This is a genomic window from Shewanella sp. YLB-07 (assembly GCF_009377275.1).
On sequence record NZ_VOQB01000005.1, the window covers coordinates 461,374 to 519,044 of the forward strand.

Here is a 57,671-nt window from a genome sequence, read left to right on the forward strand (position 1 = left end):
GCCACACTACTGACTCCGATAGCCATGCCCAAGTTCACCGTGGGCACATTCATCGACTTCTTGAAGCCTGTGAGCAGGGGCACCTTACCACTAAACTTCCTGGTCACATTCTGTGGAGACCAGGTCTTACCATGACCATTTTTCAAGGTGATGGGCTGGTCTTTCAGTGGCGTCGCTAAATTATACTTATCGGCTTGCTTGAGCGCAGTCGCATAGACAAAAGGTTTTATCAGGGAGCCTATGGGACGACGTATTTCAACGGCGCGGTTATAGCCCTTGTAGCCCGGAGATTTATCTCCCACCATGGCAGCAATACCTGCAGTGGCCTTATCTGTCAGCACCATGCCTACTTGGAGCTGCTTATCATTCTTACCCAGTCGAGCCATCACCTTCTTAACCGACTTTTCGGCCGCTTCCTGGGCCATAGGATCGAGTGTGGTGTAAACCTTAATCCCCGACTGCTTGAGTAAGGTATCTCCGAAGCGTCTCGCCAGTTCATGTTTCACCACGGCAAAGAAGGCGGGTAACTTTTGATGTACAGGTCTATCTGACTTTCTCAAGCCCAGAGGAGACTCGGCGGCGGCCTTGTATTGGGCTACTGAGATCTTTTCCCCTTCCATCAAGAGTCTAAGCACTAGATCACGTCGCTCCTGAGCACGCTCGGGATAACGCCAGGGATTGTAGTAAGAAGGCCCCTTAATCACGGCGACTAAAAAGGCTTGTTGAGACAGAGTCAATTCGGCGATAGGTCGACCAAAATAGAACTGCGACGCCAGCCCCATACCGTGTACGCCACGAGCCTTATCTTGACCCATATACACTTCATTGAGATACGCTTCTAGGATTTCATCTTTGCCGTAACGAAAATCTATGATCAAGGCCATCAAGGCTTCACGGGCCTTACGCACCAGTGAACGTTCGCTCGACAGGAAGAAGTTTTTGGCCAGCTGCTGAGTCAGTGTCGAGCCCCCCTGTACCGTTCTTCCCGCGCTGATGTTGACCATCAAGGCGCGAACGATAGCGAAAGGATTCACGCCATAGTGTTCATAGAAGCTTCTATCTTCGACCAGAATGAGGGCCTCTATAATCGATGACGGCATCTTATCGGCTTTCACAAACACCCTATCTTCGCCATCACCTGTGATGATTCGATCCAGTAATACCGGCTCGAGATGGAAAACAGCCAATTGACGATGATCTTGGGAGCGGGAAACAGCACTCACACCTTGAGAATCGAAGGTGATCATCACCCTCTGTTCCGCCTGATCCCCTTGAGGATGCAGAAAAGGCCTACGCCAAAGATCGACTCTGGTTCTGGATGCAGAAAACTCACCGACCTGTCTGGGGTTGGCGACCTTACGATAACCGAGTAACTTAAGCTCTGAAATTAATTGGCCATGACTGACTGCGGCGCCGGGATAAAGGGCCATGGAACGACTGAATACCTGAGCGGGAAGGTGCCATTTCTGCCCTTCAAATTTTCGCGCTATGATTTGATCCAGATAGATGCTGTAAATAGACACAGCTGCGATGACAATAACGCCAAGCTTCCAGCCAATAGACCAGACTTTGCGGCTCCAGCCAGAGGATACTTTTCTAGCCGAAGATTTTTTACGCGGCTTAGCTTTAGACGGTGCTTTCTTGGCACCTTGTTTAGATACAGCTTTCTTTGTCATCTTTATTCCGAAAAAAGGTTTCGGCTCCCGGGAACTAAGCCCTGGGAACTAGCTATCATTTCTACTTAATGTCTTTTTCTTGGTAAAACGGGTCGGTAAGGTATTGGCTGGATCATCTGGCCATAGATGCTTGGGATACCTGCCTTTCATCTCTTTCTTTACTTCAACATATGGACCCTGCCAGAAGCTGGCAAGATCGGCAGTTAAGGCTAAAGGTCTGCGCGCTGGAGAGAGTAGCTCCATGGTCACCGTTAGCTTGCCATTAGCTAAAATAGGACTCTGAGCCATGCCTAATGCTTCTTGCAATCTGACACTGAGCCTGGCCCTGCCCGCATCATCATAGGTGATGGCCGCTCGGGTCCCAGTTGCCATGGGCCAATGGCAGGGAAAAAGCTTGTCGAGGCGCTGCTGCTTGTCCCACTCAAACAGATTAAGCAGCTGAGTATAACAGCCAAGTGCCCGCAGTTGTGACAAGCTTCTTACATCATTAATGTAAGGCCCCAGCCAATCCTCCAAGGTATCTAAGAGATGTTGTTCACCGATATCCGGCCAGCCAGTATCCGTATCTAGCTCAGACGCTAGCTTAGCTCTACATTGAAGCTGTAATGCCTTTGGGTTAAAATCAAGTAATTCCAACCCCTTACTTCGTATCTGTTCAAATATGGCTGCTTTTATCTGCTCAGGTGCAGGCTTGTTCGATGCCGCCTTACTCAAGACGATTTGACCGATCCTCTGTCGACTCTCGGCAAAGAATCGTCCTTTCGCCTCATCCCAACCACAATAATCTTGGCTCTTGACCAGAAAAGATAATCGCTTCTTAAACAAATCTTCATCTATCTCGGCCGCCAAATAGACTCTGCCACTGGTGCGTCCCTCACTCTCCTGAAAATCTGCCACCACCAACCAATTGGCCCGGGCTAAAGGATCATGCTCCGGAAGAGTGACCCCGGTACCATTCGCCAACTGATAGCCAGACACACCTCGGCTCTTGGCTATACGATCCGGAAAAGCCAACGCTAATAACAGGGCGATATCACCAGAACCCACAGATGAGACGAGCCGAGACAGGTCGATATTAACCTTGAGTTTTTTCATCCAGGTACGTACCTGTTTACCGGCTTCCCCCTGGATTGCCTCTCTGAGGTAGTGACTGATATCGACGCCATGTCGACCCAGAGAGCGGGACTCTAAAATCCCGGCGAGTAAACAAGCCAAGCCCACCAGATGATCATCCCCTTGGCTCTGTGAGAGCGTCTTTGCCTTAAGTAACATATGCGCCAGCCTTGGATGACAGCCCAGCTGATAAGCTTGACTACCATGGCGAGTTAGCTTTCTCTGTGCATCGACCAGCTCTAATAAGGCCAGTAACTGCCAGGCCACTGTCTCATTGGCTTTCGAAGGCTGAGTCAGCAGAGGCAATTCATTAAGCGCCTTCACTCCCCAACAAGCGGCATCCAGTGACATGGGAATCAGATCGCTGTGTAAAATTTCCGGCTCATCCGCCTTAATCAGTCGCCCTTGCTCCTCTTGACTCCAGAGCCGCAGACAATAACCGGCAGAAAGACGCCCCGCGCGCCCAGCACGCTGGGCCGCAGATGCCTGACTGATGCGTTTGAGTGTCAGGCGCGTCACCCCGGTTTTAGGGTTAAAGCTGGCATGACGCTTATAACCGGAATCAACCACCATAGTGATGCCGTCAATGGTCAGACTCGACTCGGCGACATTGGTAGACAAGACGATTTTACGCTTACCATCTGTGGCTGGAGCGATTGCCCTGTCTTGGGCTTTAGCCGGCAGACTGCCATAGAGTGGGCAGAGAGAAAATAAATTAAGATCCAAACGCTGAGATAAATAATCATGTAAGCGCATGATCTCCCCCTGACCGGGAAGAAAGGCGAGCAGTGAACCAGAAGAATCGATATCTCTCGCTACACTGGCATCTAAGCTAGCAAGATGCTTATCATCGCCATTGAGCAAGTCGACGATGCATTTCCCCATGTGTTCTAACCAAATTTGGGTGCGATTTTGGTAAGGGTTGGCCCCTTGAGTCCGCCCCTTAGATTCTGCCAGGCTTCGATAACCTAGCTCGACGGGAAAACTGCGGCCCTCACTCTGTAACGAACAAGCATCTGGCATCAGAGTCGACAGTGGAAGGCCTGCAAGCGTAGCTGACATGGCCAAGATTTTAAGGTCTTCTCGAAATGATCCCTGGATCTCCAGCGCCAATGCCAAGCCAAGGTCGGTCGTGAGATGACGTTCATGAATTTCATCGAAGATAATGAGATCAATTCCAGTTAACTCGGGATCTTGCTGGATCATGCGAGTCAAAATACCTTCGGTGACGATCTCTAACCGGGTCGAATCACCGCAACGAGACTCGCCCCTCACTCTATAACCAACCTCCCCACCTATCTGAGTGCCTCGCTGACTGGCAATATAATGCGCCACACTCCTTGCCGCCACGCGCCTAGGTTCAAGCATCAATATTTTGCCTTTCAGCTCACTCCAATCTAGCATAGCTAGCGGTAATGCCGTCGATTTACCGGCACCGGTGGGCGCTTCCAGAATAACTTGATTTGTGGCACGAAAAGCCTCTCTTAAGGGCGAGAGCAGCTGGTGTATGGGTAACTGATTCAAGGGAAGTGAGGTCTCTATGGCTGATGGCGACCCAGTGTACATGATTGCTGGTGGGATGGCATATGCCCTAGCCTCTTTCAGGCTCTGAACTATGACTCGACCCATGATTAAATACTTTAAAAATACATGTATAAATAAAAACTTAGCCTGTACAGTTATTTCCACGCCATAATATAAAGAAGAGCTATTTCCCTTAGCCATAGTTAAAGGAAGTAATATGCAGCGACTATTTTTAGGCATCTCGCCAACAAAGCAGCAAGTTAATCAACTCAGCGATATTCAGTCTCAACTGAGTGCAGCAGGTCACAAAGGTTATGGTCGCCCGGTCAATCGAAATAATTTTCATATGACCCTCGCCTTTCTCGGTCAAACCGATAATGACTCTCTTGCCCGGTTAATTAAGGCTATCGATGTCATGGCTTGCACCGGTGGCTGGACTAAATTTAGCATCACCTTAGACAAATTAACCTTGTGGCGTAAGCCTCAGGTGCTGTGCTTATCCGCGCCTTCCTTGACTCAGGTATCACTCAATCCTGAGTTGTACTGTGCCGTTGAGCGTTGTCAGCAGATTATTGATGCGATACAGTCAAAATCGCCACCCACCAGTTCGACAGAAAATGGCGCCAAGCAGCTAACTAAACCCCATCTGCATTTCACTCCCCACATCACCTTGCTCAGGAAAGCCAAGTTGTTGCCCAAACAAACTCTGATGCAGATGGGTTTAGCTTCGATCACGCTAACCCCAAGTCAGATGCATTTATATCAATCAGTCAGTGGCGAACGTGGTGTCGAATACCATATTTTACATTCCTGGCCATTAGTCTGAACACGCTAAGCTTTCAACCTCTAAAACATCACAACAAAAGCTGAACTAAATTGCATTCAAATAAGACTTAGTCGCCACTAAACGTACCGTCGCCGCCCCTATGATGTCTAAGAAACCGAGTATGCTATGAGGCTTGTCGGCGCTGATCCATGCCGATCCCGTCGCACCTATGGGCAACATGGCCATAGTCGCTTCATCGACTTCTAAGATAACCGTACGCCCGATCGGCATAGAACCCAGAGAAATATGCCTGCCAACGGACTGTTCTCTTGGAAATATATCCCCCTGTGCCTCTCCGGTTGCCTCTACTTTACTGTGTACTCTCGCCCTGAATATCTGCCCCGGGTAAGCATCGATATAAAACTCGGCAAATTGCCCCTTATTGATATAGGCAAAGGACTGATCCGGGATCCGCATCTCGACAAACTTCTTATCTGTCTGCCAAAAATGCATGGCGCCGACACGTGAGCCACCGGCAATGTAGACATGGGTCACCATACCGTCGAAGGGGGCGGTCACATTGAGTTGGCTGAGTTCATAATTTAGGCTGCGGATCTTAGCCTGCTGAACATCCAGTTGTGCCTCAAGAACCTTGAGCTCGGCCTGAACAATCTCGACTCGATCCCCGGAATTTTCCAGATCACGCTCACTCACATGAGCCTGGATCCTTTGATTTCGAACATAATCACGATTGGCCTGAGTAAACTCCACCTGTTTTGCTTCCACCGTGCGTTGAATTTCCATCTTCTTCGCCATCACCTCATCGATGGCGCTAACAACGGTATCGTCCCTCAAGGTATAAAGCAGTTCTCCCTCGTTTACGTGCTGGTTATGATCGACATAGATCTTATCAATCTGCTGGCCTAAAGCCGGTGATAGCACCGAGTGAGGGGCTCTAACTGTCGTCGAGTTAGTCAGATCGGCAGGGGAATAGAATCGATGCGCCATAAACAGGCTAAAGGCAAGCAGACAACCAATCAACACGCTGATAAAGTAATTTCTGGGTCTGGGATTAATGACTTTAAACTTAAACAATAACCAAACAATAAATATATAGGGAAGCATTATCTCTTTCATGAACGTGTCCCCTTAAACCATAACTGTGCCTTATCCCAATCCGTCACAATCGCAATTACAGCGATGACCCACAAGGGTTTCCAAATTAGACCTAACATACATAACCAAAAAATCAGTTTTGCTTGATGCATTCCCTTCTCTTTCGCCATGTATTTTGGCAATGAATGCAGGTGCCATAGCTTTAGGGCAACCCAAGAGAATACCGATAGCGTCACTAAGGCGATAAACCACATAAACGCGACGGAATCGAGCAAGACCATCAAACTAGGCAGGGATTCAAATTCTAAACTTGTATCATGTATTTTCATTCATTCTCTCAGCTGAACTCTGGAGTCAACACTCAATAATCTTCACTAAGAGGAATAACACTGAGGACGGATAAACCCATCTCGTTGAGATAAGTAAGCACAAAATAATTTAGCAGCCGAGAGTCTAACTTTACCTGGCTGAATGACAGTTGAATCGAGGTGAGGAAGCATGCCTAGATAGCAGAGGTGATAGACTTATATCAGGTAAAATAAGAAGAATTTTTAAAAACGTAGATAAAAAAATGCCCCCTTTCCAAGGAAGCAATTGAAGAATGTAGTTGCTGACAAATTTTAGTTTTAATTGTTAAAGCTACTTTATAAAATCACTAGCTAACAGGCCTTAGCTAGATCCTATTTCCGATTAGAAAGTAATCACCATGTTCACGCTCTACCCTGAGCTTAAAATCAGTAGAGCTAAGATTAATATCACAGTCGAAACTTAAAACAGACCGATATTATTTGAAAAGATGTGAAAACCTTTGAATTGGCCAACAATAGAGATTTAAGGGGTTGAATAGGCATAAAAAGATAATAAATAGATACAGTTAATGATTATCAGTTGCAGGTTAGTCCTTTTGGCAAGGACTCTCATTTAGCTCTAAGATCTATAATTCTGTATCGAAATGAGTCATGACTTGTCGAAAAAGGTCCCTTGAATCTACTGCGACTCCCTGACCGCCGCTGGAGGTAACTTTAGCGATCAACTCATCTGTCGCATTCAGGGTATAGATATAAAAAGGGATCACGGTACCTTGGTTACGCATCTTCTCGAGTAATTTCAAACCGGCGATGGCATCCTCTTCGCGGCCCATGTCTGAGATAATCACATCGTATTGATATAAGGAGATAAGTAGCAGGGCTTCCCGGGATGAAGTAGTGCTGTATACCCCTATGTTTTCCCTCCTAAGATACTCCCTCTCCCTCGAGTTATTCTCCGGATGGTCATCTATCCATAATACCCGCCCAATGGCATCGGCAGCCTCACTGTAAACAATTGTCTTTTCATCGATAACACTATGCCCTTCATGACTCGCAGTTAAGTATCGATCGAAGGAATGTGTAGAAAGCAGAGCATATAAAACGACGAAACTCACAACGATAGAAAATAAAATTATCGACACTCTGGGCCAATCATGGGCAAGCTTGTCTAGCTTCTGCCGAGTTCTCGCAAACTTAGACACTTACAGAGTAGCGCTTAAGAGTAACAATAATGCAACAAACGACCTGGTGGAGCAATAGCATCGCTTGGGGAAGATATTATCAGGTAAGGGTAATACGTAAAGAACAAGGTTACAGCTAGACAGTCAAAGCCCATAAAAAAGCCAGAGTCACTATAACTCTGGCTTCAGAAGCTTTACTGCATCAGGCTTAAGATTAGTCCTGAAGCAAGCCCGCTATGGTTAGCATACCGTGTGTGGTACCACCTGCGGCCCAAAGAGCATTTGGAGAGTCGGCAAAAGCAGAAGCCAGATCCATATGCAGCCATTTCACATCCGGTGACACAAAATGCCAAAGGAAGCCTGCAGCGTTGGATGCACCGCCGGCGCCACCACCTTTCATCGGGCGACTGTTCGCCGTATCGGCATAGGCTGATGGACACATCTCACGATGCCAAGGATCTAACGGCAGAGGCCAAACTCGCTCACCCACTTCGGCAGCTTTTGCTTGTGCCATAGCGAGTACGTCACTCGACGGAGAGAAGATAGCATTGTAATTCGTCCCGACCGCCATAACTGCCGCGCCTGTTAAGGTCGCTGCATCTATGATCAACTCAGCACCTGTGGCTGATGCCGCTTGTAAGCCATCGGCCAACACCAAGCGACCTTCGGCATCGGTATTGACCACTTCGACCGTAACACCATTCTTATAGGTCAAGATATCACCAAGCTTATAGGCATGGCCACTGATCAGATTCTCGGCGCAGCAAAGGAAGAGTTTTACACGCTTGTTCAAGCCTTGCTTCATGGCAAGACCGAGCGCCGCTGTTACGGTAGATGCGCCGCCCATATCACACTTCATTCCCAGCATGCCTTCCGAGGCCTTGATGCTGTAACCGCCAGAGTCGAATGTAATGCCTTTACCCACTAAGGCCACAGATACAGGCGCATCTTCTCCTAGCGGGTTGTAATCGAGTTCAAGCATGGCAGGTGGACGTTCACTGCCACGACCCACAGCATGAATACCTACCCATTTCTGCTCTAAAAGCTCTTGGCCTTCGATGATACGGTAAGTCACCTTATCGCCGCCGATCTCAGATAACCAATGGGCCGCCAGAATAGCTAACTTAACAGGCGCTAAATTTTCAGGGGTTTCATTGATCAAATGACGCGCAAAACCAGCACTCTCGAGGCGGTTTTGGAGTTCAATTTGAGCCGAATCATCACCAGTCCAACGAATCTCAGGTTCAGATTTAGCCGTGGTGAAACCCAGGGAGAAGGCCCACTGAGAGTCCACATTCCACAATTCACCTTCAAGGGCTATGGTCGATAAACCTTGGCTACGAAGTTTACGTGCCGCTTGTTGGATCTGACGCAACTCATCGTCACCTTGAAGATGGATCGTCGCCAGATCATTACTAAAAGTAACATCAGCCTTGCCCCAATGAGCGGCCGGTGCATCTTTGGTAAGGGTAACTTTCATTAAATCTGTCATGGGTGTTCCTTCCTGAACTATTGCTTATTTCGTTTTGCACGCAGTTTACTTCATAGAGTCAGATACCGACAGTTAAAAGCTGATAACCTTGTGCCATTATTCCAATAATAGCGGATCTCAAGTCATGGAATTCAGTCCCTCTTTCCAACAGGGGAAATTAATAAAAAGATACAAGCGCTTCCTTACTGATATCGAACTCGAAGATGGCAGCCAGGTCACCATACACTGCCCTAATACCGGCTCCATGAGAAACTGCTTGTTTGAGGGGAAAAGAGTCTGGTTTTCCATCTCGGATAACCCTAAACGTAAATACTCACGAACCTGGGAGCTGGCCGAGTCCGACCAAGGCCACCTTATCGGCATCAATACCGGCAGAGCCAACCAGCTGGCAGAGGATGCCATTAGAACCGGTGTCATCACAGAGCTTCAGGGGTATAGTTATCTTAAGCGTGAAGTAAAATACGGCAGTGAAAATAGCCGTATCGATATTTTATTGCGGGACGAATCGACAACGAGTCCTAAGCAAGACTGTTATATAGAGGTAAAAAGTTGCACCTTATTAGAAGAGGGCCAAGGCTACTTTCCCGACGCTGTCACCACCCGCGGACAGAAGCATCTTCGCGAGTTAATGGAGATGGTCACTTTAGGCCATAGAGGCGTGCTGCTTTTTGTGGTGCAGCACACAGGAATCGACTCGGTACAAGCGGCCGCTCATATCGACCCGGAATATGCCCGACTCCTCACCAAGGCACATCAATCCGGCGTCGAAGTATTGGCATATTGTGCTGAAATGTCGCCAAATTGCTCATCCTTGATTAAATCCTGTCCTGTCAAACTCTAAATAGGCGGTAAAAGTTGAATTAATTAAGAATAGGGAACATAGTCAAGGAATATCATTATCGCAACACAAAAAGTTTGCTTGCTCTATCAGTTTCTGATATAGATATCGGCCTTAAAATACAAGCGCCCTACAACGCAAATGATTAACAGGAGATGCGTTATGCCAGAAGGCACTAAAAAACTCGGCGTGCTCGCTATCGCAGGTGTAGAACCTTATCAGGAAAAACCTGGTGAGGAGTACATGAACGCAGATCAGTTGGGCCACTTCAGAAAGATTCTGGATGCTTGGCGTAATCAATTGCGTGAAGAGGTCGACCGTACTCTAAGCCACATGCAAGACGAAGCAGCTAACTTTCCAGACCCTGTAGATCGTGCAGCACAGGAAGAGGAGTTCAGTCTCGAACTTAGAGCTCGTGATAGAGAACGTAAATTGATCAAGAAGATCGAGAAGACACTTCAGAAGATAGAAGAAGATGACTTCGGTTTCTGTGATTCTTGTGGCATCGAAATCGGCATTCGTCGTTTAGAAGCCCGTCCAACAGCCGATCAATGTATCGACTGTAAGACACTTGCCGAGATTAAAGAAAAGCAGATGGCAGGTTAATCTGACTTATCTTGTTTTCTTGCTTAAATATTTAAGTAAGAATAGGCAAGAGTAAATAAAGCGGGGCCTAGCCCCGCTCTAATTCCTTCCCCGCTAAAAATTCAGCCCTGGGTTAATCTTGTCTTAGGTGAAATAATTTGAGTCACCAGCAATATATTGGCCGATTTGCCCCCTCTCCTTCAGGCCCCTTACATCTTGGTTCCCTCGTTGCCGCTCTGGGCAGTTACTTGCGTGCCCGCTCACAACACGGCCAATGGCTGGTTCGCGTCGAAGATATCGATCCTCCGCGAGAAATCGCGGGAGCGACAGATGATATCTTACGTACCTTAGAGGCTTATGGACTGCATTGGGATGGCGACGTCTTATATCAAAGTGACCGTCTCGATGCTTATCAGAGCCAGATAGACAAATTAATTGCACAGGACAAGGCGTATTTCTGTCAATGCAGCCGTAAACAGATCAAAGCCATGGGCGGTACTTATGATGGACGTTGTGGCCGGCTCACTCAGCCATACCACAGCGGCGCCATTCGCATCCGCAATCGTGCTGGCATTGACAGATTTAACGATCTACAGATGGGAGAGATTAAGGTAGATAAAGACTTTGCCACCGAAGACTTCATCATCAAGCGCAGCGACGGTTTATATGCCTATCAGTTGGCAGTAGTGATGGACGATGGCTTGCAGAACATTACCGAGGTGACAAGAGGCAGTGACTTGCTCATCCCCACTTGCAGGCAGATAAGTCTGTTTCAGATGTTTGAGCAAACGCCGCCAACATGGCTCCACTTACCTCTGATCTGCACAGAGCCTGGCATGAAACTCTCGAAACAGAACCATGCCGCCGCCATAGATAAGGCACAGCCCCAGGCAAGCTTCAATTCAGCTTTAGCTTTTTTAGGCCAAGTCCAGATAACACCTGAGCAGCAAATGGAAAAGATGGTCACTCAAGCCGTCGCACAATTCGATCTTTCCTTAGTCCCCAATCAAACAGAAATCATCCAAGCGTAAGAATATACTCATTAGGTTACATTTGGGGTATCATAGCCGCCTTGTTGTAACCCATAGTACTTTTGCACAGCACTGATGCAATTCCGAGGTGTCCCATTTTTCGCCGTATTAGCAAATTCTGTAAACAGTTATTTGATAACCAACAGACGACTGAAGAAACGATAAATTCAGGCTTAAGTCTGGAGGTTGTCCCGAGACAAGATCACGATATTTCTCGGAGACAAATGAGCGAAAATGCCATAAAGGTACTCTATCGCTTACATAAGTCTGGCTTTAAGGCGTATCTGGTCGGTGGCGGCGTGCGCGATATTCTCCTGGGGTTTCAACCTAAAGATTTTGATGTGGTCACCAATGCCACCCCGGAAGAGATCAAAGGTCTGTTCCGTAATTGTCGACTCATTGGCCGACGTTTTCGTCTGGCCCATATCGTCTTCGGCCGTGATGTGATCGAAGTCGCCACTCTACGTGGCCATCACGTAGACTCGGGTGAGAAGATCTCCAAGACCAATGCCGAAGGTCGACTGCTGCGTGATAACGTCTACGGCACCATAGATGAAGATGCCGAACGCCGTGACTTCACCGTCAATGCCCTCTATTACGACATCAGTGACTTCTCCATTCACAGCTATGGCGGTGGCCTTCAGGATCTTCAGTCTCGTACAATCAGAATGATAGGCGATCCCAATACCCGCTACCGTGAAGACCCTGTGCGTATGCTCAGAGCCGTGCGCTTCGCCACTAAGCTTGGTATGACCATAGAGAAAGACACAGCTTCACCTATCTATGAATTGGCACCTCTGCTGAAAGATATTCCTGCGGCCCGCATGTATGAAGAGATCCTTAAACTCTTCTTCAATGGCCAAGCACAGAACAACTTCAACATGATGCGTGACTTTGGCCTGTTTGAACCGCTATTCCCTCTGGTCAATAGTCTGCTTGTCGATGAGCCTGAAGGCCCGGCGTCTAAGATGATGCAGAGCATAATGGAGAGCACAGATTCTCGGGTAAAAGCCGAAAAAACTGTCACACCTGCGTTCTTCTACGCCGCGATTCTCTGGTACCCTCTGAGCCAACGCGCCGATGATATCGCTTTAGAGGGTGGTTTAAGTCTCTATGATGCCTATTATGCCGCCATGGGCGACGTGATGGAGCAACAGTGCAGTACCATCAGTATTCCACGCCGCTTTAGTACGCCAGCGAAAGATATCTGGCAGCTGCAGCTAAGATTCGATCGTAATCAAGGGACACGCGCCTTCAAGTTTATCGAACATCCTAAATTCCGCGCAGCCTATGACCTGCTATTGCTTAGAGCAAGCGCAGAAGGTGGCGCTGTGGCTAAATCTGCCGCTTGGTGGAAGAGCTTTGTCGAAGGCGGCGAAGAGCAACGTAGCGTCATCGCTCGCTCAGTTAACAAGGGCAGCCGTAATCGTAACTCGAATCAGCGCCGTCGTCGTAAACCATCGGCCAAGAGGACATCACCTAATTCAGGCGAGCAGTCAAGTAGCCAACCGACCGAGAAGCCATCGGAAAACAACAAAAGCGCTAATTCAGGCAATCAAGCTGCGTCCCCATCAACGGATAAGCCAGTCGGCTAATGGCCAAGGTTTATCTTGCTCTCGGGGCAAACCTGACAGAGCCCGAATCTCAGCTCGACAGCGCCTGTAAGGCACTGCTCGAGCTGGCTGACTCGAATATTAAGCCCGCACTCACAATATCCTCTTACTATCGCTCGGCTCCCATGGGCGATGTAGTGCAGCCTGATTATGTTAATGCCGTTGCCTGCTTCCATACTAGCCTAGATCCCATCGAGCTATTAGATGTATTACAGCAGATAGAGAATGAACAGGGCCGGGTAAGATTAGAACGTTGGGGGCCGCGCACCTTAGATCTCGATCTCTTACTCTATGATAATCAGACCATAGATACTCCCAGACTCACTGTTCCCCACTATGGTATGAAACAACGCAGCTTCGTGCTTATTCCCCTTGCCGAAATAGCACCTGAGCTGACACTGCCATGTGGCACAGCACTCAATAGTCTTATCGATGTAGATTTGGCAGCAGAATTAGAACAAATAGTCAGATAGTATTGAACTCTGATGGGAGTTAGCTTATAACAGCTCTCTATCAAGGATTCATAACCGTTTTTTAATCAGATTTAAGAAAGTCACTATGTCTAAGATAACTAGCTCTACCCTGCTCAAGTTTAAGCAGGAAGGTAAAAAGTTCACTTCACTCACGGCCTATGATGCAAGTTTTGCCAGCGCCTTCGACAGTGAAGGAGTTGATGTATTACTCGTAGGCGACTCTATGGGTATGGTGCTTCAAGGACATGATGATACTCTGCCGGTCTCGGTCGAAGATATCGCCTATCACACTCGCTGCGTTCGTCGCGGAGTAAAGCGTGCTCTACTTATCGCCGACATGCCCTTTATGAGCTATGCCACCCCTGAGCAGGCAATGGCCAATGCTGCTATTCTGATGCAAGCTGGTGCCAACATGGTCAAGGTTGAAGGCGGCCACTGGCTGTTAGAGACTGTGACTAAGCTCACCGAACGTGGCATTCCAGTATGTGCTCACCTGGGTCTTACCCCTCAGTCGGTACATGTATTCGGTGGCTTTAAGATCCAGGGGCGTGATGCGGACAATGCTCAGCGCATCTTAGATGAAGCCAAAGCGATAGAAGCCGCCGGCGCTCAGCTTTTGGTCGTCGAGTGTATTCCGGCGCCATTAGCAAAGGCCATCAGTGAAGCCCTGACGATCCCTGTGATAGGCATAGGTGCAGGCGCTGGCACAGATGGACAAATCTTGGTCATGCATGACGTACTCGGGATCTCCAGTGGCTATATTCCTCGCTTCTCTAAGAATTACCTGAAGCAGACCGGTGAAATTCGTGAGGCCATTCGCGCTTATATCGATGAAGTCGAGAAAGGAATATTCCCGGGCAGTGACCATACATTTAGCTAGACAATAATCTTGTCCCTTTAGCTAGAACGATGAATAAACGTTGCCGGCCTGACACAGGTTTTAGCCGGCGATACTGATAACTAAAAATAAGAAAATTGCTAAGGATTGCCATAAGGCAGCCCTTAACTTAGAGCAGTGATAGGCCCAATCAAGATGATCACCACCCAAGAGATTACACAGATACGTGAGCAAGTTCGTGCCTGGCACGCCAAGGGCGAAACCGTCGCCTTCGTCCCCACTATGGGTAACTTGCACTTAGGCCATATCACTCTTATCAAAGAAGCGGTAAAACGAGCCGACCATGTAGTCGCCTCTATTTTCGTCAACCCTATGCAGTTTGGCCAGAATGAAGATCTCGACGCTTACCCCAGAACGTTAGCCGCCGATCAACTGGCGCTGGCAGATGCCGGGGCTGAACTACTGTTTACTCCTACTCCAAAAATTATCTATCCCAAGGGCATGGAACAACAGACTTATGTCGAAGTCCCCAAGATCGGTGATGAACTGTGTGGAGCAAGCCGTCCAGGTCATTTTCGTGGCGTCGCTACCATAGTGTGCAAGCTATTTAATATCGTCCAACCCGATGTTGCCCTATTTGGTAAAAAAGACTTCCAACAACTTTTAGTGATCAAGACCATGGTCGAAGATCTCTCTATGCCTATCGAAATAATAGGAGTAGAAACTATACGTGAAGAGTCGGGTCTGGCCATGAGTTCTCGAAATGGTTACCTGAGTCAGCCACAGAAAGTGCAGGCCGCGACACTAAAACAGGTGTTGGATACCATGTCTGAAGAGATTCAATCTGGTCAGGCTATTATAGGCGTTATTGACAAGGCCCAAGCTAAGCTCATAGAGGCAGGTTTCAAGCCTGACTATCTAGAGGTTCGCAGTTCCACCGATCTCTCGCCAGCCAGGGATGAACAAGAAGCTTTAGTGATTGTCGCCGCAGCCTATATGGGCGCAACCCGCTTGATCGATAACCTCTGCTTCGAGCGCTAGCCCCACACAAGTCTCACAAGAGAACTTCCCCCATTAGAATCAATTCAGGGCACCTATGGGTGCCCTTTAATTCCCTTTCTCAATATCTATACTCAAGCCCTTCTGATCAGTCTGAAATATTTATCTTAAAATCAACCCAAGCTTCACACATGGACACAAGCTTTCCCGGGCAAGTTGAAAGTGTAAAAACTGGTTTTATCGAAAAACTTACGCCATAGTATTACTCATATTATCAATAGAAATAAAAATAAAAATAAAAATGTTAGAATAGCGACATAAGATGATCACGACTAAAGGATGTTTGGGAAATTACCCAATAAACAGTCGGCTAAACCTTGGCCCATACATTATTTATCGGGACATGGAATGACAGGTAATACCATTCCGAGTAAGTATCTGAACTGACCAGATACTTATATGGAATGGTATAACAAAGGAAGTTAAGCCCAATGGCGAGAGAGATCCAAACTAAAAGAACTCAATTCCCCCCCTATCAATTTAGATTCGGTTACCTTTTGGCGGCTTGTCTATTATCAGGTACTCTGGTTAACTCGGCTCAGGCCAATAGTATTTATAAATGTGTCAAAGACAATAAAGTCGTCTTTAGCCAGACGATATGCCCGAAAGAGTTTAGTCAGCATAAGATAGAGTATGAACTTGGGATCACCACAGAAACAGATTCAGATAAACGTGAGAAAAAACTCGACCCTATGCAAACGGCACTACTGAGTAAGCAAACAATCTCAAAGGAAAAATTACTGCAGCTACTCAATGGCGAACTATACCGATTAAATCAGGAACTCAGTTATTTTGATATCCTCAAATCCAGCGAGTTGCAAAAAATTGAACGTAAGCGCTATTGGGAAAAGAAAAATAAGAGTGACTCTGAATACCTTACCGAGATCGAAGAGCTGAATACTTATTTCGATGACCTTATCGACAATAATCAAGCCACTATAAACCTTCTCAAAACCCAAAAAATGCAGATAGAGGCCGAGCCGACACCAGAAGATAAGTGAGATTGATAGAATGAAAGATACCGCCCAGATTACCTCAGCAATTCATAGCAAACACTAATGCCGCAAGATAAGTGATATTGATAAAATGAAAGATACGACTCAGCTTACCTCAGCAATTCATAGCAAGATCCTGTGGCCCGCAATATTAATCCATGCCGATCATGATGAATTAATTTATCTTGATAATGAACAAGACTGGGAGATAGAAGCCCAAGGGCACATTGACGAAATGAGCCAGTTGTTCGACTCATCGGGGATAACCTATCGTCTCAAATTAAAACACATAGACAATGGGAAGCCGAACAAACATCTAAACTGGTTAGTCGCCACCGAGTCACTTGAACAGAAGCAAGTATTAACCCGTGTCAGATTGCACGCTAGCACCTTAGGCCACTGTTGTACCGCTAAGCTAGGCGCAAACACGGTCAAACAGGTATTCGATATGATGAAGTTTTTAGAAGAAAGCTAGAAGAAGGCTAGTAGGTAACAGGAAGTTAGGCGCTAGGAAACGAGATCCTAGAGGCTTAAACCTAGGATCTCATACCTTATGACTCACTGACTTTAACTACGTAAGCCTATTCCACGGCTTATTAGATAATAAGCTAAGGTCCATAAGCCAACACAGAAACCCACCATCACAGCGATGGAGAAAGGCACGCTCATGTCCGCATACCCCAAGAAACCGTAACGAAATACATTGATCATGTACACCACAGGATTCAGCTTAGACACCCCTTGCCAAAAATCGGGTAACAACGACAGTGAATAGAACACGCCACCGAGATAGGTCAATGGCGTCAGCACGAAAGTAGGCACTATGCTGATATCATCGTAGCTGTTAGCGAATATGGCATTGATAAGGCCACCCAGAGAGAACAGAATAGAAGTCAGCAACACAGTCAATACCACTAAACCCACATGATGCAGGCTAATATCGACGAAGAACATGGCCACTAAGGTCACGATGGTGCCCACGCACAGACCGCGGACTACGCCGCCCCCCACATAACCGGCAATCATCACGTAGTGCGGCACGGGTGCCACGATCAGCTCCTCCAGGTTTCGCTGAAACTTAGCGCTGAAAAATGACGAAGCCACGTTGGAATATGAGGCGGTGATCACCGACATCATAATCAGACCAGGAGCGATAAACTCCATATAAGTAACGCCGCCCATCTCTCCTATCCGCTTACCCACCAAGTTACCGAAGATGAGGAAGTACAAGGTCATACTGATCGCTGGCGGTACTAAGGTTTGTACCCAGATACGAGTAAAACGATTGATCTCTTTGGTCAAAATACTCTTAAATGCCGTGGCATACAGGGCTTTCATGTTCATGATGACGTTCCTTTGCTGGCTGAAGCTTCTTTATTGGCTGAGGCTCCATTACTCGCCTGCTGCTCACAGCTCCTCTGTGGTTCAATGGATCCCTTCTCCACCAGCTCCACAAACAGCTCCTCCAATCGGTTAGCCTTGTTACGCATAGACAACACCTCTATTCCCAGCTTAGTGAGCTGGGAAAACACAGCATTGAGGCTCTGCTCCTTGGCCACGTCCACTTCCAAAGTATGGCTGTCACTCAGGCGGCACTTGATACCATCGAGACTCGGCTCGACACTCAAGTCTGTCCCAAGATCCAACACGAAGGTCTCCATATTTAATCGGCTCAGCAAAGATTTCATGCTGGTGCATTCGACCAAGATCCCCTTATCTATGATACCGATATTACGGCACAACATTTCGGCCTCTTCGAGGTAATGAGTGGTCAAGATAATGGTTACACCTTGCTCATTAAGCTCGGTGAGGAAGGTCCACATGGAGCGTCTCAACTCAATATCCACCCCCGCAGTCGGTTCATCTAAGATCAACAGTTGAGGTTCATGCATCAAGGCACGTGCTATCATCAATCGGCGCTTCATGCCACCAGACAAGGCTCTAGCCGGGCTATCACGCTTCTCCCAAAGATCCAGCTGAGTCAGGTACTTCTCGGCGCGCTCCAAGGCGACATCTTTCTTCACCCCATAATAGCCAGCCTGATTGACCACAATCTGTAGCACTTTTTCAAACTGGTTAAAGTTGAATTCCTGGGGTACCAGGCCAATACGCAACTTGGCCAGTTCCAGCTCCTTGTCGATATCGTGTTCAAACACAGATACCTTACCTGAAGACTTCTGTACCAGTGAGCTAATCACACCTATGGTGGTGGACTTGCCTGCCCCATTGGGGCCAAGCAGCGCGAAGAAATCTCCCTTCTCCACCGTTAAACTGATCCCTTTTACTGCCTCGACACCACCTTTATAGGTTTTCTTTAGATCTTTGATTTCGAGGGCGTAAACCGGGGACTTCTTTGTATTCACCATGTATATCCTAATTCCAGTATGTCACTGGCAAAAAATCTGAATGTGTCCCATTGAATAACTTATTGTTATCAGTAAATGAAGCTAGTCATTATAGCTGCATCGATACTCAGAGACTGAATGAACTTATATTGGGACATTTGTACAAAAAAAAACCCGCAAAGTGCGGGTTTTTCAAATAAAACTCTCTTCGATAACCGATTGGAGTACTTATTCTGAAGGGATCACTTTAGCTATGTAGGGCAAGTTACGGTACTGCTCCGCATAATCGATACCATAGCCAACAATGAACTCATTAGGAATGGTAAGACCGATAAAGTCTATCGGTACATCGACCTCGCGCCCCTCGGGCTTATCGAGCAAAGTACAGAGCGCCAGGCTCTTTGGCTCACGCAGTAATAACATTTCACGGATCTTATTGAGTGTATGACCCGAATCGATAAGATCTTCTACGATCAGCACATCACGCCCCTTGATGTCAGACTGCACATCCTTGAGGATCTTCACTTCACGTGTGCTGGTCATGGCATTGCCATAACTAGAAACCGACATAAAATCGATCTCCACATGGCCCTTGATGAGACGACATAGATCAGCCATAAAGACCACAGAACCTTTCAGCAGGCCCACCATCAACAGGCGCTCGCTGTCAGCATAATGAGTATTAATCTTCTCGGCTAACTGATTCAGTATTAGATCAATCTCCTCGGCGGAAATCATCTCTTCAATCGTGTGTTTCATAACTCTCTCAACTTTGCTTTCAACTGACTCTATAAAGTGTCTTATTTATCACTATCTTCGGCGTTATTTTTATCATAACCCCAACGATTTGTTAAATCATGCTCGACGCCCAGATGGTCAAGAATTCGGGCGACCATGAAGTTTACCAGATCTTGCACCGATTTGGGATCATGATAAAATCCGGGTGCCGCCGGCATTATGGTCACCCCAAGCTTAGACAGGGACAACATATGCTCTAAATGTATGGAACTAAAGGGAGTTTCCCTGGGTACTAAGATAAGCTGACCACGTTCTTTAATGACTACATCGGCGGCGCGTTCGAGCAAACTGTTGCTCATTCCTGTGGCTACTGCCGCTAGAGTGCCTGTACTGCAGGGGCAGATCACCATCTGTTTCGGCGCTGCCGAGCCCGATGCAGGCGGTGAGAACCACTCATCCTTACCCAGCACATGTAGCGAACCTTTAAGCGAAGACTCAGCCCTCTCGGCAAACAAGTCGAGTAACTGTTGCTCGGATTTTTTGCCATTGGCACTCAACTGAACAGCTTCCTCGGTGGCCAGCACCACACGCGCGGCGCTGGAGATCATCAAGAAAACCTGATAATCGGCAACTAACAAGCACTCGAGTAACTTGAGCCCATAAGGTGCCCCCGAGGCCCCCGTCCAGGCCAAACTGATCGACTTTTGTTTTTTTGGGTAACTCATATTTCTCTCTTTAAGTTCCTAGGAACTAGAGCCTAGGTTCTAGGACTTAGTGCTAACCTTTCAACTTCTCTAGCAGCTTCTTATGCAAGCCACCGAAACCGCCATTGCTCATGATAATGATGGTGTCGCCACTTTTCGCCTTGCTAGCGACAGTATCCACTATCTCATCTATGTCATATAGCACAGATACGGGTAGCTCGGCTTTTTCCATCGCAGCTTCGATATCCCAATCGATGCTGTCGGCCTGGTAGAGATAAGCCTGGTCGGCAAGAGACATGGAGCCTGCCAAGGTATCCTTGTGAACGCCGCTCTTCATGGTGTTGGAGCGTGGCTCCAGGATAATGGTTATCTTGGCCTCTCCCACCTTGGCACGGCAGCCCTGCAACGTGGTAGCGATAGCGGTAGGATGATGAGCAAAATCATCATAAACCTCAACGCCATTAACTTCACCAATAAGCTCCATGCGACGTTTAGGGGGCTCGAATTGAGTCAAGGCTTGGATAGCTGATTCAGGCTTAACGCCCACATGTCGAGCCGCAGCGATAGCCATAGTAGCATTCTCCACATTGTGCTGACCGATCAAGCTCCAATCTAAGATGCCTTGAGACTCGCCATCGAAGAACAGCTCGAACTTGTGGCCGTCAGCGGCAATAAGCTTACTAGACCAAATTCCTTGGTTGTCCGCAGCAGACGAGCCTTTATTATCCGCTATAACATCCGAGCAGTTCCTAGTATAAACCTCTTGCTCACTCCAACAGCCCATGTCGATCACTTGCTGCACCGCCTCGCTGTCTTTAGGCCAGATGATCTTGCCCTCTCCAGGTACGGTGCGTATCACATGATGAAACTGACGCTGAATGGCTTTTAAGTCATCAAAAATATCGGCGTGATCAAACTCGAGATTATTGATCACTAAAGTGCGCGGCAGATAATGGACGAACTTGGAGCGTTTATCGAAAAAGGCACTGTCATACTCGTCGGCTTCCACCACGAAAAACGGTGAACCACCCAGACGCGCAGACACGCCGAAATTTTGCGGTACGCCGCCAATCAGGAAACCTGGCTCATAACCACAATCTTCTAAGATCCATGCCAACATACTCGAAGTAGAGGTCTTGCCATGAGTCCCCGATATCGCCAGCACCCAACGTTCCTTAAGAACATGTTCGGCCAGAAATTGTGGCCCTGAGGTATAAGGGATTCCGCGATTAAGCACAGCCTCCACGCAGGGGTTCCCACGGCTCATGGCGTTGCCTATCACCACCAAGTCCGGAGCATCATCTTCGTTACTACCAAGTTGACTAGGATCGAAACCTTGAATGAGTTCGATGCCTTGCTCTTCGAGCTGAGTGCTCATGGGCGGATAAACATTGGCATCGCTACCGGTCACCCTGTGACCTTCGGCTCTGGCAAGGAGTGCAAGGCCACCCATGAAGGTGCCGCAGATGCCTAAGATGTGTACATGCATGGAGTTGGCTCTGGTGATGAATAATTTGAGGCATATTCTAACGGGATGGGAGACCATTGTCAGTTAACTATGATTTAAGGGGGATGATAGCGTCAAAATATATCGCCAGATAAACTGATCTAATCTAAGAAACACCTTGCTAGGGAGGTCAACATAGAAGATATTGATCTTCTTAACCACCAATAAGCGCCTAACTTTACATATGCAGTCGACTATTGATATCTCCTGGGTTCAACTCGCCCTGTTTATGCTGATCTTGCTCATTCCCTTCTTCATCAATCGATATCTAAAGTTAGCGCTCGCAAAGGAAATAACCTCAGCCGTTTTACGCATGACGATTCAGCTGATCCTAGTCGGACTTTATCTGCAGTTCCTGTTTGAACTTAACAGTTTATCGCTCAACTTAATTTGGCTTAGCTTAATGTTACTTATCGGTGCCAGCGCCATAATCGGTAGTGCCAAGCTGCCTAAGCGACGCCTCTATCTCCCCGTCATTACCGGACTAATAGTAGGAGTAACGCCTTTAATCGCTATTTTACTGCTTGCGCTATTAAAGCCAACACCCCTATATAACGCCCAATATATGATCCCTATGGCTGGCATGTTACTGGGAAATTGCTTGAGTGGTAATATTGTCGCATTACAGAGACTGTTTTCCGCCTTCGAGGAGCAAAAAGATCAATATGAAGGAGCGCTGGCATTGGGGGTTACCCCCTATCAGGCCGCCTTTCCCTTTATGCAGTCGGCATTGAAGCAGTCATTAGCTCCTATCCTCGCCTCTATGACCACCACGGGCTTAGTCACGCTGCCAGGCATGATGACAGGTCAAATTTTAGGTGGCAGCGATCCTATGGTGGCAATTAAGTATCAGTTAGTGATATTAGTCGCCATATTTGTAATGCTGACAGTCTCGGTCACATTGTCATTGATCTTATCCATCAGATCTTGCATCGAACCCAGTGGATTAATTAGAGTCGTTATAAGGAAAAAATGACCCATAAAACTAGAGCCCTACAGATTTATGCAAGGGCTCAGGACATATTGAGTGACTTAAGCTAAGACTAGCTTCTTGCAAAGTAACTATTCATCACATAATTATATGAGGTCGTATGGTCTGCTAATACCTGCCCCAGCTCCATGCCTTTGTCACTGCGCCAATCAGACATTATCTCCGCTAAAACCGATGCCCAGGTTGTCACTTTTACGCCCGCCTGTGTCAATCTATGAATAGAAGCTTGCTGCACCGTCTTATTCCAGGTAGCCGATGCATCGATAACCGCATAGACATCATAGCCTTCTTCAACTGCACTCAAGGCTGGAAACATCAGGCAGACATCGGTCACAATCCCCGCCATGATGATCTTCTTACGATCCGTGGCTTCGATAGCAGATTTAAACGCTGAGCTGTGCCAGGCGTTAATCTCTCCCTCACGATTGATCACCTTATCACCTAAGATCTCGGTGATTTCTGGCATAATAGGACCATTAGGCCCGTCGGCTAGACTCGCAGTCACCACCGAAGGTAAACCTAAGGTTTTGGCCATATTACACAAGCCTTGGATGTTATTTTTAACCACAAGTGGATGTTCATCGGCGCAGCTAACCAATAAGCCGGTCTGATGATCTATCATGGCAAGTACGGCATTATCCGGTGTTAGAACTTCTGAAAACTTACTCATTTTTATTTTCCTTTCATCTGAAATATTATAAATAGATGCTATTTATTCATTTGAATATGTTTCTGAGCCGAATATTAGCTCGGCTCTTATTGGCTAGACTTTATCGATCACTATGACTTGAGCACTGGTTAACGCCACCAGCTTAAAAGCATCGCTGCGCACCAGCGTGCCGGCCTCAATAAGCGATCCATCAATCTCAACCTTACCTTCACTGACATACACTAAACTTGCTGTATTCTGTTCAAAGCGATGACCCTCTTGCAGATTGGCGACGCTTATCTGTGTACGGCTATCGAAGGTTTTATCTTGCCCAACCTCACCTCCGTAGATCCGCGTTAGCTCTCCGGTTTTTGGGCTATATAACTTGTAGCCGGCTTTTTCTCCGCTACGCTCTGGAAGAACCCAAAGCTGGATCATCTGGTTCTCTTCACTATCTGGATTGACCTCATTATGTGAAAAACCTTCCCCGCCAGCCCTCTGCACTTGAGCTTGCTTAGCATTCATCATCTGGCCGTGTTCTAGCGAGCCTTCATGATTGATGCGGCCCTTTACCATCACAGAGATCACGTCCACCTCTCTATGACCATGCATCAAGGTCTCGCCTTTGGGCATAAACCTGGCGTCGGCTAAATAAACGAAATGTCCTAAGCCGTCCCATGTCTGTGGATTACGATTTGAACCGAAGGCTTTCTTGCCCATCACAAACTGATGTTCTTTTAATCCGGCAAAACCACCTTCTCGTAGCTCTGATTTTGTTAAAACTTCCATTTGTGACTCCTTAACCTTGTCAATACAGCCCTAAGTGGCTGGCGATGTATTAATCATAGCCATCTAAATAAATGGGATAAACATGACAAAATAGAAACAACTGTTCCATTTAAGGTTACAATTGAATTTGACTTACAAAGGAGAGTGATAGCAGTGCAAAACATCAATGATATGTTGGTATTTTCCGAGGTGATCAAAGCGGGTAGCTTTACCAAGGCCGCCGAGGTGCTGAATCTGCCAAAATCTAACATCAGTCGCAAGCTCACCCGATTAGAAACACATCTGGGCGTACGGCTGATCGAACGCACGACTCGCAGTATTCACCTTACCGAAGTAGGCCAAATATACCTACAACACTGCCAACGTATTCAGGAAGAAGTGGAGTCGGCGGAGTTATGCGTCGACCATTTAGTTGAAAGCCCGAGAGGCCAACTAAAAATCTGCGCCTCAGTCACCATTGGACAGCAGATCATCAGTAAGTATCTAGATGAGTATACTGAGCTGTATCCAGATGTGAACGTGAGTCTCGAACTGACAAATAGGCGTATCGATCTCGTTGAGGAAGGATTCGATCTGGCGATTAGAATAGGAGAGTTAGAGGACTCTAGCCTTATTGCTAAATACTTAGGTCAATTAGATAGGAAACTATGCGCAAGTCCATCACTCATAGATAGACATATATTGCCCGCACATCCTAGTGAGTTAGCACAACTACCAAGTCTGTTTATGACCAGTAGTATGCCAAAATATCAGTGGCAGTTACGTCAAGCCGAGGTCATAGAGCAAGTGCAGATAAAGCCTAAAGTAGAAGTAAACGATTTTCTCTCTCTTAGTCACCTCTGTATATCCGGTTGCGGGGTGACTTTGCTACCCGCTTACCTGTGTGATGATGCGATTAACGAAGGAAAACTCATACAGCTATTATCAGATTGGCAATGTGCCCCTTCAAAAGTTTATGCGCTCTATCCAAGTCATAAGAGCATCACACCTAAAGTGCGTTCTATGTTGAGTTTTCTAGCAGAGGTATTTGAAAATGATTAACGCAAATATCAGATGAAAAGGGCAATAACACTGCCTATGGATGCCGCTGCTTTTAAGTATTTGCCCACAGTGCAGGTACAATCATCTTCTTTGGTTACTGAGTCATCGGGCAAGATTGAGTCTAGCGCATCCTCAAACCAAGATGAGTCCTCTTTTTCTGGAGGTGGGTTCGAGTTCAAAGAGGCTACATCTGCATTCATAGATTGACTGGCTTGAGTAGACTGAGCACTCAGCTGCCTAGCTTCAGATGATAGATGCACTTGTGAAAATTCAGTTACTTGAGTAGCGGCTGTAACTCCCCCTTGGTTGCTTGGTGGTGAGTTCACTGAATTGTTACTTAGCCCGTTAACAGGGGCTCCAACACTGGTTATGGTCATAATTACCGCCAAGACAATCATAGTACAAGCACAACAATACTATTTAACATGTTGAACAGTAAAACACTTAAGAGATACAACTTGTATCACTGCGATGATGATCGCTATTTTAAAACCGATATTGAAACTTGAGTCCTAGCTGATCATGATTCTCTCCCTGTATCTCAAAGTGATTCCAATCCAGCATAATGCTCACTTCATCTGATAAACGATACTTGATCCCACCCCCTCCGTAGGGAGATATGCCCCTTGAAGCATCTTTATCTGCTCCTGAAAAATTGAGCCTCTCTTCCTGCCAATGATAGGCACCAAAATAGATCTGACTGGAGAGCCTACCAGTTAACTTAAAAGTACGAACCACACTCGCTCCCCAACCTTCATATAAGCCATTGCTATACGAACTGCTAGCATAAGAACTAACCGGATCACTATAGCGATCAGAATCCAGATAACGCCAAGTAGGTTGATATAAGCTATCGGCGAAAAACATACTCCCACCGATCCGTAGTGATTCGAAAGACACTTGCCACTGCGGACTGAAGTGGTACTCCACCACTAACAAATTCTCACTGGAATTGAAGTTGAGATTAAGCCTCGATTTACTCTCTTTGCTCTTTCCTAATGTTTTGTCTGAACGATTTGGCTCCGCCATATATTGATAGTCATAAGCATCAAAGAAATTGTTTCCTAAAGTAGGATAATCAGATTCTACGGCGGCACTCGCCTGTACGATGAAAAGACAACACAGGATCCCAAACCAGGCATAAGGAAGTCTGATTCTAGGCTTTCTTCTCTTATTCTGAGTGTTTTTTCTTTGAGAAAAACCGCGAGAGTTGAGTTTCTCACCGGTACTGATCAGGCTCAATACAGCTAGGCCACGAGCCACCTTATAATTACTATTAACTCTCAAAATTGCCGATTTCATAATGCACCTCAAAAATCATATGCAGTAATAAATACCAAGCAATAGACGAGCCAGCTCATTTCATGAGCTAAGTTTTTCAACATCTTATTTGGGAATTAAATAACAAAGGCAAAATCTTGTCGCGGCTTATGCTCGACCCTAAGACCAAGTAAAGGCAAGAGCAAGAAGTCGGATACGCTTCTCGCCGCAGCATTAACTCAATATTCATACTCAAAATGGCTCATCAAGAGAAACTATATCTGACTATGGCTGATGGATTGCTTTCGACGCCCCAGCATTAACTTTAGATGCAAGTTCCATATCCCCCACTCGATACTCCAGCTCCCAATTACGCCCCTCACTCAGCTCACCCGTTATATCTATGGAAGTGGCAACATCTAAGGAAGTTAATTTAGCTAAGGTATCGACAAAACTTCTGCTAAGCCGTTCAGAACCTTGGTTACAACCATATAAGTTAAGAACTGTGCCTGGTTGTAGCAAGTCGCCGATCTCCAGCATCAAGGTTTTTCGAGCCGAAATATATTGCTTATCGACCCACCTTTCAGACAGAAATAGAGCCCCATTGGATGCATGGGATATGATGGAGATATGTGCAATATTGGTTGTCGTCTGTATGATGTTTTTTATCTGTAACAGGGGCTCCTTATAAGGTTTTAGGAAAAATATTTTAGTGTTATTGGCATGCCCGGCATGTTGTTTAAACTTGGTATTGAGCGCTTCCACCAGCATTTTGGGGTCATGCACCGACAGGTCCATGATGATCAGCTCTCTACTAAATTGAGATTGTATTGTCAGCTCAGCATTAGCAGGCTGGCTCACTAACGAGCAGGCTAGTAAGATCACCGCACAATTGAAGAGTCCAATACCATTTAAAGTTTGAAAGCACGGAGCTAACACTCCTCTACGAACTTGGGTAATCAATTGACCTAACAAACTCATGACAGTTTGCACATCTGAGGGAACCCACCCTCTGCCAAAATGACAGAACAAAGGTTTCATAGCCAACTCCAATTAAATGTTGTTATTTAACTGCTTAAGTTCTGCATAGAACATACCAAGTATTAAGTGATGTAATTTCAACAGCTTAATATTATTCACGTTTTTCTAATCTGCGAATCCTCCGCAATGTGCAGCGCAAAACGCGATGAACCAGCCAGAATCTCAATTTGAAGGTCATTGACTTCAAAATACTCAACACAAATTAAAACAGATACTGTACTCCGACACCAATCAAGTCACGACTCTGCTCATCTAAGCTAAAATGACTCCACTGTACTGAGAAACGGATATTTTTCGTTAATGCATACTCAACACCTAGCCCCCCATAGACTGAGTAGCCATCATCTTCGCTGGTCACTACCTGCAGAGAATCGATATCATAAGAGGTGTAATCTGCTTGCCAATGAAACAAACCCAGATGAAGTAAGGCGCTCACATCAGCGATAAATTGATAGCGGTACCCTAGGTTCAATCCTAGTCCCTTGACAGAGTCCGGATAAAACTGGCTAGCCGTGGCATAAAAAGTCTCTGGATCATCCGTCACTCCTTTTATCCTCACGCTCACCTCTCCTAAGTCGATATATTCCAAAGCCACAGACCAACTTGGTGTAAAGGCATAGCCGGCACCGAGCTTCCAGCCAGAAGTCGATTCATCAAGCTCAATCACTTGAGCATTTAATCCTGCATCCACCAGAGATTGATTGATGTCCCCCGTGTTGTCCGAGCTCTGAGCCCGCGCGAAGAGTCCAGAAATAAAGAAGCCCGTCAGGCTTACATCTTCAGACATCACTTGTGGAGCAACGTCGGCTTTGACCTGGGCCGTCAGTGAAAGCAAAATTATAGTCAGGAGTACAGATAAACGATGAACTTGGCGTCTATGGCTTATATTCCTAAGCTGCCTATTTTTCAATAGTCCGTTTCTAAACCAGCGGCTTCTCAACGGTCCATTTCTGAAGAAGGCAATAACGGCCAATAGGGACAAGATAAAGATTTGCATACTCGCTCCAGATGAGGAACCACCTCCCTCAGTTAAAATTTCCACCTCGACAGTTTCGCTGCCTGGCTGATCTAGCTCCTCTTGAATTAAGCAGCCGGTAATGTTTACCGCCCCATTCACAACTTCATCGGCGTCATTGATACCGCCATCCTGAATGACCAGCTGTAAACACCAATCCCCTTGATTAAGCCCCTCAGAATACTCATCCGACCCCGGCGGTGGACAATAACCTGCGGCCCCTGGCGCCGACATGAGTTGGTTATCGGCATTTGTTTCAAAAGTAAACCAACCTTTATCATGAATAAAATGACGATAGCCTGCATGTTCAGGAATTGAGTTACGCTGTGGAATAACGATATTGACGGCCTGGTTCTGCTCGGATAAATCGAGTGCCTCTATGTTAAATACGCCGCCAACATCGACAAAATCACCTGGCATGATGCCTTGCAGGTTAGCGTGAATATCTGAGCCTGCTACTTGGGCTCCCATATACACACCAGACATAGCATATTGACCTAAACGGCAGCCTACCCCTGACTCACACTCCACCAGATAAGATTCAGTGTTGACGATTCTCTCGGGTAGCACGTTTGCGGCCGCGATAGGATCTAAGTAATCTGGGATACCATCACCGTCTGAGTCACCTAAGCCCTCCTCAATATCAGCAATGCCATCTCCATCGGAATCAGCCTGAGTCAACAAAGGTAAGAGCTCCGACACTCGAATCCTTAACTCATTGAAGTGACTTAAATTAGGCTTGCCATCATCGGTTACTGTGACTCTCACCGTATAGACCCCCTCAGCTAAGCCACTGGGATCAAACAACCAAGTTTCTAACTTCATCCCACTAACTCCTGATGGGGATATTTTTTGTATAACACCTTTCTCTTCAAAGAGTTGAACATCCTGAAGTTCACTGTCTGTCAAACTCCAATCCAACGTATGACTATTGAGGCTATTGGGATCGGTATAATTGGCCTGAATTTCAACGGCACCATCAACTTTTGCCACCCAGGTACGCTGCTCTTCATATTGATAAGAGGAGAGTTGTATTTCTGGTGCCAAGTTATCTAAGGTAATCGTGACATAGTGCTCTTTCTTACTGCCAAGATTTAATTGATCATCCAGATGAATGGACACCACCTCGTCCTGCAGCGTCTCCTGTTCCATATCCAGGGCGGTAAACTCAATCGTCGCCACGACTTGGCCTGATTCGAATGTCACCATAGTGCTAGTGAGATCATGGTGCAGTCCCTCAACCGCACTGCCTGCCACACTGTAAGCTACCGATAGAGGATACTCAGGAGAGAGTCCGTTAAGATAAACAGAAACTGAGACTAGGTTACCCTGGGCAACGATTTGATCTTGAGGTAGAGAGATAAGTGGACGCACAAAGATATTTTGAACCAACTCACTGACATTACCGGCAGCATCGACTGCGGTCCATGTCACCTGGTGAGTTCCGGGCTTTAGCTGAGGCAGGTCACTTACCATGGTGTGACTTAAGTCTTCACAGCAAGTCTGCCTTACGCCATCGACATAATCATAAGCTTGGGCTTGCCCTATGCTCACACCAGTAAATAAGCCAGTGGCATCGATCCAGATATCATCAGGAATAATAAGCTCAGGCGCGACATCGTCAACATAGAGATTGCTTCCGGCTAGCCATTCATCCAAATTACTTAGGCCATCGCCATCGGCATCTTGCCCGGCATCGGTGGCATCGAATGGATCTAAACCTAATTCAATTTCGATGACATCCGGGATACCATCACCATCTGAATCAAGCACTTCAACTTGGATATAAAATGCCTCCAACTCAACCTCTATGACCCCATCCGACACTGAAATAACCATAGGACCATAGCTACCGACATCTTCATAAGCAGGAACGCCACTCAAGGTGCCGGTGAGAGGATCGAAACTAGCCCATGAGGGTAAGCCTGTGATAGTGAAGGCCAAAGTATCATTGTCTATATCTAAGCTAGTGGGAGTGAATTGGTAAGGGTCACCCTCGAGGAGAGTTTCAGGTGCACTACCCGAAATTTGCGGTGCATCATTGACTGGGGTTACGTCTAAACTGACCAATGCAGTTTCAGAGCTATCACCCGCATCATCGCTGACTTGGTAGCTAAAACTATCACTGCCGTTGAAGTTAGCATCTGGTATATAGAGCACGCTGCCATCAGAATTGACTTCCAATATTCCTGAAGCAGGCGAACTCATGATGACCACACTGTTTACATCCAAGACTCCATCTAAGTCGGTGTCATTGGTCAAGATATAAAGTGTTATCTGGCTATCTTCATCCAGCACAGCCTCATAATCTTGGGCCAAGGGATGATCGTTGATGCTATCTATGCTGATCTGAACATTAGCTTCACTCGTCACGCCATCATTATCGTTAATCGAGTAACTAAATCTGTCCGGTCCATAATAGTTATCGTCAGGAGTGTATCTTAACAATCCCCCCGGCAATATTGTGACTGCGCCGTGCTCTGGCATAACCGTCACCATCAAGCTAGCTAAAACTAACCCACCGTCGATATCTGTGTCGTTACCCATCACATTGATGTCATTGACGCCATCTTCCATGAGTTGAGCGATATCATCCTGCAACCTGGGGGCATCGTTGATAGAAGCTATGCTCACACTCACAGTACCAGGCAAGGACACGGCACCTTCACTGTCCTTGACTGTGTAGCTGAAGCTGTCATCGCCAAAATAATCGGCATTTGGCGTGTAAGTGACCTCTCCCGTTACTGAAATACTCACCACGCCATGAGTTGGGCCGCTAAATACACTCACCGACTCGGGCACTATCTGTGAGTCTATGTCGGTGTCATTCGCCGTCACATTGAAGCTTATGCTCTGGTCTTCATCGGCTGTCAGGCTATCCATTTCGGCAATTGGTGCATCATTGATGCCTTGCACGTTTAAGGTAACCAGAGTGGCTTCACTAACTGCCCCCATCAAATCCGCCACGGTATAGCTGAAACTATCTGGACCGACATAGTTACCATCAGGCAGGTAACTTAGCACACCGTCAACATGGGTCAGCTGACCATGAAGCGGCGCCTGTACTATCACCACCGAATGAATATCCAGAGATGAATCACCGCTATCATCGATATCTAAGTCATTGGCCAACACTTCAATGTCTAAGATGATGTCTTCATCGACACTGGCAAAATCGGGTTCAGGCCTGGGTGCATCGTTCACCGCAGCCACCACTATAGTCACTGCAACTGTGTTAGACACTGCACCGTCACCATCGGATACTCGATAAGTCAGGCTATCGCTGCCGTTAAAGTCGGCATTAGGGGTTAAGGTCACCACACCATTTTCCACACTGGCACTCATGTGCTGTGGCTGGTCAACCAACACAGTACTCGCCGGATTGAGGGCAAACTCGACATCTGTGTCATTGAGCAGCAAGTCAAACTTAAACGACGTATCTTCCTCCATGCTGATAAGGTCGGCCTCGGCCACGGGAGCATCGTTGACCGCTGTGACATTGAGGTAAATAACCGCCTGCGCTGCACCGCCTTGGCCATCACTCACGCTATATTGCACGCTGTCGCTGCCATTGAAATTGGCATCCGGCGTGTAGCTGACGCTGCCATCATTATGATTGACTGTGCTGCCGTGACTGGCGGTGTCTAGGGTCACTGTTAACCCATCGTTATCCACATCGCTGTCATTACTCAGCACTGAGAAAGTCACTGAGCCATCCTCGGTGACATAGGCATAATCATCCACCGCCACAGGTTGATCGTTGATGGCATTAATGGTGATGGTTAACTGAGCTTGAGCCGTGCCTCCATGACCATCATCGATTGAATAAGTCAGACTGTCGATGCCATTGAAGTCCTGCACTGGCGTGTAACTAATATTGCCATCTAGCCCTACAGTGACATCACCATGGCTAGGAGATTGAGCCGTGACCACCAGCAGGTCCTTGTCCAGATCGCTGTCATTTTCCAGCACCTGGATCGTCACACTGGTGTCTTCATCGAGACTCACCGCATCATTGATCGCAATGGGGTGATCATTAACACTGCTCACCAAAATAGAGAGTACGGCGCTGGCGCTGGCGCCATTACCATCGCTAATGGTGTAAGTGAGACTGTCGGCCCCATTGAAATGCGCGTTCGGCGTATACTGCACCAGACCTAGCGCAGTTACGGATGCCACACCATTGGCCGCTGGTTGCACGGTTACCGTCAGGCTATCGCCATCAATATCACTGTCATTGGCTAGCACAGGGACAGTAACATTCGCATCTTCATTGAGAGTCGCACTGTCATCGACCGCAATCGGCGCATCATTGACACCATTCACCATCACGTTAAACAAGGCCGAGTCTTGCCCGCCATGACCATCGTCTATGGTGTAGATTAAGCTATCACTGCCATTGAAATCGGGATCGGGTACATAGGTGATACTGCCATTCGCCTCGACACTGGCTTGACCATGGCTAGGCTGAGCAACTGAAACCGTTAGAGGATGATTTTCTATATCTATATCGTTATCTAGCACTGCATATGTGAGCGTAGCGTCTTCATCTACTGTTGCCGTATCTGCATTAGCCTTAGGTGCATCGTTAACCTCAGTAACACTAATCGAAATCACAGCGGCAGATTGAAGGCCTGAAGGGTCAGAAATAAGGTAATTTATCTGCACACTGCCCTGGTAATTCTCTGTCGGAGTGTAAAGTACACTCATATCCGGATTCACCGTCACCTGGCCACTCGATGCCACAACGGAAATATAAGAAAGAAGATCCCCCTCTACGTCCACATCATTGCTAAGAGGCGTCAAGAGCACACTTGTATCCTCTGCAAGTGCTGCAGAATCATCATTAGCAGTAGGCGCATCATTGACGGGTCTGACCGTGATAGCCACAGTAGCCGTTGACTCGCCGCCATTGCCATCACTAATACTGTAAGTGATCTGATCTTGGCCAAAGTAATTTAATGCTGGGGCGTAGGTTAGGCTCTGGTTAGAATTGACCGACGTCGTCCCATGTAGTGACTGATGAGTCGTCACGGAAAGTGGATCATTTTCAGGATCGCTATCATTTGTCAGAACTGAAATTGAAATGCTCTGATCTTCATCTAGTTCAGCAGAGTCATTACTCGCGACAGGCAGATCATTAACGCTCACCACAGTCACGGTCACGTTTGCTGTATCGCTGCCACCGATCCCATCACTAATGGTATAGCTGAATGAATCTGTGCCATAAAACTGCGCATTTGGTGTATAGGTCACTATGTTATTAACCAGGCTTAGCTGTCCATGGCTTGGAGTTGTGAGTGTCATATTTAACGCGTCACCATCAGGCTCACTATCGTTCGCCAGCACATCGAACACTGAGCTTGTATCTTCATTTATAGTGAAAAGGTCATCTTGCGCAATGGGGTTGCCATTAACCGTGACTAAGATATTGGCACTCGCCACAGAGCCTATACCGTCAGAAATGACATAGGAGATGATTTCCAAACCACTAAAACTCGCGTCCGGCGTATATGAGATGGTGTTATCACCATTGAGCACTACTGTGCCATTCGGAGCATTGAATTGGGTAATGGTTAAGGGATCCCCATCGGGGTCTGAATCATTCGCCAACACATCGACTATCACCATCTGGCCTTGTTGGGTTAAGGCCGAGTCATCCTGTGCAATCGGTGCCTCATTGACGATAACTAAGTTAACTGAAGCCTCGGAGGTGATGCCATTGCTATCTTTGGCACTAAAGATCACCACATATGCCTTACCTAACATGTCATCGGAAGGAATGAATGTCACTTCAATCACGCTAGTCCCGGTCACAGAGTCTTGGCTTATGATGCTGGTGCTCCATATCGCAGGATCTGTCGAGGGCGGGTTTAACACACTTATAGTGGGGACATCGGGATCGCCATTCTCGTCGACATCAGTAGCCGTGATAGTAAAAGTGGTTGTTTGATGTAACTGGATATATTGGGTTGCGGTGATCTCTGGGCCGGGATTGAAACCTGGAGAAGCATTATCTGGATCACTGATGATAAACACGAAATCCAGAGGCGCCTTAGACTTTACCACGCCATTAATATCCAGATCTTCCAGGACAATGGCAGCTTGCCAACGATTACTCGTTACAGTGCTGGGATTAGCATTGTCGGTATAGGTAATCAAATCCCCATTAGCTAGATCCCCAGCCAGATCCCAGGTAATGAGTCCTTCGGGAGAAAGCTGCATCCCAGTAGGTTTTTCAACCTCTACATTACTATTACCCGAGTAAAACTCTTTTTTCTTACCCCAACGATATCGAATTTTATCGCCATTTTGATCCACCCCAGATATTTGCATGGTAAATGGGTGATCGTCTCTGACATACACCAGAGCCGATACGGCGGTTACCGGTGAGGCATTGGTAATTTCACCATTTACGACAGAGGTCGTCGCTTCTGCGCGCCAGTATGAATTGTTCTGGCTCATGGCAGGGCTTCTGGCGTAGGAATTCCAAGAAAGAATATAATCACCATCGGCTTGATATTTATGTACTAAACCCGGCTCATAGCCATTCGAGCCTATACTCACCACCTCGACAAGCGCGTCATTGGTTGCACTGTCTTTCGAAAGCAGTTGCACACAAATGTTAGCTTGACCTTGACCGTCTCCCCATGAAAAACCAGCCAGATAATTCATCTGACAATTTACCGTACCCACTGAGGAGTTAACCAACTTAGTCATAATGTAGTGATCTAAAGTGTAGCCAATCTGCACCTTGAGGCGAACCTTGCCACTCTCCCCCGCTATAGGCTCGACCGCCATGGTGCCGTAACGAAAGTGATTCAGTGTGGATGAGTAAGAAGTTGGCAGCGCTTCAAAAAAAACCGACCGAGAATCTATGTCTCCCACCCGATACTCAAGCTCCCAGTTATGGCCCTGTTTAACTCCACCAGTGGTATCGGTAGAGGCGGCCACATCCAATTGAGTTAACTCGGCCACCCTGTTAACGAAACTTTTACCCGATACACCCGACGCTAGATTACAACCATATAACTTAAGATCCGCTCCCTTTTTCAGGCTAGATCCTATCTCACTCATCATAGCTTCATGCTGATTAATATAACCCTTATCTATCCATTTACCCGCAAGGAAAATCGCACCATTAGATGCATGGGAGATAATAGACAGCTGAGATAAATCAGAGGTGTCTTTAATCGCGTTTCTTATCTGTTGCAATGGCTCCAGTTCTGGCTTGAGGAAGACAATTTTAGTTTTATTGTTCTGACCTAGATGCTGCTTAAATTTGGCGTTTAGCGCTTGATAAAGCATGTAAGGCTCATGAACCGCTGAATCTATGATGATCAACTCAGTTTCAGGGAAACCTGCGAACAAATCCTCAGTCTCTTGCTGCGCCGCTTTCGCCTGCTGCACTACCAGCAGACAAGTAATAAGCACCAGAAAACCACTCAAATGAGTGACCTTGTCACCTTCTCGGAAAAAGAGTTTCGAAATGAGTTTAGAGAAATGATGTCTGTCAGAGAATAACGGTGAGAAGAATCTGCTAACCCATCGAGTTAGCAGGAGAATCCATGGATATATGAGATCAAGTTTCATCGTTCACCTCAAGTTGAAGAGTATACAATTCAACTTGGATGCATAGAGCAGGCCAGTTATTTACTACCTATTTTTCAGACTATTAGCACACGTGACTATTAAAATTCACGTTAATTTAGACAAGCTGCATGGCAAAATGCGAAGTCGAAACATGATAAATTTCAGCCAATTTAAATGAATGAGCATTATTGCAATACCCTTCGATAGATATCCATCACCCTTTGGGCATGTTCATCAGCTTTAGTGTCGAGTATCTGCGCAGGAAGATGCTGTAAGGCCAGCCTATGACTCTCATCACGAAGAAAGAAGTAGGCTTGAATGAGTAACTGAACATCGATGAGAGGCAAGAGTTCGAGCTCACCTAAGGTTTCAAAAATCCTCACATTATCAGACCAGGTAGACAGCTCATCGTGTTCATGTGCATAGGCAAGCACCAGGTATTGAGCGAGAAATTCTATATCGGCGATCCCCCCTTCACTCTGCTTAAGATCGAACATCCCGGTATCGACTTTTAAAAGGTGTTCACGCATCTTGAGTCGCATCTCCCTCACATCTGTGGCTAAGGCATGTTTATCTCGATTCTGTTCGATAACCTGAGATCTTATCTGACTAAAACGACTCGACAACTCATTTTCACCGAACATAAATCTCGCTCTAACCAAGGCTTGATGCTCCCAGGTCCAGGCTTCCTCTTTCTGATACTGACCAAAGTTCTCAATTTCACTTACTAGCAAACCAGAAGCACCAGATGGACGTAGACGCATGTCCACTTCATAGAGTTCGCCGGATGTAGTGCGGGTGGAGAACAGGTGCAAGATCCGCTGAGCGAGCTTGAGATAGAAATGTCCAATGTCTATGGGTCTATCGCCATCAGTCTCGCTATGCTCTGGATATCGCTCACGGGAGTAGTTATGTAGAAACACCAGATCGAGATCCGATCCATACCCAAGCTCTAGCCCACCCGCTTTTCCATAACCAATGACGGCAAACCCCATATCGCCGCCTTCCAGGTGACTAGGAACGCCGTGACGGCTCGTTACTTGCAGCCAGGCTTGAGTAACGACCTGATCGATAACAGCCTCGGCAAGTAAGGTCAAATGATCGCTCACCTCGCTCACAGGTAAGACTCCAGTGACATCAGCCGCAGCTATTTTTAACTGCTGTGATAGCTTAAATTGCCTCAGAACCTCCATCTGCTGCTCCATATCCTCCTCAGGGACACGCAGTAAATATTGCCTCAATTCACTGCCATAATCATCGAGAGAAGTGGTGTCATATAGCTGAGTCGGATCGATAAGCTCATCGAGCAACATGGGAAACTTAGACAACTGCTGAGCAATCCAGGGACTCGCCTGACAGAGACTCACCAATTGTTGTCTGGCCCCAGGATTCTCATAGAGGAGTTCGAGATAGGTTGTGCGAGTTAAAATCTGATCCAGCACCTTAGACACTGACTCAAAGGCCTTGGATGGAGAGGCTAAATGAGTAAATTCACGCAATAGCCAAGGCATAAGCTTGTCTAAGGTATCTCGTCCACGGGGTCCTATGCTACGCTTTGCTATGGTTTCACGCCATTGCTTAAGCAATGGCCAGAGGTCGGGATCATCTATGGCTTGTTCACTGATCAAACTTTGAGCATGATCGTCTTCCTGGACATTCCAAAGATCTTGAGTCCAAAGATCGGTGATCTCATCTTGCTCATTCCCGCCAACGGTATCATTAAAATGACGATGGATCTTACTCATGGCCGACTCGATATGAGTCCTGAGCTCGGCTTCCGAAGCCATACCCATAGCATGACATAACCGATACCAATCCAAGCCATTATCCGGCAAGGTTTGAGTCTGCTTATCCCCTATAGCCTGGAGCAGGTTCTCGACACGCCTTAACAACAGATAACTCTGCTTGAGCTCATCCACCACCAAATACTCGAGTTGACCTAAGCTGTATAGGGTATCTATCGCCGCAAACAAACTCTGCTGACGCAATGAAGGCTCACGACCTCCACGGATCAGTTGAAAACTCTGAATAACAAACTCAACCTCTCGAATGCCACCTGCGCCTAACTTGATATTGTCGGTGAGCTGTCTGCGTCTCACTTCCTGAGTAATAAGTTGCTTCATCTTACGCAGGGATTCGATAGCTGAGAAATCGATATAACGACGGTAGACGAAAGGCCTTAACATGGAGTGGAGCTCATCTGAATATGCCGTCCAGGGACCAAGTGCCCTAGCCTTGACCATGGCATATCTTTCCCAATCCCGCCCCTGCTCCTGGTAATAATCCTCAAGACCACTGAAACTCACCACTAGCGGACCGCTCTCGCCATAGGGGCGCAGGCGCATATCGACGCGATAGACGAAACCATCGACGGTAACCTGGTGTAGCAGATTGACCAGGCGTTGGCCCATGCGAATGAAGAACTGCTGATTAGCTAAGCTTCTACGTCCTCCCTGAGTCTCACCATGCTCAGGAAAGGTAAAAATAAGATCGATATCGGAAGAGAAATTAAGTTCACGCCCCCCCAACTTACCCATGCCTAACACGATTAAAGGCTGAGGATTTCCTTCACTATCACAGGGGGTGCCGAGTTGCTTGCACATATCTTTATATAGCCAGTCTCGACCGGCAATGACCAAGGCTTCAGACAGGGCCGACAGATCTAATAATGAGTCTTCGAGGCTGACATAACCGAAGAAATCACGCCAAGCTAAACGCACCATCTGTCGATTACGATAACGTCGCAGATGAGTTTTAACTCCATCTTCATTGACGCAGGTCTCTAACAGTTCATGCAATTCTCTATCGAAGACCTGACGCTCCAGGCTGTCGAGCTGCCCATTAAAAAGAGGAGAGATCCAATCCGGATGACGACATAATTGCTCTGCAATAAAATCACTGAGCCCCATGATGCGATAAAGCTCGTCGCTCTGCTGCTGGTTAAGTTCGCTAGGGAGCTGAGGCCAGACTTCATTCAGCCTTTGCCAGTAACGATCTGCGACTTTAACAATAATGGCAGACAAGGGCTTGTTACTGATATTTTCCATTGCAATAATAATCCTTAACAATTTTGGCTGTCGACATATTATGTCTTTGGTGATATAGATATGTCTTAAATGATCTGCTTATGTCCCGAATGATATATATTAGTCATCATCTTGCATTAAGATGAACAGCTAACTGATATCTTAGATAAAACGACTATTTATTATCTCAGTTGAGAGGTTACTATAACCTAAGCAAGCACTATCTTGGGTAGTGAAATCTTGCTCTGAGAATATATAATTCAGTACCACCACATAATAATGGAGAGAACATGGCAGCGATGCTTATGCGTATTCTCACCCTGACATTGCTATTAACCTTAGTCGGTTGTGGTGATGACAGGCCCGACAAGATTGCTCAATTTCAGCAATTAGCCGGCAAGAGAATCGATACCTTGGGCCAGATGCTCAATGACGGCCAGATCCGTAATGCAATGTTACTCAAGCAGTACACGAGTATTATGGGAAGGCAGAATCCGGACATGGCACCACTATTTGGTGAGCTCGCCAAAGATGCGACCACCAAGGGCCCCATGTACACCTCTCTGGTGAGTCGATATCAAGATCTCAGCAGTGCCAGTAACTATGTTGATCTCGATCAGCAGTTAGCCGAAGCCGAGAATATCTATTATGCCGCCGACTCTAGCCTATATAACGATATGATCTCGGACCCACTCAATGTGGTCGCCGACATGTCTAATGGCGCACTCGCCAGAGTGAACTCCATCAGCCGCGAGGCCTCAGCCTTGGCCAACGGAGCCGATGATTTCGGTGCCGGAAGTCAACTTGTGGGTAACCCAGGTTATGGCAGCTGGCAGACAGGTTCTAGTGGCACGTCCTTCTGGGCTTGGTACGGTATGTATTCCATGTTCTCCAATGTGATGCGTGGACCTATCGGTTTCGATCGTTGGTCTGGCAGAAGAAACTACAGCTATTACAATGATGTTGGTCGATATCGATACACCTCACCTAAACAGGCCAGCGCACAAAATAAGACCTTCGAGCGCACCAAGAAACAATTCAACTCACAAGGGAAGAAGTTCGATAGCCCCTATGCCAAGTCACGCTCAGGCTCAACCAGCCTGTCGAGGCAAAGCACAAGTACACCTAAGGCGAGCACCACAGGCACTCGCAGTAAAAGTAGCAGTAAGTTTCGTTCTAATTACTCCAAGAACAGTAACTTCCGCAATTCTAACAGTCGCACGACTCGCGGTGTACGCCGAGGCAAATAGGTAAGGAATTCACATGACATTATTTCAAAACTTCGGCATAACTACAGATCTCGCGATCATCTTAGTAATCGATCTGACTATCGCCATTATTCTGCTCACCTTGATGCGTTACCTACAAGGCTGGACTGCTAAGGTCGATAGCCGTGTCGAACTGGCAGAGAGAGATAACTTTGCCTTCGGTATCAGCACTGCTGGCGCTATAGCGGGCTTGGGTATCGTACTCACAGGAGCCATCTCGGGAGAGGCTGCCAGCTCTTATGCTGCCGAAGCTATTGGCATGAGTGCCTACGGCCTATTTGGTCTGGTACTGATTAAGCTAGGTCGATATCTGCACGATAAGATTGCACTCAATGAGTTCAACAAGGGTGAGCAAATCCTTAAAGGCAATATTTCAGTTGCCATTGTCGATGCCAGCGCCGCGATCGCCACGGCGATTATCATCCGCTCGGTACTCATCTGGGCCGAAGATCTGACTGTCGATACCTTTATCGCCATATTCAGTGCCTTCGCTATCTCTCAGCTAATGCTGGTGCTACTGACCCGTTTTCGTGAGTACAGATATGCCAAGCGTAATCAAGACTCTTCCATGCAAGATGCCTTAGTTCAAGGCCATAAAGCCGTGGCGATTCGTCATAGCGGTTATATGCTGGCCATGGCACTGAGCTTCAACGCCGCGAGTCACTTCATTATCTATAACCCGCAGGCTTACATAGCCAATCTCATAGGTTGGCTAGTCTTCTCGGTGATCATGTTAGTGGCACTCACTGTCTTGATTAAGATAGTGAAGAAGTTAGTACTTTCTAACATCAACTTAGCCCAAGAAGTGGAACAGCAACACAATGTCGGTATCGCTACCGTAGAGTTGGCCATCAGTGTCGCCGTGGCCCTCATTCTCACCAGCTTGATGTATTAAATTAGTTATCTGCTCCACAAATACGGTTAATCATCTGATTAGCCGTTTTATTTTCCTTAATCCAAGAGATACAAGTGACTGAAAAAGCGCTTAATACCGGCTCGTCAAACCAAGAAAGAAAACTCAGCTGGTTTGACGATACCTTACTGCTAGGCATCATGGCCGTACTCGCCGGCTGTGGTTTAATCTACGAATATCTACTCTCCCATTATGCAGGTCGCATCCTTGGAGCATTAGAAGCCGCCATCTATACCATGATTGGCCTGATGATCGTCTCCATGGGCATAGGTGCATTCGCCGCCAGAAAGATACGCTGTGCCTACACAGGTTTTGCCGTACTCGAACTCAGCGTAGCCCTGTGTGGCTCACTAGCCATATTGGTCACTGCCGCCGTTATCGGCTTCGGACAACAACTGCCCCTGATCATAGCCAGCACATTAGGCTTACCGCCGGATCAACTCCCCGAAGGCGGCTTCATCGGCCTGTTACAGCACCTGAGTGAATACCTCCCCTACTTCTGGGGCGTAGTGCTCGGCTTGATGATCGGCATGGAGATCCCCCTCATCGCTCGCGTGCGCCAATCTCTGTGTGATGAGCACCTGATGCACAATGCCGGCACCATCTATGGCGCCGACTACGTAGGTGCGGGTATAGGAGCCGCCATCTGGGTGACCTTTATGCTAGCCATAGATATTCAGCTTGCGGCGGCATTGACAGCCAGCTTTAATTTATTGGCAGGTTTTATCTTTATCTGGCGCTTCTGGGATCGAATCAAGTTCGTAAAGATTTTGTTGGTTGGCCATTTTATCGCATCGGGTATCTTACTCTTGTTGGCTTGGCACGGTCCCGGCTGGGAGCAAAACTTCAATAACTTGCTCTATAAAGATAATGTTATCTATGCTAAGTCGACCCGTTTTCAGCAGCTCACCTTTACCGAGAGATTGAGAGGCAGTGGCATAGCTCCTGTTTATTCTTTGTATATCAATGGACGATTGCAGTTCTCCAGTATCGATGAGCATATTTATCATGCATTTCTGGTCCATCCGACCATGGAAGCGGCGGCTCGCCACGATAGAGTCTTGATCATAGGCGGCGGCGATGGGTTAGGATTAAAACAAGTATTAAAGTGGCAACCTAAACACGTCACCCTGATGGATCTCGATAAAGATCTGCTGGCCCTGTTCACCTCTCACGACGCCGATATGCCAAAGCGATTAAGCCAAACTTTGCTTAAGCTCAATGGTGATGCCCTCAACGATCCTAGGGTCGAAGTCTTGGTAGACGATGCCTTTAATGGCGTAGATAAACTACTGAGGAAAGGTGAGAAATATGATGTCATCATAGTCGACCTACCAGACCCCAGCCATCCAGATCTCAATAAGCTATACTCAGATCTTTTTTATAAGAAACTAAAGGAACTCTTGAGTGCAGATGGTGCTCTAACAGTACAATCAACATCCCCCTACCATGCGCCTAAGGCCTTTATTTCTGTCGGAAAAACCTTAGCACTTGCAGGCTTCGATGTTAGCCAGTACCACCACAATGTGCCGAGTTTCGGTGAATGGGGCTGGAGTATAGCCACTGCATCGGGCAAGAATGCCAAGGCAAGACTGAGTGACATCGAACAGCTGTCGATAACAGATGACTGGCTGACGCCTGGGCTTATCAAGGGCGCTTTCGAGTTTCCAGGGAACTTCTATCAAGATATAGACAAGATTCAAGCCAACAGAATTGGCTCGATGCAGTTATACCAGTACCATCAGCAGGCCTGGAGAGAAAATCAGGGAGTGACACTATTCTGATGACCAGTGACTCGCTATAGCTATCACAGGCAAGCAGCTACAGAAACAAGAATCTAGATCAACATCGAGCTGTCTCAATATTATGGAATGATAAATAAGACAGCTCAGTTTTTACTTATAATTTTTCTAAAAAATAGCACTTGACATATTATGTCGTAATGCTATCTTTAACCCAGACATAATATGTCAAAGAGGACAAATATGAATATCCACAATATTGCTAACCACCTCAATGATCTTGGTGACAAGAGTCACACTGGCCTCCAGTTCGATTGTTACCCAATCGATGGTGAAGTCGAAGTATTACAGGTCAATGTCGTTGGTCGTGAAGAGATACCCGTATTCGTATCGGTAACAGAAAACCAAGTTCTCTGTATTAGTTACCTTTGGGGTGAAGACGAAGTCAAGCAGGAAAGTCGCATGGCGATGTTTGAGACCATGTTGGAACTTAACATCCCGATGCCATTATCATCTTTCGCAAAAGTGGATGATAAGTATGTAGTTTATGGTGCGCTATCGGTGCACTCGGATATGCAGGAGATCGAACAGGAACTTTCAGTTCTGTCAGATAACTGCCTGGAAGTCATCGATGAGATGAGCGATTTCCTCAAGTAATTTTTATATATTTACAACTAAATTTAAAGGAGCCACATCATGGGCATACTAAACAAGATTTTAACCGCTTTCCGTGGCGGCGCCACCGAAGTTGGTCAGACCATAGTCGACGCAAACTCAACCCGTATCTTCGAACAGGAGATCCGTGATGCAGAGAAGCACCTAACCAAAGCTAAGCGTGAATTGACTGATGTTATGGCAAAAGAGATGCAAGCCAGCCGTGAAATCGACCGCTTAAAGCGTTCAGTCACAGAGCATGAAGGTTTTGCGACTCAAGCTCTACAGCAGGAAAATGAAACACTTGCATTAGAAGTTGCCGAGAAGATAGCTCAACTCGATCAAGAGCTAGCCGAGCAACAGTCTGCTAACGACAGCTTCAGTTCTCACGCCGCGCGTCTTAAAGACCTGGTGCGTAAGACTGAACGTCAGTTAACCGACTACCAGCGTCAACTCACTATGGTAAAGACCACTGAGAGCGTACAGAAAGCCACGGCGTCGATAACTAACTCTTTCGCCGGCAGCAACTCTAAGCTGTTAAATGCTAAAGATTCGCTGGAGCGTATCAAGGCTCGTCAACTGCAGTTCGATGATCGCCTGAAAGCATCCGAAGCTTTAGAAGATGAAAACAGCGATAAGTCACTGCATGCCAAGTTAGCTGAAGCCGGTATCGGCGAGCAGAAGTCCAACGCGAATGCCGTATTGGACCGCCTCAAGGCTCGTAAGTAATCGCGATTAGATTTCACATGAAGCTAGATACTAGCCTCTCATGCCTTGACTAAAAGTACAGCGCTTTTCTTTTCATAAAGAAAGGCGCTCTTTTGTCTTAAGCCGCAAATAGTATTTAGCAGGCTAACTATCAAAGCAGTTTTTCCAGTGAATTTTACTAGGGAAATAGCCGCTTAAAATATATTAAAAATCAGGAGTGATGATGAGTTTTTTAAAAGGTCTTTTTGGTAAAAAAGAGACACCCCAGCGTCAGCTAGATCATCCCTCTAAGCTCCTCAAGGGAGATATGATCTCTCTGGATGATAGCTTCGCACTGCCGCCACAACTCAGAGGTCAGCAGCTAAGAGTCGAATCCATCAGTACCTATGAATACCAACGTAAACAACTGACTGAATGGGCACTCAAGGGTCATGGAAATGACACAATTTTCTTGTCTCTCGATGAAGACGATGAAACTTATCTGGCCTTTTCCATTAAGATCAACCGTTCTATAGTTGAGCATATTTTCGATCTCGACCAGTTTGGGACCATATTCGAAGAAGATGAGCAGGCACAATTAAGCACATTAAAGTTACCGAGTGAGTTAGTTTCAGAGTTTTCTCAGTGGCTAGGCAAAGAATACCACCAGGTCAATTTCGCTCAATTTGGTTACTTCCACCGAGAAGATTACCGAGGTAAGAAGCCGCCACAGGATGCCGATGGTGCCACAGGCGATGAATTCGAGTCCTATCATCTACTTGACGAAGATGAGAAATATGCCGTCAATGTGGAAGTCTATGCAGATGGCGATACCGATGTCATGTTAACCTTGTACCGTCCGCTTGCCGATATTCGAGATTATTGGCCCGGGAAATAAGCTCTACAGTTCCTAGGTTCTAGAACCTAGGAACTGAGTTTTAAGAACAATTTTATTGTTAAGGTTAATTTTTAAGGTAATACTGAATGACTAAGAAAAAGAGCTCGCTCCCGGATCAATGGTTACAAAACCAGAAAGCCGCGAAAGCGACTCAGGTGGCGTTCGACTTAGATGAAAAATTTCAGTACTCCATACGTAAAGCCGCACTAGACTCGGGCTTCAGCCCCTCGGATCAGATCCGCACCATCTTAGGACTCTCAGTCACTAAGCGACCTAAACGTCCACGCCTGACCGTGTCTCTCAGTCCTGAAGATTATGTGCTGCTAGCCGAGAAATATAACCTCTCTCCAGAGTCCCAGTTGGAAATAAAAAAACGGGTACTCGACGATCTCATCCACTTTAGCGATAAAAACTAGTACACTCAGTCAGATACCTATGGAGTGTCTCATCGCTAACCTAGCGATGAGATGAAAAACGGATGTATGTGAAATGGCAAATTTAAGTCGATGGTTCCCCGAAACAGAGACTCACCCAACCCCCTTTCAGTTAGCCATGATGGTACTGTCTTTTTTATCGGTCATCGTAGTACTCGTACTCACTTTCGCCAAGACCGAACCTGAAACTCGTCGCTTACTCTTGATGATCGACTTTAGTATCTGCATGATTTTTCTGAGTTACTTCTTTGTTAACCTTTTCAAATCCGACAACAAACTTCTTTACCTGCAACACAACTGGATAGACTTAGTCGCCAGTATTCCTGCCATAGAACCACTAAGACTAGCGCGTTTATTTCAGATCCTAAGAGTAATCCGACTTATTCGAATGACCCACTCGTTAATCGCTCCTTTAGTAAAACAACGAAGGCAAGCAACGTTAGCCAGCTTACTCGTGGCTATGGTCACTATCTTAACCATCTCTTCGGTATTAATGCTGATTGTAGAAAGTGGCGCACCCGATGCCAATATTCACACCGCTGAGAATGCAATTTGGTGGGCATTAGTGACTATTTCAACCGTTGGTTATGGTGACTTCTACCCCGTAACGACTGTAGGACATGTTATTGGCGCCATTGTCATTATCTGTGGAGTCAGTTTTTTTGGTGTGATCTCCGGTTATATGGCATCAATATTTATTGCTCCCGATGAAACCGAGAAGCTTGAAACTCAAAGTGAAGAGATAAAGTGTGAGCTCAAGATGGCTTTAGATAGAATGGAAAAAAACCAGGATCAACTCATGCAAGAGATCACTCTGCTGCATAAGGAGATAAAAGATATTAAGGAAGATAAGGATAGACCCTAGGCGCTAGGTTGAAAAGCTGAGATGACGACCTTTGACCTATCGCTACGCCTATTCGACGGGCTAGACCCTGTTTGAAAAGGTGAAGCAGCAGATCTTGTTGCTGGATGGGGGTTTAGCCCGAGGTTTACGATTATTCCGTTCCCGGCTAAAGCCGGTCCTACACTACAGCGAAGCTGTAATCTGACCGCCATGGATGGTGGGAATGTCGGTTATGTAGGGAACAATAACCGACGTAGATCCACCAGCGCAGCGTCATCTTAGCTTTTTACCTCCAATACGGCTGATTGCTCAGTGCCGATCGCCTCGAGTGCTCCATGGCAAACACCAGACTCTCCTCTTTATTCTGCAGCCAATCCGAGATATCTAAATCCAGCGATTCACTAATCTGAGCCAGCTGTCGATAGGCGGCCAAGGTTCTGATCCCTAAAACCAAATCTTGCCAAGGGGCTCTGAATGCATCTCGGCTCTGCTTAGTATAAAGCTCACCATAAGCCACGCCGACGAAAATACTGTCATCCAAGGCACGAGCGAAGGACTGGTACTCTCGACTGGTCAAGTCGGCTTCCGATGGCATCAAGGCTAAAATCTTCTGCCAGGAGGCTTCCTGCATCTGATCGGCAAAGGTCTTAAGACCCGTTTTAACATTAATGTTAAAATTGACACGACTCTCTCCTGCTCGTATTGCGAACAAGAGATCGACTAAGCTAAGTTGCAAGCTGCCATAACAAGTATCGGTTAGCATCGTCTGTATAAGACCCGAAATAGATAACTGCTGCAGTGATCTTAAGGCCTGCTCAGCTAATTTAGCCTTCTTTGGCTGTCTGGCAATAAGCTGACAATTCTGACTCAATATTTCGGCCAGGCTTAGTCCGGTCTCGACGAAGCCCAAGTGAGCCTCTATACATTCAAACTTAGCGATAAGACTATCGCTAAGCAAGTTAAACTGCTCTAAGGTACATCTAAGCAGTCGTACACAAGCGCGCAGACGATAGCAAAGCATAGGTACTTGCTTCAGGCTATAGGCATCTGTTTCTAATATCATGGCTTCTAGTTGCTGCCAGCGTTCCAGGCCAGTGCTTAAAAGAGAAATAAGTGTCTGCTTGAGGTCTTGGTTTGGTTCTAAGGCGATAAACTCCAGCACCTCCAGACTCAAAGGACTCGATTGAGCCGCTAACCGGTAACCTCGTTGAGCCTTACTCGCCTTGCCTAAACGTACGGGAATGGTTTCGGCGACCTTAATACCTAAGTCAATTAACGCCCCGGTCTTGCCTGTCATTAACTCGAATTCTAACTCACAAATCGGCTCAGATTTTGTTTCACCCTCTCTTGTGACGCTCACTTCGCCAATATCTAAGGCGACTTCCACCAGGCTCTCATCCACATAGATATGCCAAGTTCGCCTCTCAAAATTCGTATCGAACAAACAGGTCAGTTGAGATTGCACTGCTGTAATATTCGCCGCATCTGGCCATATATTTTCAGGAAATAAATTTAAATCGGGCTCGGCTTGATCTATATCAATATTGTATTCCGGTCGAGAATGAATCCCGCCTACCACTGTTCCTGCTGTTTTTATCGTCTGTTCACGCTTACCATCGCAGCCACGAATCCTGAGACCCATGTCCCAACGTCGCAGCTGTAGATCTGGGGTATCGAAATAGCCATTAGACAGAAATCGGCAGGCTTTCTGCTCACTATCTGGTAGACTATCTAGCAGAACAATCAGGGTTTGTTGTTGTTCTAACTGGAAAAATAATTTTAGTTCTATCTCGGCATTCATTCGCCAATTGCTCGCTCTGTAGTCAGGTTTAGATCTGTATTTTTTTGACGCTGGAAAAGCTGTCATCAAAATTTCATTAATATTTAATCAATATTTCATCTGCTAGGTGAAATGTAATATTACTGTCACAAACAATCCGTAGGATTGCGCTTTCCAGTTCAGATATAACTCGTTAGAATAAAAACTGATAGTTTTAATGTAAATCACAGTTTCAATACGCGGTCGCTTGGGTTAACATGCGCCCGCTTTTTCCAACAGTGGAATAACCTAAATAGGTACACGGCAATGCCAGTAAACTCTATTTTGGGCGTGTTTGCAAAATCGCCAATTAAGCCTCTACAAGAGCATATAGACAAAGTGCACCAATGTGCATCGATACTTATCCCATTTTTCGACGCAACAGCTGCAGGAGATTGGGATGAGGCAATAGTACTACGTAAGCAGATCAGTGCTACGGAGCGTGAAGCTGATTCTCTTAAACGTGAGATCCGCCTAACACTTCCCGGTGGTCTATTTATGCCCGTTGAGCGAACCGATCTTCTGGAACTTCTGACCCAGCAAGATAAGATCGCCAACAAAGCAAAAGATATCTCAGGTCGTATCATAGGCCGTCAGTTAGTTGTCCCTCAAGAGATTCAAGTCCCCTTCAAAGCTTATTTGTCCCGCTGCCTCGATGCAGTCGTTCTGGCCAAACAAGCAATCAACGAACTCGACGACCTGTTAGAAACCGGTTTCCGTGGTCGTGAAGTTGACTTAGTCGCAAAGATGATCGCCAAACTCGATAAAATCGAGGAGGATACCGATGATCTTCAAATTAAGATCCGTCGTCAGTTGTTCGCTATCGAAAATGATATGAACCCTATCGATGTGATGTTCCTCTATAAGATAATTGAATGGGTCGGCGACCTGGCAGATCTTGCCGAACGTGTCGGTTCCCGCTTAGAGCTTATGCTAGCTCGCGTCTAACAACAAAGTTATCAAGGTAACAACATGGTTGATGTATTAGTCACCAATGGCCCATTGCTGATTGCAATTGCGGCTACTTTTGGTTTTTTAATGGCATGGGGTATTGGCGCAAATGATGTAGCCAATGCGATGGGAACCTCGGTTGGTTCTAACGCTATTACGATTAAACAAGCGATCATCATAGCGATGATTTTTGAATTTGCCGGTGCTTATCTAGCGGGTGGTGAAGTAACGAGTACGATCCGTAAAGGGATCATCGATTCGGCCTACTTCGTCGACTCACCAGAGCTACTGGTCTACGGTATGATCTCGGCGCTGTTAGCCGCTGGTATCTGGTTAATAGCAGCATCCGCTCTCGGTTGGCCTGTCTCTACCACTCACTCTATCATAGGTGCCATCGTTGGCTTTGCCGCGGTAGGTGTGGGCACAGAAGCTGTAGAATGGGCCAAGGTTGCTGGTATCGTGGGCTCCTGGGTAGTCACTCCGGCAATATCCGGCTTTATCGCCTTCATGATATTCCAGAGCGTGCAGAAACTTATCTTCGATACAGATAATCCACTGGATAATGCTAAGCGTTACGTACCTTTCTATATGGCGCTGGCAGGCTTTATGATGTCTCTGGTGACCATTCAGAAAGGCCTCAAGCATATCGGCCTACACTTCAGCACTGCCGAGGCCTATGCATTAGCCTTGGGTATTGCCGTTATTGTAGGTATCGGCGGTATGTTAGCGATTAAACGCCTGAAGATGGACACTCAGGCCGATCGCCAGACTCAGTTCGGCAACGTCGAGAAGGTATTCGCCATCTTGATGGTCGTCACAGCTTGTTGCATGGCATTTGCTCACGGCTCTAACGATGTAGCAAACGCAATTGGTCCACTAGCGGCTGTCGTTTCAGTGGTCAACAGTGGTGGTGAGATCGGTAGCGAGGCCGCTATCGTATGGTGGATCCTTCCACTAGGTGCCGTAGGTATTGTTATGGGTCTGGCCATCTTTGGTAAGCGCGTGATGCAGACCATAGGTAAGAACATTACTCACCTAACCCCGAGCCGTGGTTTTGCCGCAGAGCTTGCTGCAGCTTCAACTGTAGTGATTGCATCGGGTACCGGCCTCCCAATATCTACGACACAAACCTTAGTCGGTGCGGTTTTAGGTGTAGGTATGGCCCGCGGTATCGCAGCGATTAACATGGGTGTGGTCAGAAACATTGTTGTTTCCTGGGTCATCACCTTGCCAGCTGGTGCTGCACTGTCGATTCTGTTCTTCTTCACCATAAAAGGCATCTTCAGCTAAGCCATTAGACTTAGCCTGTAGACACAAATGATTAAGGGAAGCTAATGCTTCCCTTTTTTATACCTCAGCTCTCAACCACCAAACTGAAGTGACGTTTCATTTTGCCCGTCATTTTCATGACAGTACCCCCTAGTCTCGTCTAAGTTTTGACATTAATTAAGCTTCATCCACTCACAGACATATCTCTTGCATCTAGCCCTTGCAAAACGTCCTGCAAATCCCTAGCATGTGGCTATATTTCGTTGATGAGAATTCAAAGTGTTAAGATTCTTTGCTTTAGTGGGACTGTTATTACTCTCTCCAAGCCTTTTGGCCGCAGGTCAACCTGGATACATATCCGATAAAGTTTATCTCTATCTTCATGGTGGACCGGGTACCCAATTTCGTATCTTGGGTAGTGTAGAGGCGGGCCAGGCAATCTCACTGTTGGGCGAGACCCAAGGTGACTACACTAAGATCATCGACCATAAGGGCCGTGAAGGCTGGGTAGAAACGAAAATGGTGACTCGCAAAAAGAGTTTCCGTGAACAGTTACCCGAAGTGCAGACTGAGCTAGATAAGACCAAGTCTGAGTTAGAACAAGCCCTTAGTTCCAGCGATAACAATGCTGAGCAACTCAGTCAACTCAAGTCAGATCTCAGCCGTGCACAACGAGACCTGGCTAAGGCAAGCAGTGAGCGTGATCACGCTACTAGCAAGCTAGCTAATATCGAGAAGAACGAACGCTTCCAGATGTGGCAAGAGGGCGGCATCATTGCAGCTATCGGTTTACTCATAGGTGTCATCTTAGTCTATCTGCCGAGACCCAGACGTAAGCAGAAGAATCGCTGGTAAACAGTCCATTCCCCACAAAATCGTCCCCCAAAAGCCAGCATTCAAATGCTGGCTTTTTAATTTCTACATTGACCAACCCGCATAGACAGTGACCTTGCACACCATCTGGCCGGACAAGATCAAACAAAACTCACATTCACGACCGCTATAGTGTTCCTCGTCACATTTTGATGATACTATCCCGCGGAAAGATGCCAGATTGTATACAAAAAATAAGATGCATCTTACTACTCTTATCTAAAAGGCTCTTCAAAGCTGTAATTAGAGAAGATTTTGTTCAAGCAAACTGTCCTTAACCGGCCCAGATGGAAGTGATTACTATGTTCAAAGCAAGTGAAGTTCTGACTGGTCTTTATGACTCAGCCAACCTCGATGAGCTGTTTACAGCCATCACCAATAACTACATTGTCGATGAAGATGAATATCTATCTGAACTGATCAAACTCGTGCCCTCTAGTGACGAAGAGATTGAGCGTGTTACTAAAAGAGCTCACGATTTGGTAGCCAAAGTTCGTCAATATGACAAGAAAGGTTTAATGGTTGGTATTGATGCATTTCTGCAACAATACAGTCTAGAGACACAAGAAGGTATTATCCTGATGTGTCTTGCCGAAGCGCTACTGCGCATCCCTGATGGAGCGACTGCCGATGCCCTAATCCAGGATAAGCTATCGGGTGCGAAATGGGATAAGCATATGAGTCAAAGCGACTCTACGTTAGTCAATGCTTCCACCTGGGGCTTAATGATAACGGGAAAAATTGTCACACTCGATAAGAATATCGACGGCAAACCCAGCAGCCTGCTAAACCGTCTGATCAATCGAGTCGGTGAACCCGTAATCCGCCAAGCTATGCTTGCAGCAATGAAAATCATGGGCAAGCAGTTCGTTCTGGGTACCAGTATCAAAGATGGTCTCAAGAACAGTGAAGCTAACCGCAAGATTGGCTATACACATAGTTACGACATGCTCGGCGAAGCAGCTCTCACTAAAACTGACGCCGATAAGTATTTTGATGAATATTCATCCGCGATCTCTGCACTTGGCGCGCAAATCTATGATGAGAGCCAAGCGCCCCGACCCACTATCTCGATCAAGTTATCAGCCCTTCACCCAAGATATGAAGTAGCCAATGAAGATCGTGTCCTCTCCGAGCTTTATGACACACTCATCAAGCTAATTAAGCAAGGTCGTGAGTTAAATGTCGGCATCTCAATTGATGCTGAAGAGATGGACAGACTCGAGCTTCACCTAAAACTGTTCCAGAAACTCTATAACTCAGATGCAGCTAAGGGCTGGGGCTTGTTAGGTATAGTAGTACAGAGCTACGCCAAACGCGGCCTCCCAGTACTTTGCTGGTTAACTCGCCTGGCGAAAGATCAAGGAGATGAAATCCCTGTACGTCTCGTTAAAGGCGCATACTGGGATAGTGAATTAAAGTGGGCTCAGCAAGCTGGCGAAGGTGGATACTCCCTCTTTACTCGTAAAGCAGGCACAGATGTTTCTTATCTTGCATCTGCACGTTACCTTCTTTCAGACGCGACTAGAGGCGCCATCTATCCTCAGTTTGCAACACACAACGCCCAATCTGTTGCCGTTATTATGGATATGGCAGGCGACCGCCTGTATGAATTCCAACGTCTTCACGGCATGGGACAGGAACTCTACGATACGTTAATTTCCGAAAGCCCAACAACGCGTATTCGCATCTATGCACCTATTGGTGAACATAAAGAGCTACTACCCTATCTGGTACGTCGCTTACTCGAAAATGGCGCCAACACCTCATTTGTCCATAAGCTGGTCGATCCTAAGGTCGCCATCGAGTCACTTGTCGTTCACCCGATAAAGACACTGCAGAAATATAGAACCCTGTCTAATAATAAGATCGTTAAACCCGCCGATATTTTTGGCGCAGAGCGTAAAAATTCCAAGGGACTCAATATGAACATCATCTCTGAATCTGAGCCATTTTTCGCGGCTCTCGAGAAATTTAAAGACACAAGCTGGAACGCGGGTCCTCTAGTCAATGGCGAGCTATTAAGCGGCGAAACGAATGACGTCGTCAGTCCCTTCGACACCACTAAAGTCGTGGGTAAGTTAGCTTTCGCTAATGACCAGGCCATAGAGCAGGCCCTTTCCGGCGCAGATTTGGCCTTTAACGACTGGTGTAATACACCTGTCGAAATACGTGCTAATGCGCTACAGAAGCTTGCCGATCTACTCGAAGAAAACCGTGAAGAACTCATCGTCCTTTGTACCCGTGAAGCAGGCAAGAGCATTCAGGATGGAATCGACGAAGTTCGTGAAGCCGTAGATTTCTGTCGCTATTACGCCGTGCAGGCCAAGAAGATGATGGCTCAGCCTGAATTGCTTCCAGGCCCAACGGGAGAGCTCAATGAGCTGTTCCTTCAAGGTCGCGGTATCTTCGTCTGTATCAGTCCATGGAACTTCCCACTGGCTATCTTTATTGGTCAAGTAGCCGCTGCCCTAGCTGCGGGGAATACAGTTATCGCTAAGCCTGCAGAGCAGACGTCTATCGTTGGCTTCCGTGCAGTTCAGCTGGCACATGAAGCTGGTATTCCTAAAGATGTACTTCAATTCCTACCAGGAACTGGCGCAGCAGTCGGTGCGGCAATCACCTCAGATGAGCGTATTGGTGGTGTTTGTTTCACAGGTTCTACGGGAACAGCCAAACTGATTAACCGCACCCTAGCAAACCGTGAAGGTGCAATTATCCCACTTATCGCCGAAACCGGCGGTCAGAATGCCATGGTTGTCGACTCGACATCACAGCCTGAGCAAGTCGTCCATGATGTTATTGATTCATCTTTTACCAGTGCAGGACAACGTTGTTCGGCGCTACGGGTACTCTTCCTTCAGGAAGATATCGCAGACAGAGTGCTTGAGGTGATGAAAGGTGCCATGGATGAGCTAACCATAGGTGATCCTAGCTCAATCAAGACTGATGTAGGCCCTGTGATAGATGCAACGGCTCAGGCTAACCTTAATGCCCATATCGACCATATCAAGCAGGTAGGAACTCTGCTTAAGCAACTCAATCTGCCGGCTGGTACGGAGAAGGGTTACTTCGTCGCACCGACGGCTGTAGAAATTGATTCTATCAAGGTGCTCAAGAAGGAACATTTCGGTCCTATCTTGCATGTGATTCGCTACAAGGCTAACGAACTAAACAAGGTGATCGATGAGATCAACAGCACGGGCTTCGGTCTGACTTTAGGTATCCATAGTCGTAACGAGGGCCATGCCCTTGAAGTCGCCAACAAGGTCAAGGTAGGCAACGTCTATATCAATCGTAACCAGATTGGCGCAGTTGTCGGCGTACAACCTTTCGGTGGACAAGGCCTATCGGGCACAGGACCAAAGGCCGGTGGACCACTCTATCTGACTCGCTTCATCACAGAGAAAACCCGTACCAATAACATCACCGCCATAGGGGGTAATGCCACGCTTCTCTCCTTGGGTGATAGTGACGATTAATTGAATCCTTCAATGACTCTTTAGCTAATCGTAAGCTAAAGGTTAACGAATAAAAGAGCCAGACCTTAGTGTCTGGCTCTTTGTTTTTGAGTGTTGAGCTATAACGCCACTTTGATGTGAGATAGTATTATTTGGCTGTCCTTATCGAGCACACTGATGTGGTATTTGACTATACTTGAGTCATTCCCATTCAATTAAAGGAGACAGTGATGAGTGACAAAGTGCTAGATCTCGATGAGGTCAGTAAGATCTTAGGAAAATCAGAGGCCACCATAAAACGTTACGCAAGAGAGAACTTACTTACCAACATTGGCGAAGATGATGAGTTCAAATTCAAAGAAGATGAAGTAAACCGTTATCTTGAATTTGCAAAACGCTTAGGTTAAACAAGTTCCAGTGCAATTAGGGAGAACACATTCTAGTCCTCCCTCCCCTTCATTCCCAAAAGACTAATACCTCACTAATTCAGTTTATGATTGAGACTTGCGTAGTATTCATCAGCCACTAATAAATCATCATGGCAGCCAGAGACTCTTAACTTCCCATTCTCCATCAAATGGATAGTGTCCATCTGGGTCATAGCTGTCAGCCTGTGGCTGATCATCAGCAAGGTCTTGTCCTTAGCAAATTCAAACAGCAGGGCCAATATCTCTCTCTCGGTGCGCTTATCCAATCCTTCGGTGGGCTCATCGAGTAATAATACAGGCGCATCGCGCAGCAAGGCTCTGGCTACTCCGATACGACGCTGCTCGCCGCCAGAGAGCTGCCTGCCCCCCTCACCAATCCAAATATCCAGTGGCTTATCACCTTGGGTCAGGTTGGATAATCCAACTCTATTTAATACCCCTATCAGAATCTCATCATTAGCGGCTTGTACGACTCTGCGCTCGGCCCGTGTCGGTAAATCAGCAACAGTCCTCTGTGCTAAGGCCAAATTACTTCTTAATGTTCCGCTAAATAGGTAGATACGTTGACTCATAAGGGTGATGCCAGCGGTCAAAGCTTGCTGACTATATTGATCAATCTCGACACCATCGAGCCTGATACACCCTGAGCTAGCTTGCCACTCTCGGGTGATCAAAGACAGCAAGCTCGACTTTCCGCAGCCAGTCTGCCCCAGTAAGGCCACTTTTTCACCAGGCTTAATACTCAGGTTAATGTCTCTAAGCACCACTTTTTTAGTCTCAACTTGAGCGTCTTGATCATAGGAGAAACAGATCCCTTTAAGTGTCAGCTCACCATGATGGACGCTAATGTCGCTGGCGTTATTGAATACTATACTCGGTTCCTGATCCACCAGCTCATTGACTCGCTCGGCTGCAGTGACACAAGAAGATAGATGCTGAAAGGCGCCGGCTATTGGCATCAACATCTCGATGCAGGCCAAAGTCATAAACACGACCATGGCAAGCATAGGCCCAGGTGGCAGATGCTCACCGACCCCAGATGATGCCATATAAAGGATCGCCATAACGACTAGACCATGACACAAAATAAGAGCGCCTTGGCTCAGGGCCGTGACATTCGCCATCGCCCTCTGGCTAGCTAATAGTCTAGCTTCAGACTCGGCAAGCTGGGCCCGAAAGCGTTCATTGGCACCGAAGAGGGAGATCTCTGCCAGTCCCTGTACAAACTCCAGCACTTGTACCCGGTAGATTCGTTTGCTCTCTAATAATTCGACACCCGGTTTCCGCCCCAGGTGATAGAAGATCCAAGGCAATACCAGCCACACCAAGAGTAAACTTCCGCATAAGATCAACGCCAGTTCGGCATCGAACCAAGAGAGGAATAGATAGAGTGCCCCTAACATCAGGAATGAGGCGGCCATGGGAGTGATAAGCCTGAGATAGAGATGATCTAAGGTATCGATATCGGCGACGAGTCTGTTAAGCAGATCCCCCTGTCTTATCCCTTGCATGTTACTGGCACTGAGGGGCATTAACTTCCGCCAAGCCCAAGTTCGCAACTGAGTCAGTAGTTTAAAGGTCGCTTCATGGGTGGCTAAGCGCTCACCGTAACGGCTGGCAGTCCTGACAATCGACAGAAACCTCACTCCGCCCGCTGGGGTAAAGTAGTTGAACATCATAGCCGTTGCGGCAGTTAATCCGGCTACTCCTGCAGCCGATAGAAACCAGCCTGATAGCGAGAGTAAACCGATACCAGCCATCAAGGTCGTGATACTCAATATTAGACCTGTGAACATCATCAGCCACTGATGCTTAAACAACTTGATAAAAGGTAATAGGGCTCTCATGAGTTTGACTCCTTATCGATACAAGTCTCTACTTCACACACATCATCTTGCATCTGTCTAAATAGCCCTTTTTCTCGATTCAGTTCATCAAAACTTCCTCGCTGAACGATCTCACCTTTATCCAGCACTAGAATAGTATCCATCCCATCGAGCTGCTCAAGTCTATGGGTCACCATCAAGCATGAGGATTGTGACATAGCGTCACGCAGTGCACTTAATACCGCCTGCTCGCTATGACTGTCTAAGCTTGCTGTAGGTTCATCTAACAGAAACAGC

General features: G+C 46.8%; 46 protein-coding genes (2 of these 46 only partly in view). 25 read left to right on the top strand and 21 right to left on the bottom strand.

The window, feature by feature from the left end; all coding sequences use genetic code 11:
- Both mrcB and hrpB read right to left on the bottom strand, forming a co-directional pair.
- A protein-coding gene (mrcB, locus tag FS373_RS13960) for a penicillin-binding protein 1B (protein WP_144048031.1) crosses the window boundary here: on the bottom strand, window positions 1–1,676 show its 5' portion. The gene continues 667 nt to the left of window position 1, outside the view; the window shows 1,676 of its 2,343 coding nt (coding positions 1–1,676); it begins with the start codon at window positions 1,674–1,676; its stop codon lies beyond the left edge, outside the window.
- A gap of 48 nt (window positions 1,677–1,724) precedes the next feature.
- Window positions 1,725–4,355 carry an ATP-dependent helicase HrpB gene (gene hrpB / locus FS373_RS13965; protein ID WP_144049104.1) on the bottom strand — a complete coding sequence of 877 codons (2,631 nt, stop codon included), beginning with the start codon at window positions 4,353–4,355 and terminating at the stop codon, window positions 1,725–1,727.
- Between the two features lie 175 nt (window positions 4,356–4,530).
- On the opposite strand from hrpB, the gene FS373_RS13970 reads away from it, so the two are divergent.
- Complete coding sequence (locus tag FS373_RS13970; protein ID WP_144048032.1) at window positions 4,531–5,139, top strand: 2'-5' RNA ligase family protein; 609 nt, start codon at window positions 4,531–4,533, stop codon at window positions 5,137–5,139.
- A 45-nt stretch (window positions 5,140–5,184) separates the two neighbouring features.
- Here the strand turns inward: FS373_RS13970 and FS373_RS13975 are convergent, their stop codons facing one another.
- The 4 genes from FS373_RS13975 to pepB all read right to left on the bottom strand — a co-directional run bounded on the left by FS373_RS13975 (window position 5,185) and on the right by pepB (window position 9,176).
- Complete coding sequence (locus FS373_RS13975; protein WP_152829655.1) at window positions 5,185–6,216, bottom strand: HlyD family secretion protein; 1,032 nt, start codon at window positions 6,214–6,216, stop codon at window positions 5,185–5,187.
- Entirely contained in the window at window positions 6,213–6,524 is a 312-nt protein-coding gene (locus FS373_RS13980) for an Mg2+ and Co2+ transporter (protein ID WP_144048033.1), read from the bottom strand. The genes FS373_RS13975 and FS373_RS13980 overlap by 4 nt, the downstream gene beginning before the upstream one ends.
- A gap of 605 nt (window positions 6,525–7,129) precedes the next feature.
- Window positions 7,130–7,705 carry a response regulator gene (locus FS373_RS13985; protein WP_144048034.1) on the bottom strand — a complete coding sequence of 192 codons (576 nt, stop codon included), beginning with the start codon at window positions 7,703–7,705 and terminating at the stop codon, window positions 7,130–7,132.
- 193 nt (window positions 7,706–7,898) lie between these two features.
- Window positions 7,899–9,176, bottom strand: coding sequence for an aminopeptidase PepB (gene pepB, locus FS373_RS13990; protein ID WP_144048035.1), 1,278 nt, complete (start codon window positions 9,174–9,176; stop codon window positions 7,899–7,901).
- A 124-nt stretch (window positions 9,177–9,300) separates the two neighbouring features.
- Here pepB and sfsA point away from each other — a divergent pair, with 124 nt between their 5' ends.
- From sfsA to FS373_RS14035, 9 genes are all read left to right on the top strand, one after another.
- A complete protein-coding gene (sfsA, locus tag FS373_RS13995) occupies window positions 9,301–10,017 on the top strand; it encodes a DNA/RNA nuclease SfsA (RefSeq protein WP_144048036.1) in 717 nt (238 codons plus the stop codon).
- Between the two features lie 159 nt (window positions 10,018–10,176).
- A complete protein-coding gene (gene dksA, locus FS373_RS14000) occupies window positions 10,177–10,620 on the top strand; it encodes an RNA polymerase-binding protein DksA (RefSeq protein ID WP_144048037.1) in 444 nt (147 codons plus the stop codon).
- 137 nt (window positions 10,621–10,757) lie between these two features.
- Window positions 10,758–11,630, top strand: coding sequence for a tRNA glutamyl-Q(34) synthetase GluQRS (gene gluQRS / locus FS373_RS14005; protein WP_144048038.1), 873 nt, complete (start codon window positions 10,758–10,760; stop codon window positions 11,628–11,630).
- Between the two features lie 224 nt (window positions 11,631–11,854).
- On the top strand, window positions 11,855–13,225 hold the full coding sequence (locus FS373_RS14010; RefSeq protein ID WP_144048039.1) for a polynucleotide adenylyltransferase PcnB: 1,371 nt from the start codon (window positions 11,855–11,857) through the stop codon (window positions 13,223–13,225).
- Window positions 13,225–13,716, top strand: coding sequence for a 2-amino-4-hydroxy-6-hydroxymethyldihydropteridine diphosphokinase (folK, locus tag FS373_RS14015; RefSeq protein WP_144048040.1), 492 nt, complete (start codon window positions 13,225–13,227; stop codon window positions 13,714–13,716). Before FS373_RS14010 ends, folK begins: the two co-directional genes overlap by 1 nt.
- 85 nt (window positions 13,717–13,801) lie before the next feature.
- Entirely contained in the window at window positions 13,802–14,596 is a 795-nt protein-coding gene (panB, locus tag FS373_RS14020; RefSeq protein ID WP_144048041.1) for a 3-methyl-2-oxobutanoate hydroxymethyltransferase, read from the top strand.
- Window positions 14,597–14,749: 153 nt separating this feature from the next.
- Window positions 14,750–15,595 carry a pantoate--beta-alanine ligase gene (gene panC, locus FS373_RS14025; RefSeq protein WP_144048042.1) on the top strand — a complete coding sequence of 282 codons (846 nt, stop codon included), beginning with the start codon at window positions 14,750–14,752 and terminating at the stop codon, window positions 15,593–15,595.
- A 449-nt stretch (window positions 15,596–16,044) separates the two neighbouring features.
- A complete protein-coding gene (locus FS373_RS14030) occupies window positions 16,045–16,614 on the top strand; it encodes a DUF4124 domain-containing protein (protein WP_152829656.1) in 570 nt (189 codons plus the stop codon).
- An 85-nt stretch (window positions 16,615–16,699) separates the two neighbouring features.
- The gene (locus FS373_RS14035; protein WP_144048043.1) at window positions 16,700–17,083 is read left to right on the top strand and encodes a DUF4144 family protein; all 384 of its coding nucleotides are present in this window, start codon (window positions 16,700–16,702) and stop codon (window positions 17,081–17,083) included.
- A 92-nt stretch (window positions 17,084–17,175) separates the two neighbouring features.
- On the opposite strand, the gene FS373_RS14040 is transcribed toward FS373_RS14035, so the two are convergent.
- The 5 genes from FS373_RS14040 to mpl form a co-directional block, all read right to left on the bottom strand.
- Window positions 17,176–17,946, bottom strand: a complete 771-nt coding sequence (locus FS373_RS14040) for an ABC transporter permease (RefSeq protein WP_144049105.1) — start codon at window positions 17,944–17,946, stop codon at window positions 17,176–17,178.
- Window positions 17,947–17,948: 2 nt separating this feature from the next.
- Entirely contained in the window at window positions 17,949–18,974 is a 1,026-nt protein-coding gene (locus FS373_RS14045) for an ABC transporter ATP-binding protein (RefSeq protein WP_152829657.1), read from the bottom strand.
- A gap of 207 nt (window positions 18,975–19,181) precedes the next feature.
- A complete protein-coding gene (hpt, locus tag FS373_RS14050) occupies window positions 19,182–19,712 on the bottom strand; it encodes a hypoxanthine phosphoribosyltransferase (protein ID WP_144048044.1) in 531 nt (176 codons plus the stop codon).
- A gap of 41 nt (window positions 19,713–19,753) precedes the next feature.
- Window positions 19,754–20,416, bottom strand: coding sequence for a flavin prenyltransferase UbiX (locus FS373_RS14055; protein WP_144048045.1), 663 nt, complete (start codon window positions 20,414–20,416; stop codon window positions 19,754–19,756).
- Between the two features lie 52 nt (window positions 20,417–20,468).
- Window positions 20,469–21,884, bottom strand: a complete 1,416-nt coding sequence (gene mpl / locus FS373_RS14060; RefSeq protein ID WP_144048046.1) for a UDP-N-acetylmuramate:L-alanyl-gamma-D-glutamyl-meso-diaminopimelate ligase — start codon at window positions 21,882–21,884, stop codon at window positions 20,469–20,471.
- 202 nt (window positions 21,885–22,086) lie between these two features.
- Here mpl and FS373_RS14065 point away from each other — a divergent pair, with 202 nt between their 5' ends.
- Entirely contained in the window at window positions 22,087–22,878 is a 792-nt protein-coding gene (locus FS373_RS14065) for an ABC transporter permease (protein WP_152829658.1), read from the top strand.
- A gap of 67 nt (window positions 22,879–22,945) precedes the next feature.
- On the opposite strand, the gene FS373_RS14070 is transcribed toward FS373_RS14065, so the two are convergent.
- Together FS373_RS14070 and FS373_RS14075 are read right to left on the bottom strand one after the other, a co-directional pair.
- Entirely contained in the window at window positions 22,946–23,563 is a 618-nt protein-coding gene (locus FS373_RS14070; protein ID WP_144048048.1) for an isochorismatase family protein, read from the bottom strand.
- Window positions 23,564–23,656: 93 nt separating this feature from the next.
- Complete coding sequence (locus tag FS373_RS14075; protein ID WP_152829659.1) at window positions 23,657–24,331, bottom strand: pirin family protein; 675 nt, start codon at window positions 24,329–24,331, stop codon at window positions 23,657–23,659.
- Between the two features lie 153 nt (window positions 24,332–24,484).
- On the opposite strand from FS373_RS14075, the gene FS373_RS14080 reads away from it, so the two are divergent.
- A complete protein-coding gene (locus tag FS373_RS14080) occupies window positions 24,485–25,372 on the top strand; it encodes a LysR family transcriptional regulator (protein WP_144048050.1) in 888 nt (295 codons plus the stop codon).
- A gap of 8 nt (window positions 25,373–25,380) precedes the next feature.
- On the opposite strand, the gene FS373_RS14085 is transcribed toward FS373_RS14080, so the two are convergent.
- From FS373_RS14085 to glnE, 5 genes are all read right to left on the bottom strand, one after another.
- Window positions 25,381–25,749, bottom strand: a complete 369-nt coding sequence (locus FS373_RS14085; protein ID WP_144048051.1) for a hypothetical protein — start codon at window positions 25,747–25,749, stop codon at window positions 25,381–25,383.
- A gap of 109 nt (window positions 25,750–25,858) precedes the next feature.
- The gene (locus tag FS373_RS14090) at window positions 25,859–26,674 is read right to left on the bottom strand and encodes a hypothetical protein (RefSeq protein ID WP_152829660.1); all 816 of its coding nucleotides are present in this window, start codon (window positions 26,672–26,674) and stop codon (window positions 25,859–25,861) included.
- Between the two features lie 243 nt (window positions 26,675–26,917).
- Entirely contained in the window at window positions 26,918–27,673 is a 756-nt protein-coding gene (locus FS373_RS14095) for a DUF4347 domain-containing protein (protein WP_144048053.1), read from the bottom strand.
- Between the two features lie 202 nt (window positions 27,674–27,875).
- Window positions 27,876–36,281 carry an Ig-like domain-containing protein gene (locus tag FS373_RS14100; RefSeq protein WP_152829661.1) on the bottom strand — a complete coding sequence of 2,802 codons (8,406 nt, stop codon included), beginning with the start codon at window positions 36,279–36,281 and terminating at the stop codon, window positions 27,876–27,878.
- A gap of 185 nt (window positions 36,282–36,466) precedes the next feature.
- Window positions 36,467–39,328, bottom strand: a complete 2,862-nt coding sequence (glnE, locus tag FS373_RS14105; RefSeq protein WP_152829662.1) for a bifunctional [glutamate--ammonia ligase]-adenylyl-L-tyrosine phosphorylase/[glutamate--ammonia-ligase] adenylyltransferase — start codon at window positions 39,326–39,328, stop codon at window positions 36,467–36,469.
- A gap of 269 nt (window positions 39,329–39,597) precedes the next feature.
- Between glnE and FS373_RS14110 the strand changes: the two genes are divergently transcribed.
- The 8 genes from FS373_RS14110 (at window position 39,598) to FS373_RS14145 (ending at window position 46,768) form a co-directional block, all read left to right on the top strand.
- A complete protein-coding gene (locus tag FS373_RS14110; protein WP_144048055.1) occupies window positions 39,598–40,557 on the top strand; it encodes a hypothetical protein in 960 nt (319 codons plus the stop codon).
- A gap of 13 nt (window positions 40,558–40,570) precedes the next feature.
- Entirely contained in the window at window positions 40,571–41,470 is a 900-nt protein-coding gene (locus FS373_RS14115) for a DUF350 domain-containing protein (protein ID WP_144048056.1), read from the top strand.
- Window positions 41,471–41,544: 74 nt separating this feature from the next.
- Window positions 41,545–43,272: a polyamine aminopropyltransferase gene (locus FS373_RS14120; RefSeq protein ID WP_144048057.1), complete on the top strand. Its 1,728-nt coding sequence runs from the start codon at window positions 41,545–41,547 to the stop codon at window positions 43,270–43,272.
- 201 nt (window positions 43,273–43,473) lie between these two features.
- Window positions 43,474–43,887: a YjfI family protein gene (locus FS373_RS14125; RefSeq protein WP_144048058.1), complete on the top strand. Its 414-nt coding sequence runs from the start codon at window positions 43,474–43,476 to the stop codon at window positions 43,885–43,887.
- A 39-nt stretch (window positions 43,888–43,926) separates the two neighbouring features.
- Window positions 43,927–44,613, top strand: a complete 687-nt coding sequence (locus FS373_RS14130; protein WP_144048059.1) for a PspA/IM30 family protein — start codon at window positions 43,927–43,929, stop codon at window positions 44,611–44,613.
- 202 nt (window positions 44,614–44,815) lie between these two features.
- Window positions 44,816–45,469 carry a DUF4178 domain-containing protein gene (locus FS373_RS14135; protein WP_144049107.1) on the top strand — a complete coding sequence of 218 codons (654 nt, stop codon included), beginning with the start codon at window positions 44,816–44,818 and terminating at the stop codon, window positions 45,467–45,469.
- Window positions 45,470–45,555: 86 nt separating this feature from the next.
- On the top strand, window positions 45,556–45,885 hold the full coding sequence (locus tag FS373_RS14140; protein ID WP_152829663.1) for a hypothetical protein: 330 nt from the start codon (window positions 45,556–45,558) through the stop codon (window positions 45,883–45,885).
- Window positions 45,886–45,958: 73 nt separating this feature from the next.
- Window positions 45,959–46,768, top strand: coding sequence for an ion transporter (locus FS373_RS14145; RefSeq protein ID WP_152829664.1), 810 nt, complete (start codon window positions 45,959–45,961; stop codon window positions 46,766–46,768).
- Between the two features lie 265 nt (window positions 46,769–47,033).
- Here FS373_RS14145 and FS373_RS14150 read toward each other — a convergent pair whose 3' ends face one another.
- Entirely contained in the window at window positions 47,034–48,548 is a 1,515-nt protein-coding gene (locus FS373_RS14150; RefSeq protein WP_144049108.1) for an inorganic triphosphatase, read from the bottom strand.
- 285 nt (window positions 48,549–48,833) lie between these two features.
- Here FS373_RS14150 and FS373_RS14155 point away from each other — a divergent pair, with 285 nt between their 5' ends.
- The 5 genes from FS373_RS14155 (at window position 48,834) to FS373_RS14175 (ending at window position 55,527) form a co-directional block, all read left to right on the top strand.
- Window positions 48,834–49,514 carry a TIGR00153 family protein gene (locus FS373_RS14155; RefSeq protein WP_144048061.1) on the top strand — a complete coding sequence of 227 codons (681 nt, stop codon included), beginning with the start codon at window positions 48,834–48,836 and terminating at the stop codon, window positions 49,512–49,514.
- 24 nt (window positions 49,515–49,538) lie between these two features.
- Entirely contained in the window at window positions 49,539–50,807 is a 1,269-nt protein-coding gene (locus FS373_RS14160) for an inorganic phosphate transporter (RefSeq protein ID WP_144048062.1), read from the top strand.
- A gap of 258 nt (window positions 50,808–51,065) precedes the next feature.
- Window positions 51,066–51,641: a TIGR04211 family SH3 domain-containing protein gene (locus FS373_RS14165; RefSeq protein WP_322619502.1), complete on the top strand. Its 576-nt coding sequence runs from the start codon at window positions 51,066–51,068 to the stop codon at window positions 51,639–51,641.
- Between the two features lie 305 nt (window positions 51,642–51,946).
- On the top strand, window positions 51,947–55,141 hold the full coding sequence (gene putA / locus FS373_RS14170) for a bifunctional proline dehydrogenase/L-glutamate gamma-semialdehyde dehydrogenase PutA (protein WP_194165851.1): 3,195 nt from the start codon (window positions 51,947–51,949) through the stop codon (window positions 55,139–55,141).
- Between the two features lie 209 nt (window positions 55,142–55,350).
- Entirely contained in the window at window positions 55,351–55,527 is a 177-nt protein-coding gene (locus FS373_RS14175) for a helix-turn-helix domain-containing protein (protein WP_144048065.1), read from the top strand.
- 74 nt (window positions 55,528–55,601) lie between these two features.
- Here FS373_RS14175 and cydC read toward each other — a convergent pair whose 3' ends face one another.
- Window positions 55,602–57,395 (bottom strand): heme ABC transporter ATP-binding protein/permease CydC, encoded by a 1,794-nt coding sequence (gene cydC, locus FS373_RS14180; protein ID WP_152829666.1) that lies wholly within the window; start codon window positions 57,393–57,395, stop codon window positions 55,602–55,604.
- On the bottom strand, window positions 57,392–57,671 hold the 3' portion of the coding sequence (gene cydD, locus FS373_RS14185) for a heme ABC transporter permease/ATP-binding protein CydD (protein WP_152829667.1). 1,526 nt of this gene lie beyond the right edge of the window; only the last 280 of its 1,806 coding nucleotides appear in the window; the start codon falls outside the window, past its right edge; its stop codon occupies window positions 57,392–57,394. The genes cydC and cydD overlap by 4 nt, the downstream gene beginning before the upstream one ends.

Coding starts and splice junctions, on each gene's coding strand:
- cydC (WP_152829666.1), bottom strand. CDS start 57,395: ATGAGAGCCCTATTACCTTTTATCAAGTTGTTTAAGCATCAGTGGCTG.
- FS373_RS14070 (WP_144048048.1), bottom strand. CDS start 23,563: ATGAGTAAGTTTTCAGAAGTTCTAACACCGGATAATGCCGTACTTGCC.
- FS373_RS14100 (WP_152829661.1), bottom strand. CDS start 36,281: ATGAAACTTGATCTCATATATCCATGGATTCTCCTGCTAACTCGATGG.
- panB (WP_144048041.1), top strand. CDS start 13,802: ATGTCTAAGATAACTAGCTCTACCCTGCTCAAGTTTAAGCAGGAAGGT.
- FS373_RS13970 (WP_144048032.1), top strand. CDS start 4,531: ATGCAGCGACTATTTTTAGGCATCTCGCCAACAAAGCAGCAAGTTAAT.
- FS373_RS14040 (WP_144049105.1), bottom strand. CDS start 17,946: ATGAAAGCCCTGTATGCCACGGCATTTAAGAGTATTTTGACCAAAGAG.
- FS373_RS14140 (WP_152829663.1), top strand. CDS start 45,556: ATGACTAAGAAAAAGAGCTCGCTCCCGGATCAATGGTTACAAAACCAG.
- FS373_RS14175 (WP_144048065.1), top strand. CDS start 55,351: ATGAGTGACAAAGTGCTAGATCTCGATGAGGTCAGTAAGATCTTAGGA.
- FS373_RS14135 (WP_144049107.1), top strand. CDS start 44,816: ATGAGTTTTTTAAAAGGTCTTTTTGGTAAAAAAGAGACACCCCAGCGT.
- FS373_RS14035 (WP_144048043.1), top strand. CDS start 16,700: ATGAAAGATACGACTCAGCTTACCTCAGCAATTCATAGCAAGATCCTG.
- mpl (WP_144048046.1), bottom strand. CDS start 21,884: ATGCATGTACACATCTTAGGCATCTGCGGCACCTTCATGGGTGGCCTT.
- glnE (WP_152829662.1), bottom strand. CDS start 39,328: ATGGAAAATATCAGTAACAAGCCCTTGTCTGCCATTATTGTTAAAGTC.
- FS373_RS14095 (WP_144048053.1), bottom strand. CDS start 27,673: ATGAAACCTTTGTTCTGTCATTTTGGCAGAGGGTGGGTTCCCTCAGAT.
- FS373_RS14045 (WP_152829657.1), bottom strand. CDS start 18,974: ATGGTGAATACAAAGAAGTCCCCGGTTTACGCCCTCGAAATCAAAGAT.
- FS373_RS14075 (WP_152829659.1), bottom strand. CDS start 24,331: ATGGAAGTTTTAACAAAATCAGAGCTACGAGAAGGTGGTTTTGCCGGA.
- hrpB (WP_144049104.1), bottom strand. CDS start 4,355: ATGTACACTGGGTCGCCATCAGCCATAGAGACCTCACTTCCCTTGAAT.
- FS373_RS14160 (WP_144048062.1), top strand. CDS start 49,539: ATGGTTGATGTATTAGTCACCAATGGCCCATTGCTGATTGCAATTGCG.
- panC (WP_144048042.1), top strand. CDS start 14,750: ATGATCACCACCCAAGAGATTACACAGATACGTGAGCAAGTTCGTGCC.
- FS373_RS14090 (WP_152829660.1), bottom strand. CDS start 26,674: ATGAAATCGGCAATTTTGAGAGTTAATAGTAATTATAAGGTGGCTCGT.
- sfsA (WP_144048036.1), top strand. CDS start 9,301: ATGGAATTCAGTCCCTCTTTCCAACAGGGGAAATTAATAAAAAGATAC.
- FS373_RS14115 (WP_144048056.1), top strand. CDS start 40,571: ATGACATTATTTCAAAACTTCGGCATAACTACAGATCTCGCGATCATC.
- FS373_RS14110 (WP_144048055.1), top strand. CDS start 39,598: ATGGCAGCGATGCTTATGCGTATTCTCACCCTGACATTGCTATTAACC.
- FS373_RS14085 (WP_144048051.1), bottom strand. CDS start 25,749: ATGACCATAACCAGTGTTGGAGCCCCTGTTAACGGGCTAAGTAACAAT.
- dksA (WP_144048037.1), top strand. CDS start 10,177: ATGCCAGAAGGCACTAAAAAACTCGGCGTGCTCGCTATCGCAGGTGTA.
- folK (WP_144048040.1), top strand. CDS start 13,225: ATGGCCAAGGTTTATCTTGCTCTCGGGGCAAACCTGACAGAGCCCGAA.
- FS373_RS14145 (WP_152829664.1), top strand. CDS start 45,959: ATGGCAAATTTAAGTCGATGGTTCCCCGAAACAGAGACTCACCCAACC.
- putA (WP_194165851.1), top strand. CDS start 51,947: ATGGAAGTGATTACTATGTTCAAAGCAAGTGAAGTTCTGACTGGTCTT.
- FS373_RS14030 (WP_152829656.1), top strand. CDS start 16,045: ATGGCGAGAGAGATCCAAACTAAAAGAACTCAATTCCCCCCCTATCAA.
- FS373_RS14055 (WP_144048045.1), bottom strand. CDS start 20,416: ATGAGTTACCCAAAAAAACAAAAGTCGATCAGTTTGGCCTGGACGGGG.
- hpt (WP_144048044.1), bottom strand. CDS start 19,712: ATGAAACACACGATTGAAGAGATGATTTCCGCCGAGGAGATTGATCTA.
- FS373_RS13980 (WP_144048033.1), bottom strand. CDS start 6,524: ATGAAAATACATGATACAAGTTTAGAATTTGAATCCCTGCCTAGTTTG.
- FS373_RS14065 (WP_152829658.1), top strand. CDS start 22,087: ATGCAGTCGACTATTGATATCTCCTGGGTTCAACTCGCCCTGTTTATG.
- pepB (WP_144048035.1), bottom strand. CDS start 9,176: ATGACAGATTTAATGAAAGTTACCCTTACCAAAGATGCACCGGCCGCT.
- FS373_RS14155 (WP_144048061.1), top strand. CDS start 48,834: ATGCCAGTAAACTCTATTTTGGGCGTGTTTGCAAAATCGCCAATTAAG.
- FS373_RS14010 (WP_144048039.1), top strand. CDS start 11,855: ATGAGCGAAAATGCCATAAAGGTACTCTATCGCTTACATAAGTCTGGC.
- FS373_RS13975 (WP_152829655.1), bottom strand. CDS start 6,216: ATGAAAGAGATAATGCTTCCCTATATATTTATTGTTTGGTTATTGTTT.
- FS373_RS14125 (WP_144048058.1), top strand. CDS start 43,474: ATGAATATCCACAATATTGCTAACCACCTCAATGATCTTGGTGACAAG.
- FS373_RS14130 (WP_144048059.1), top strand. CDS start 43,927: ATGGGCATACTAAACAAGATTTTAACCGCTTTCCGTGGCGGCGCCACC.
- FS373_RS14150 (WP_144049108.1), bottom strand. CDS start 48,548: ATGAATGCCGAGATAGAACTAAAATTATTTTTCCAGTTAGAACAACAA.